This is a genomic window from Paenibacillus medicaginis (assembly GCF_042138635.1).
GTDB classification, from domain to species: domain Bacteria; phylum Bacillota; class Bacilli; order Paenibacillales; family Paenibacillaceae; genus Paenibacillus; species Paenibacillus medicaginis.
In genome coordinates this window covers 115,343-173,013 of record NZ_JBHIRY010000003.1, presented here as the reverse complement: position 1 = coordinate 173,013, position 57,671 = coordinate 115,343, and the positions used below count along the sequence as shown (strand labels likewise).

Below are 57,671 nucleotides of genomic sequence, written 5' to 3'. Positions count from 1 at the left end.
TGGAAGGTGTCAAAAGCGCTAAAGCCATTATCAATCTCCCGAAAGAGAATATATTTGCAGGACTGGAAGAGGAAGACAAAGCATCGGCCTCCATCGTCATGCAGTTTGAGCCAGGGTTCCGGCCATCACAAGGGGCCATAGACGGTTATTTTAATTTGGTGAAAACCGCAGTTCCGAAGCTGCCGGTTGAAAATATCACCATCACGAATAACGAGTATGAGCTGATACCGACTGTGAAGGGCGGTCAGGGCGGTCTTTCTAACGGTGTTCAGGAAAATATGGCACTACAGAAGAAATTTGAGAGTGATGTCAGGGCAAAAGTCGAACAATTTTTATCCCAATATGCAGGTGCTGACCGGATTCATGTGCTGGTAGCTTCCCAGTTGAATTTCGACAAGGTTACTTCCAAGGAGCAGCTGGTTACGCCGGTTGACCAGGAACGAGGGAAAGGCATCGAAATCAGTACACAGGAGACTTCGGAATCCTCATCAGGCTCCAGCGGTCAGACCGGGGGAGTTGCCGGTACGGGTGAGCAGGATGTTCCGGGATATCCTGGCGGGGCTTCATCAGGCACAAGCGAATCTGAAAAAACGTCCAGCACGATTAACTACGAAGTGAACAGAATCGCCAGGGATATTATCTCCAGCCCTTATACTGTTAAAGATTTAACCATTAATGTGGCTGTTGAAACAGGTGCAGGACAAACGCCTCTGTCTCAAACTCAAATTGCTGATATGGAAACGGTTCTTACGAATATCGTCGGCGCTTCATTGGCGAATTCCGGAACACAATTCACACAGCAACAGCTGGCGGCCAAGGTCAAGGTTATTAGTCAGGCAGCCGCACCTGAACAGCAGCAGGCGAAATGGCTGTCAGCCTCCAACCCGTGGGCATGGGCAATTGGAGCTGCTGTGCTCGCGCTGGTGGCCACAGCCATCATTCTGATTGTCCGGAACCGCCGCAAACAGGCAGCAGAGGAGTATGAAGATGACCTGATCCTGTCTCCACCGACGGAATTTCCTTCAATCAGTTTGGAAAGTGTGACAAGCGAAGATCAAGTACGCAAACAGCTTGAAAGTCTGGCCAAGAAGAAGCCCGATGAGTTCGTCAACCTGCTGCGTACATGGTTGGCTGACGAATAGAGGTGAATGCATTGGCAAAGGCAAGCGGACTTGGGTTATCCGGTAGACAGAAAGCGGCGATCCTGCTGATTACGCTTGGACCGGAGGTATCTGCACAAATATTCAAACATTTGAGAGATGATGAAATAGAACAGTTGACCCTGGAAATCGCTAATGTAAGATCGGTTGGGGCTCCTGAAAAGGATTCCATTTTGGCGGAGTTTCACCAGATTTGCTTGGCCCAGGAGTATATTTCACAAGGCGGTATCAACTATGCCCGCGACATTCTGGAAAAGGCGCTTGGTTCGCAAAAAGCGGTTGAGGTGATCAACAGGCTGACAGCGACGTTGCATGTCAGACCGTTCGACTTTGCCAGAAAGGCTGATCCAAATCAGATTCTGAACTTTATTCAGAATGAAAGCCCGCAGACCATTGCGCTGGTTCTTTCCTACCTGAAGTTTGAGCAGGCTGCTGCAATCCTGTCCTCTCTTCCTCAGGAGAAACAGGCGGATGTGGCAAGAAGAGTGGCGGTGATGGACAGCACGTCGCCGGAAGTTATTGCCCAGGTAGAGAGAGTGCTCGAACAGAAGCTTTCTTCTACAGTAACCCAGGATTACACGAATGCGGGCGGTATTGAGTCCATCGTGCAAATTCTGAACGGGGTGGACCGCGGTACCGAAAGAACTATTCTGGACTCCCTGGAAATACAAGATCCCGAGCTTGCCGAGGAGATCAAGAAGCGGATGTTTGTGTTCGAGGATATCGTCAATGTGGACAATCGTTCCATTCAGCGTATTGTGCGGGATGTGGAAAACGCCGATCTGCAGCTTGCGCTCAAAGTATCGAGCGAAGAAGTGCGTGACGCCATTTTCCGCAATATGTCGAAACGGATGGCGGAAACCTTCAAGGAAGAAATGGAATTTATGGGTCCTGTCCGGCTGCGTGACGTGGAAGAGGCCCAGACACGAATCGTTTCTATAATCCGTAGACTTGAAGAAGCCGGAGAAATTATAATCGCCCGCGGCGGAGGAGATGACATCATTGTCTAATGTGATCAAGTCATTTCAATATATCCCTGTCGAAACAATGAAGAAGCTTGAGCTTGCTCAGGCTTATCAGACAACGGAGGCTTCCGAGGAGGAAGAGGAAGCTTATGCGCAGCCCTTGGAGCCGCAAATCGTCCGGGAAGCCGAAAAGCTGAGGGACGAAATCCTTTCGGATGCCAAGGAATTTGCCGAAAGGCAGGTCAGAGATGCAGCGGACGAAGCGGAGCGCCTGCTTCAGGAGGCACAGGAACAAATCGCTGCCTGGTGGCAGGGAAAACGTGAGCAGGACGAGCAGCTGGTCGAAGCGGTTAAGGCCGAGGGCTTTCAGCAGGGATATGAGGAAGGGCAGCGGCTCGCCGCGGCGGAATGGCAGGCCAGATCGGATAAGATGATGGAGGAAGCACAGGAGGTGCTGCTGCATGCTTATGAGGTCAAAGAGCAGCTTATCCTGGAAGCCGAACCTTTTCTGGTGGAGCTTAGCTGCGGAATCTCGGAGAAGGTTATCGACAAACAGCTCAGCATTGAGCCTGAATACATGATCGAACTGATCCGCAAAAATCTGGCCCGCAAACGGGAGCAGGGGACAATCACCCTATGTGTGGCGCCTGCTCACTTTGCCTTTGTGAACGCTGCGCGTGAGGAGCTTTCCTTGGTGGTGGATTCCCAGGCAGAGCTGCAAATTATTCCCGATGGAACGGTCAAAGACAGGGGAGTGGTCATTCGTTCCGCATTCGGAAGCGTGGATGCCCGGATTGACACACAGCTCGCGGAAATCAAGAAGGAGCTGCTGCGGGTGGCATTAGATAACGAGGAGCAAAGGCATGAAGCAGTTTGATTCCGGTCGTTATCTGGACCATCTGAGAAATCTGGACCCTGTCAGAGTGAACGGAAAAGTGACACAGGTCATAGGACTCATGGTGGAGTCGGAAGGCCCTGACGCCAGCATCGGTGATGTCTGCTATATATACCCGGGGAAAAGCGCCCAGCCACTGCAGGCCGAGGTTGTCGGCTTCAGAGATAATAAAGTGCTGCTGATGCCGCTTGGCGAGCTGCATTCTATTGGCCCCGGCTGCGATGTGGTAGGCACAGGGAAACCATTGAACATTCAGGTTGGCTCTGAGCTGCTGGGCAAGGTTTTGGACGGTTTGGGCCAGCCCTTGGACGGGTCCCTGATTCCTTCACGGATGGCCAGATATTCGACATTCAACATACCGCCAAATCCGTTGAACCGACCGAGAGTTCAGGAGCCGATCAGTATCGGTGTAAGAGCCATTGATGGCCTGCTGACGGTCGGAAAAGGACAGCGCGTAGGTATTTTCGCAGGCTCCGGGGTTGGGAAGAGCACACTGATGGGCATGATTGCGCGCAATACGGCTGCTGATGTCAATGTCATTGCACTTGTCGGCGAACGGGGGCGTGAAGTGCTGGATTTCATTGAACGGGACCTCGGTCCTGAAGGACTGGAAAGGTCGGTCGTCATTGTAGCTACCTCCGACCAGCCTGCGCTTATTCGCATCAAGGCGGCGCTGATTGCCACTACGGTCGCAGAATATTTCAGGGACCGGGGGTTGAATGTGATGCTGATGATGGACTCGGTTACACGTTATGCCATGGCACAGCGTGAAGTCGGACTGGCTGTCGGGGAACCGCCTGCGATGCGGGGGTATACACCGTCGGTGTTTGCAAGCCTGCCCAAGCTTCTTGAAAGAGCGGGGACGGGACCTGCAGGCTCCATTACAGCCTTTTACACCGTACTGGTGGACGGGGACGACATGAATGAACCAATCGCGGACGCGGTGCGCGGGATTTTGGACGGCCATATTGTGCTGAATCGCACGATTGCCAACAAGGGCCATTTTCCCGCCATCGATGTGCTGGCCAGCATTAGCCGTGTTATGAAAGATATTGCGCCGCAAGATCAAATTGCAGCTGCTGAAAACGTAAAAAGACTGATGGCCGTGTACAGGGATTCGGAGGATTTGATCAACATCGGCGCCTACCAGCGTGGTACGAACGCCGAAATTGACGAATCGATTGAACGGATCAAGGATGTATGGGACTTTACGCGGCAAAGAACGGATGAAAAGGTTGAGCTGCAGGAAGTACGGGAGCGCTTGATTTCCGAGTTTACAAGGAGTTGACCTCAACAATGAAGTTCCAGTATTCATTTCAGAAAGTCGTTGATCTAAAGTCGAATGAAAAGTCGCAGGCCGAATGGGTGCTATCCAGCGCAGTAGGCCAGCTGCAAGCCGAAGAACAAACGCTTCAGCAGCTCATCTCTGAAAAGGAGCGGGCATCACACGCCATCCAAAGTGCGGCGGAAGCCTGTGTCTCGCTTGCCTCCATCCAGCAATTACAGGCATATATCAGACATCTGGAGCAATGCATTGAACGAAAAAATAAAGAAGTCCGGCAAGCCCAAATGAATGTGCAAAGCAAACAGAGCATTTTGACCGATAAAATGCTGGATGAACAAGTTTGGCTCAAGGCAAGGGAGAAGGCGAAGGCAAGATTTCAAAAAGAACTGCTGCTCCACGAACAGAACGAGCTGGATGAGATGGCTTCCGTACGCTATGCAATGAGAGCCCGCTAGGATGCTTTGGATGAAGGTTCTGCTTGAGGAGGAATAAAATGCCGCAAAATGAAATGGAGCTTGAAAAGGAATCGGCCAGCGGTGTGGAACGGTTGTTATTCTTTCTGATTCCGATCGTTTTCACCATTGTGCTTGTCGTCGTTCTGCTTACATTGTTTAACACAGACTTCAAGAATGGTCTGCTTAAGACAGCCGACAAAATTCCGGTAGTCAAGAATTGGGTTCCCGAACCCGATCTGACTCCTGAAGAGCAAAAGGCTGCGAACGAAAAAGCCCAGGATAAAAGCTCCGAGGCCACGATTGAAAAGCTGAAAAGCGAACTGTCCCAGCAGGAGGCGAAATTGAAGCAAACTGCCACGGCCAAAGCCGAACAGGACAAGAAGGTCCAGGATCTTGAGGCACAGCTCCAGAGTGCAAAAGCGGAGCAGGAATCGGCAGCCGCCGTCGCTGCCGCTGCAAATTCCGGAGCAGACAAGGATCCGTATTTGAAACAGATCAAAAACCTGTCCTCAATGTATGAGACCATGAGCCCGAGCAAGGCGGCTCCCATTTTGTCAAATCTGACCAATCCGGAGATTGTGCAGATGCTTACATACATGGCGCCGGAGAATCAGTCGAAAATCCTCGCCAAAATGGATCCGCAAAAAGCTGCTGAAATTACGATGGATCTGAAGAATACGGTAAATTCAAGCGATCTGGAGGTGGCTGCGCTTCAGGCCCGCCTGCAAAAGGATCAACAGCCTGGTCCGACGCCTGCAAAAACAATCGATGATCAGGCGCTGGGTGGCACATTTGCGTCCATGAAACCGGCAGAAGGCGCCAAGCTGATCCTTGAGACATATAAATTAAGTCCGGAAAAAGCGTTAAACATTTTGCGAACTGTAGACGATTCTACCCGGTCAGGCTTACTGGAGGAAATGTCAAAGAGCAATTCGGCACAAACAGCCAAAATTTTGAACAAGCTGCTTGCCAGTAAATGATTTCATGATCTGTTGCCGAGAGATTGGAAAGGGGGTGAACAATTTAATGTCTACGATACGCATTAGCCCGAGTGCTTCTCCTGCAGTTCAGGCCGGGGCAAAGGCAGGTTCATCATCAGCTTCTTCGGCTCAGGGAAACTCGGGATTTAACGAGGCGCTTGTTCAGGTCATGGGAGCAGAGCAAAATACTGCTGCAGCGGCAGGTCTCATGGCTTCTGCTGTTCAGTTGCTGGCCGGGAATGGTGAAGGGCTTGAAGAGAAGGGACAGGGAGACACACTGCTTGACATGCTGCCGGAGCTGCTTCAGGATCTTGATCAATTGGATGATCTGCTCGAAAGTAATCCGGAGTTGCTTGCCACCCTGCAGGCATGGGTGGCAGGAGTGCAGCAGTATCTAAACGGAAACATAAAAAGCACGGATGACGGCACCGCCACTGCGGCCGGTCTGGCCGAGCACCCTGCAACCATCCGTTTTGTCCTGCAGGATAACGTGGCACAGCTGCTGGATGCTGCGGATGGGGACCAAGCACAGGTTGCGAAGCTTCTGCAGTCATTGCAGAAGGTTATTGATCCTGCCCAAACGTCCAAGACTGATGCAGCGTTATCACTGGCTTCAGATCTATCCGATTCTACATCTTTGGTCCAGCAGAAGATCCAGTCAAGCGGGCAGCAGTCGGGAGCAAGCGGCGATGGAACCAGTCGTGACGGGCAGACGGATCATACAGCTGTTCTGGATTCGGCTGATACGTCTGCCGAGAAATTTCCGGTGAACAGCGTGACTACCGCCGGACAGTTGGCTATTCAAAATAACGGTACAGCGCCGGCAGTGCCGGAGAGACCCGTAGTGCATATGAGGCATTTTGCCAAGGAAATGACGGAGTTTGTCGTACAAAAGCTGGACATTGTCAAGCACAACGGTTTGTCTGAAGCGACAATTATGCTGCGCCCGGAGCATTTGGGCCACCTTGAAGTCAAGCTAAGCATGTCGAACGGCCAGCTTGTCGCCCAATTTATGACAGAACATGGCGGGGCAAAGGATCTGCTTGAACAGCAGATGTCCCATCTTCGCGCAAGCCTGCACAACCAGGGCATCCAGGTGAATAAGGTCGAAGTCACTCATAATGAATCCTTGTCCTCACATTTATACCAGCAGGACCAGGGATCCGGCGCGAACCAGCAGCAGCGGGAGCGGCGTCCCGGTACACGTGGTAAAGAAGAAAATGAGGATGCCTTGAACGCTGCGGAAATGGCGGAGGAGCTTCGTACCTGGACGAAGGAACAGCGTCTGAACAGTACTGGCCAAAGCTCGTTTACCGCAGAGGCTTAAAAATGGGGGTGAACAACGAATGGCTTCGGAAAGCATAGTATCAACTTCGAATATATGGCCGAATTATGCTGAACAAAACGTGAACAGGGCTGCAAACAGCCAAAAAAGCGATAGCACCGGCAGCGCAAGCTCACTCGGCAAGGATGAATTCCTGAAGCTGTTGATCACCCAACTGCAAAATCAGGATCCGATGCAGCCGATGGAGGATAAGGAATTTATCGCACAGATGGCACAGTTCACTTCCGTTGAGCAGCTGATGAACATTTCCACCCAGCTGACGGCGATGAGTGAGTCACTTAGTGTATCTTCTGCGATGATCGGTAAGGAAATCACCTGGATCAATGAAGGCAAGGCAGATCCCATCACCGGAGAAAAGCCGGAAGGCACTGTACAGAGCGGCATTGTGGATTCCATTGTAATAAGGGACGGAAAACAGTATGCGACTGTGGGGAAAGAGGAAATTGCCCTGACGGATATTACTTCTATTAAAAACCCTGCAGGAGAAAAACCGGAAGAATCAGCGCCAGAGGAGCCGACAGGTGAACCGGAAACAGGAAGCAGTGCTACATCATGAATGAATCCATGATCGTTGGACGTTTATTTCCTGTCAAAGTGCCGCCAGGGGCCGGCCCGAAGAACAACAGCACTCCGGTTGCGAATGATAACAAATCCTTCAAACAGATGCTGCAGGAGCAGGTCCTTACGTTAAGTAATCATGCAGCCAAGCGCCTCGAACAGCGCGGCATTGAACTGGGCGCCGAGCAAATGGCCAAGATTACTTCCGCGGTGGATAAAGCGGCCGCCAAAGGGGCCAAGGAATCGCTGATCCTGATGCAGGACATGGCTCTGATCGTGAATGTCACAAATCGTACAGTTGTCACTGCCATGGACAAGCAATCGATGAAGGATAATGTGTTTACCCAAATCGATAGCGCCGTCATTATTTAACCGGCTGGCCCGACAGGAAGCCGGAAGCTCAGCCGCTGATCGACAGAAGCGGTGGCAAATTAACCTCACCTACTCAGGAGGAATAATACACATGTTAAGATCCTTATACTCTGGTGTCTCTGGCATGAAAGGTTTTCAGACAAAATTGGACGTGATCGGCAATAACATCGCCAACGTAAATACAACAGGTTTTAAAACGAGTCGGGTTATGTTTAAGGATATGTTAAGTCAGACCACTGCAGGCGCAAGTGCACCTGGCGATGCTGGCGGTGGTGTCAATCCCAAGCAAATTGGTCTGGGTGTAACGGTTAGTTCTATCGATACGCTCCATTTGCCCGGCAGTGCGCAAACGACTAACAATCCTACAGACATGCGAATTAACGGTGACGGATTTTTCCTCATCAAAATGACAGGGGAACAGGAGGTGCCTTATTTGACCCGTGCAGGTGATTTCCATGTCGATGCTAACCGCAACCTCGTTACATCGGATGGCATGTATGTATGTGATATCGGTGGAGCGCCAATCCAAATTGGGGAGGAAACTACATCTTTCTCCATTCAGCAGGATGGATTTATCGCTGAGACGATGCCTGATGGAACGATTGAGTTGAATACTCAAATAGGCCTTGCGACCGTTCCCAACACCGAAGGTCTTGAGAAAATTGGCGGAAACTTATACAGGCTTACCAATAATGCAATTGAAGGTGGAGCGTTTGAGGATTTCGTTGGCGGCAATGACGCTGAAGCAGGAACCGGTGCGATTGTTTCCGGTCAGCTGGAAATGTCGAATGTCGAGCTTACCAATGAATTCACCGAGATGATTATAACCCAGCGCGGCTTCCAGGCGAACTCTCGTATCATTACCACAGGTGACAGCATCCTTGAAGAAGTCGTCAATCTGAAACGTTAATTTTTTGTGAAAAGCAGGGGGGCTTAGCTCCCCTGTCAATCAGGAGGTAGAAGCAGCGATGATTCCTGTAACGCGGCTCAACGGTTCACCGATGTGGCTGAATGCATTGTTGATTGAAACCGTGGAAGAAACGCCTGATACGTATGTCACCCTGGTGACGGGAAAAAGGCTGATCGTGCTCGAGAAAGCGGCTGATGTTGTGGCTTTGATCAAGGCATACAACCGTGACATCGGCATGCATGCAGCCACGATAAAAGTGCAACAAACGGAGGAAGAAATATGAAGAAGATGCTGCCATGGATGCTTACGTCATTGCTGGGGATTACATTAATCGCAATAGTCGTTGTTATATTCCTACAACCGCTGCTGACAGGACAGGGATCATCAAAAGTTGCTGCCGAAGAGCGTCCTGCTCCGAAGCTCTCTGCAGATGAAATTGTTGAAGTTACTTCTGAAATTACCGAGGTCCGCACTAATTTGGCGGATTCGGATTATGTCGTTGCTGTCAATTTTGCTTTCCAGTTGAACAACAGCAAGTCCAAGGAAGCATTTGAAAAAATTAAGGAAATCAGCATTAAACCGATTGTCATTCAAACACTTGCAGATACCAAACCGGAGCAGCTCAGAACGGCCAAAGGACGTGAGGAATTTACGGACAGGCTGACGGCTTTGATTAATAAGACACTTCCTGAAGGCCAACTGACCAGCACCAAATTTACGAATTTTATGCTGGCTCCACTTTAATATTGCGGCCGGTTCAGCATGCAAGGGGGTGAAAAACATTGGTGGATGTACTTTCGCAAGGTGAAATTGACGCCTTGTTAGCTGCTCTCTCTTCGGGTGAGATGGATGCGGAGGAACTGAAGAAAGAAGAAACGGTGAAAAGAATCCGTTCCTATGATTTCAAGCGGGCTGTCCGTTTTTCCAAAGATCATATCCGCAGCTTGACACGAATTCATGAAAATTTTGCACGTTTTCTAACAACCTACTTTTCTGCACAGCTTAGAACATTTGTTCAAATTAGTGTCGTTCAGGTTGAACAGCTGCCGTATGACGAATTTATTCGTTCGATTCCTAAAATGACGATACTGAACATCTTTGAAGCCGAGCCTCTCGAAGGCCGCATGGTCCTTGAGGTGCATCCGAATGTCGCATTTGCGATGCTGGATCGTCTGCTGGGTGGCGTCGGGTCTCCTCCTTCCAGAATCAGTACGCTGACCGAGATTGAAACGACGATCATGGAGCGGATTTTCAGCAGAGCATTTCAAAGCTTGCAGGAAGCGTGGAAAACGGTGCTTGATATAACGCCAAAGCTCGAAGCGATGGAGACCAATCCCCAATTCATGCAGATTGTGTCCCCTAACGAGACGATCGCTCTTATTTCGCTCAGCACCAAGATTGGCGATACCAGCGGCATGATCAATCTGTGTATTCCCCATGTCGTGCTGGAGCCCATCATGTCGAGGCTGTCCACACATCAGTGGTTTACCTCAGAGAAGAAGTCCAGAGCGCCGGAGGAAGTGGATGCGCTCAAGCAGCGAATGAGCAAAGCACAGCTGCCGATTGTAGTCGAATTGGGCCAGTCATCCATATCCGTCTCCGAATTTTTGGGTCTTTCTGTTGGGGATGTTATTTCCCTTGATACATCTGTGAAGGATGGTCTGTCCATTAAATTGGGGGATAGATTGAAATTTAAAGGAAGCCCCGGCGTGCTGAAGGAACGGGTTGCCGTCCAGATTGACGAAATCGTCAGTGAAGGAGTTGAAGAATTTGACGAGTAAGGATTATTTATCTCAGGAGGAAATAGATGCGCTCCTGAAACAGACCGAAATGGGCGGGGAGACTTCCCCGGCAACTGGTGAAACGATTGACGATCTTCTCACTCCTCTGGAGCAGGACGCTCTTGGGGAAATCGGCAATATCACGTTCGGCAATGCCGCTACGGCACTTTCAACATTACTCGGAATTAAAGTGGATATTACGACACCTAGAGTGTCCGTGATTACACGTTCTGAATTCGAATCGACATTCCCGAAACCGCATGTGGCTGTTCATGTCAATTATGTTGACGGATTCGAAGGCATTAACTCGCTGGTCATTAAAAAGCGGGATGCACAGGTGATTGCCGACCTGATGCTTGGAGGGGGAGGAAATCCCGCAGATGAAGAACTGAATGAAATTCATATCAGTGCGGTTCAGGAAGCCATGAATCAGATGATGGGTTCTTCGGCTACCTCCATGTCGACGATTTTCAACCGGTTTGTCAATATTTCACCCCCGGGCATCGATATCCTTGATCCGGCCCGCGGAGACGGGGTATCCAGTCTCCCGGCAGATGCGGTGCTTGTGACGGTATCCTTCCGTCTGCTGATTGGGGATCTGATTGACTCGACTATTATGCAGCTGCTTCCTGTATCTTTTGCGAAAGAGATGGTTCGCATTCTGATCAGCGGTGGCGACGAGCCTGCTCCTGAACCGGCACCTGCATCAGCACCGCAGCAGACTGCGCCGCCAGAGCCTCCGCAACCGCCAGTACAGCCGCAGCAGCCTCCACAAGCTGCTCCGCAGTATGCGCAGCCGCCGATGGCGCCGCAGGATATGGGTTATATGCAGCCTCCGATGCAAGGAGGAATGCCTCCACAGCAAATGCCGTATGGAGCGCCTCAGCATTACGGTTCTGCTCCGGGGCGGAATGTGAATGTGCAGCCCATTCAATTCGCAAATTTGCAGTCCGGCGGTTACGCTCAGGTAGATGAAACCAATCTGGGTCTGTTGATGGACATCCCTCTGAAGGTGACTGTAGAGCTGGGAAGAACCCAGAAGCAGATCAGGGATATTCTGGAGCTGTCGCAGGGCTCGATTATCGAGCTGGACAAGCTTGCCGGCGAGCCGGTAGATATACTGGTGAACAATAAGCTGATCGCAAAGGGCGAAGTTGTCGTTATCGATGAAAACTTCGGTGTGCGCGTTACGGATATTGTGAGCCAATGGGACCGGATTCAAAAAATACAATAAGCATAATTTAGGGAGGATTTATTTTACATGGCTAACCGAATTTTGATCGTTGACGACGCAGCATTTATGAGAATGATGATCCGTGACATCCTGACGAAAAATGGTTATGAGGTTGTAGGGGAAGCTCAGGATGGCGCTCATGCTATCGAGAAATTCAAGGAGCTTCGTCCGGACCTGATTACGATGGACATCACCATGCCAGAGATGGACGGCATTGCTGCTTTGAAGGAAATCAAGAAAATTGACGCCAACGCCAAGGTCATTATGTGCTCCGCGATGGGTCAGCAGGCTATGGTTATCGATGCTATTCAAGCAGGCGCCAAGGATTTCATCGTGAAGCCGTTCCAGTCTGACCGTGTCATTGAAGCGATCAGCAAAACTTTGGGCGCTTAAAAATACTGTGTTGGCTACAGGACAGGAGGGTACGGTAATGAATGGCAGCGAAGGGATTGAAGGTTTCAGTGCTTGGAACGCAGCTACGGTTTTTATTGCGCTTGCCTTCATTATTGTATTGATTCTCTACCTGATTCGCTTTCTGGGCAAAAAGAATCAGAGTTGGTTCGGCAGCAGGTCCATCCGGGTGCTGGGAGGCGTGGGCCTTGCTCCGAACAAATCTCTGCAGCTGGTTGAGATCGGAAGCAATATATATCTGGTTGGTGTAGGAGAAGAAATTCGCCTGATCGATAAAGTATCCGATCCTGAGGAAGTGGAGCGAATTGTGGCCGCTCTTGAGCAGGAATCGACTCTGCGGCAGGGTCCGCTTGCCCCGTTCATCGCCAAGCTGAGTGACAAGCTGCGCAGGAAAAGCCATGACCGGCCGGAGGAACTGGAGGACGACATCACATTTCATGAACTGTTTGAGTCCAAGCTTCGACAGATTCCGAGCCGTAAGGACAAGCTGGAAAAGCTGCGGAATGAGGACAATACTACAGATCGGTCGGGAGATGCATGAGAAAGAAGATTATACTAGCCAGCTTGCTGTTTGTCTTGTTCAGCTTTCTGTCCGTGACAGCGGCCTCCGCCGCTCAGCCGATTCCGGACATCAACATTGACATCGGCAGCCAAGACAGCGGACAGCCCGGTACAACGTCGCTGTCCATTATTTTGCTTATTACCGTGATCAGCGTTGCTCCTGCACTGCTCATGCTGATGACGAGCTTTACCCGCATCGTGATTGTACTCGGGTTTGTAAGAACTTCACTGGGCACGCAGCAGATGCCGCCCAATCAGGTACTGGTGGGACTTGCACTGTTCCTGACCTTGTTTATCATGGCTCCCACGTTTGCAGCCATGAACGAGACAGCACTCCAGCCTTATCTGAAGGGGGAACTCTCCCAGTCCGAGGCGCTGGAAAAGGCGCAGGAGCCGATTAAAACCTTTATGTTCAAACATACGCGAGAAAAAGATTTGCTTCTGTTTATGAAATACACAAAAATGGAAAAGCCCAGCAATTATCAGGAAATTCCTTTGACCGTTATGGTTCCGGCTTATGCGATCAGTGAATTGAAGACCGCTTTTCAAATGGGCTTTATGATATTTATTCCATTTCTCATTATTGACATCATCGTATCAAGCACCTTGATGGCTATGGGCATGATGATGCTGCCGCCGGTCATGATTTCGCTCCCCTTCAAAATACTGCTGTTTGTCCTTGTGGACGGCTGGTATCTGGTTGTGAAATCGCTGCTGCTCAGCTTCAATACATGACAGTTTATGGATTGTGATTTACTCCAAGGAGGACGGCCATGACATCAGAATTTATTATTTCTCTGGCGGGTCAAGCCGTTTATACGGTACTTGTCGTGAGCGCGCCCATGCTTGTTCTGGGACTGGTTGTGGGGCTGATCATCAGCATATTTCAGGCAACAACCCAGATACAGGAACAGACGTTGGCCTTCGTACCTAAAATCGTGGCGGTTTTGCTAGCTCTGCTGCTGTTTGGTCCTTGGATCCTGCAGACCATGGTCGATTTCACCTACAACATCCTCAATAATTTGTATAGATACATAGGATAGGTCGGACAGAATGGAGATGATACTGCAGAGTTTTCCTGTTTTTTTGCTGATATTTTGTCGAATCACCTCATTTTTTGTAGTTGTGCCGGTGTTTTCTACTCGCGGGGTTCCGATGCAGTTCAGAGTCGGTATAGCAGCGGTATTGTCCATATTGGTGTACTTGACCTTCGGAATCCAAGAGCAGGTGCCGGCTGATTTAAGCTACGCGCTGCTCGTGATCCGTGAAGTCATGATTGGCCTGCTGCTGGGTTTTATCGCTTATCTGATGTTTATGGCGATTCAGACGGCTGGTTCATTTATAGACATACAGATCGGACTCGGTATCGCCAGTGTCTTTGATCCGATGACAGGCGCTTCCGTGCCGATTACGGGCAATTTCAAATATACCATCGCACTCTTGTTCTTTCTCAGCATGAATGGTCACCATTACCTGCTGGATGCCATTATGTACAGCTATAATTGGGTCCCGCTGGATAATGATTTTTTTGTCAAATTATATGGCGGCAGCATTTCCGAATTTATAATCAGAACCTTCAGCCAATCCTTTTTGCTGGCGTTCCAAATGGCTGCTCCTATTGTGGTAGCTACCTTTCTGACTGACGTCGGACTTGGATTTCTGGCCAAAACGGCGCCGCAGTTCAACATTTTTGTGATCGGGGTACCGGTCAAACTGATCGTTGGCCTGATCATGTTGTTTTTGTTAATGCCGGCCCTCGCGGTTTCCTTTGAGCGGTTGTTTAATGTGATGTTTGAGGCGATGCGCACGCTGCTGGACGTTGTGGGCAGCCGCCCGAATGCCTGATTTGGAGGTGCCTGTTGCGTGCTGAAATACTCCCTTGATCTGCAGCTTTTCGCCGGGGAAAAGACAGAAAAAGCTACACCCAAGAAGAAACAGGAAGCCCGCCAAAAAGGTCAGGTGGCCAAGAGTCAGGATATATCGACATCAGCAGTGCTGCTGATCTCCGTGCTGAGCTTGATGATGTTCGGCACCTATTTTAAAGACGGTATGGTTCGGCTGTTTACAGATATTTTTACGAACAGGCTGACGATGGACGTCACTGCTGAAAATGTGATCACGATGTTTGGCCAGTATGGGACTCAGATTCTGCTGATATTGGCTCCCATTTTTGTGTCCGCTTTTTTGATTGCAATTGTTGCAAACTATTTGCAGGTCGGTTTTTTGTTGACAGGGGAAGGCTTGGCTCCCAAATTCAGCAAGCTTAACCCGATTAAAGGTTTGAAAAATATATTTTCATTGCGTTCGGCAGTAGAGTTTCTGAAATCCATTCTGAAAATGACCATCATCGGTTTTCTTGTATACAGTGTCATCTGGGATACGAGGGGCGATATGTCCAAAATGTCCGAGCTGACGGGCGACCAGATTCTGTCCTATGCCGCAGGCCTGACGATGGAGCTTGGCATTAAAATCGGTGTCTGTCTGTTTGTGCTGGCTGTCCTGGATTATCTGTACCAGAGATACGAGCATGAAAAAAGCTTGCGGATGTCCAAGCAGGATATCAAGGATGAGTACAAAAAAATGGAAGGCGATCCGCTGATTAAAGGGAAGATTCGCGAACGCCAGCGGCGTATGGCGATGCAGCGCATGATGCAGGAGATTCCCAAAGCAGACGTCATCGTCACCAACCCTACGCATTTTGCGGTAGCTCTCAAGTATGATGGCTCCGAGATGGAGGCCCCGCAGATCATTGCGAAAGGCCAGGATTATATGGCGCTGCGCATCAAGGAGATTGCCGGGGAGCATGGCGTAGTCATGATGGAAAATAAGCCGCTGGCACGGGCGCTCTATGCAAGGACGGAAATCGGGGACACGATCCCTGGCGACTTGTTCCAGGCGGTCGCTGAAGTGCTGGCGTATGTATATAAATTAAAAGGCAAGACGAAATAGCGGGATCGGAGGGCAAGAGACCATTGAAGACCAAAGATATAGCTGTCCTTGGAGGCGTTATCGGCATCGTGCTGATGATGATACTTCCGATTCCTGCATGGCTGCTCGACATACTGCTTGTTATTAATATTTCACTTGCGCTTATGATACTGCTGGTGGCCATGAATACGAAGGAAGCGCTGGAATTCTCCATTTTCCCGGCCCTGCTGCTGATTACGACGCTGTTCCGCCTGGCGCTGAACGTGTCCACGACCAAGCTTATTTTGGGGACAGGGCATGCAGGGGAAGTGGTCGCCACCTTCGGAAGCTGGATCGCGGGCGGTCAAATTGCCGTCGGATTCGTCGTGTTTCTGATCCTGGTCGTCGTGCAATTCATTGTTATTACCAAAGGCTCGGAACGCGTTGCCGAGGTAGGCGCACGCTTTACCCTCGACGCCATGCCCGGGAAGCAGATGAGCATTGACGCGGATTTGAATGCGGGTCTCATCAATGAGCAGCAGGCGCGTGAACGGCGCAGCAAAATAGAACGGGAAGCCGATTTTTATGGAGCGATGGACGGTGCCAGTAAATTTGTCAAAGGTGATGCCATTGCGAGCATCATCATTCTGATCATCAATCTGGTCGGCGGTTTTATTATCGGCATGGCTGTCATGGGGCTGGGCTTTCAGGAAGCTCTATCCACCTTCTCCGTGCTTACAATCGGCGACGGGCTGGTCAGCCAAATTCCAGCGCTGCTTATCTCGACGGCTGCGGGCCTGATCGTTACCCGCGCTTCGTCCGAAGGCAACCTGGCCCAGGATTTGTCCAGCCAGCTGTTTTTATTCCCCAAACTGATCTATATTGTGGCGGTTACCGTGGCGCTGCTCGGATTTTTCACTCCGATTCATGTGATGACGACACTGCCGCTTGCGCTCCTGCTGTTTTTTGTTGCACGTAGAATGCAGCAGAATATAACGCGTAAGTCGATTGAGGACGAACAAATGGAAGAGGAGCAGCAGATTGAAGAGGTTCGCAGTCCGGAGAGTGTTATTAACCTCCTGCAGGTGGACCCGATCGAATTCGAGTTTGGCTATGGGCTGATTCCGCTGGCCGATACCCAGCAGGGAGGAGACCTGCTCGACAGGATCATTATGATCCGCCGGCAGTGTGCCCTGGAACTGGGACTGGTAGTCCCTGTCATTCGGATTCGGGACAACATCCAGCTCAAGCCCAATGAGTATATCATCAAAATTAAAGGCAACAACGTGGGCAGCGGTGAGCTGCTGCTGAATCACTACCTGGCGATGAGCCCAGGTTATGATGATGATGCCGTATCGGGAATCGAAACGACAGAGCCTGCTTTCGGGCTGCCTGCTTTATGGATTGATGAGTCAACGAAGGATATTGCTGAGCTGTCGGGTTACACGGTGGTGGATCCTCCGTCCGTAGTGGCCACCCATTTGACGGAAACGATCAAGAAGCATGCCCATGAACTGTTGGGCAGACAGGAGACCAGGGCGCTGATCGACAACCTGAAGGAGCATTATCCGGCATTGGTGGACGAGCTGATTCCTTCCGTGCTTGGCGTGGGAGACGTACAAAAGGTGCTGGCCAAGCTGCTTCGTGAAAAAATATCGATCCGGGACATGGTTACGATCTTTGAAACACTGGCGGATTACGGTACCTATACGAAAGATCCGGATGTGCTCACTGAATATGTAAGACAGGCGCTTTCACGCCAGATTACACAGCAATACTCCCAGAAGGGGGATACGCTGAAGGTCATTACGGTCGGTCCGGCACTGGAAAAGAAAATTGCGGAAAGCGTGCAGCAGACCGAGCAGGGAAGCTACCTGGCACTGGATCCGGTTTCCACTCAGACCGTATATCAAAAGCTGACTGAACAGATTAACCGGCTGATTCAATCAGGCCAGCAGCCGATTGTTCTGACCTCGCCGACCATTCGCATGTACCTGCGCCAGGTGATCGAACGGACGATGCAGGATATTCCGGTTTTATCCTACAGTGAGCTTGAGCCGAACGTTGAAATTCAGAGTGTCGGGGTGGTGAACCTATGAGAGTGAAACGATACGTTGTTGAAACGATGCCCGAGGCGATGCAGCACATCAGGAGTGATCTCGGAAATGATGCTGTCATTCTCAGCACCAAAGAGCTGAAGGTTGGCGGCTTTCTGGGCTTGTTTTCCCAAAAGAGGATCGAGGTCATTGCTGCAGTGGAGAAGGAGACCGCCCCGTCCGGGCGGACGTCTTCTGCCGGCACAGCGCTCCAAACGGCGCCAAAGCTGTCCCCTGCCCCGCAGCTTGCCCGTGTGGCCGCTCCCGATGCGTATAAACGAACGGCCGAATTGTTGAACAAGGGCAATGAAGGGGCAGACAAGCAGGGGCAGGCAGTGGCGGAGCCGCCGCGTAAACCTGCTGAAGCGCCGGAGAGAAGCGCGGACAGGAGCGTCCAGCGGGACGCTGCACCTTCCGATGTGACGGCTGCAGGATTGGCTGACAGGCATGTCAGTGGAAGAGACAGCGGGACGCCAGCCCCTGTAGCGCAAGATGCGCTGCTTGAAGAACTCCGCGAGATGAAAGCAATGATGAGCCGGATTTCACGTTTTACGCAAGCCTCCCCTGCCTTGCCCGAGCGGGCTCTGGCTCTGCACGAGCGGCTGCTGGATCAGGAGGTGGAGCAGGAGCTGGCGAATGAATGGCTGGAGCGGGTGCTGCAGCATCAGGGAGAAAGCGGCGCTGCATTAGAGGAATTCTCTTTTAAGAGTGCTCTGGAGGAGGAAATACAGCAGTTCCTCAGCGCCCGGTTAGGCGGAGGGATTTCCGCAAGCACTAAAATCGTGTACATTGCAGGCCCGACTGGGGTCGGCAAAACGACAACGATCGCCAAGCTGGCTGCGGAGCAGCTTTTCAAATACCAGCGCAAGGTAGGCTTCATTACTTCTGATACGTACCGGATTTCGGCAGTGGATCAGTTGCGGACTTATGCCACGATTTTGAATGTTCCGCTGGAGGTGGTCCAATCTCCGGGTGATCTGCAGCGGGCGATGCAAAGGCTCGAGCAATGTGATCTCATCCTGATGGACACAGCCGGACGGAATTATAGAAACGAACTGCTCGTGTCCGAGCTCCAAAGCCTGCTGGCGCCGGTTGAGGAGAGCGAAACCTATCTGGTCTTGAGCCTGACCTCGAAATCCAGGGATATGCTCGAGATTACCGAACATTTCAACAAGTATGGACTGGACAAAGTGATATTTACCAAGATGGATGAAACAGGCAGCATAGGCGCCATATTCAATGTTCTGGGGCATTACCCGTTGTTGTCATTGTCCTATATGACCAACGGGCAGAACGTTCCCGACGATCTGCTGATACCCGGCACAAGCATGATTACAGGAATGCTGTTGGGGGACCGTGTATGAGCGACCAGGCCCAATCGCTGAGACAAATGGTTTCACAGCACGAAACAAGCCGTCTCCCCAAACGAAGCTCACAGGCCAGAATCGTTACGGTTTCCAGTGGCAAAGGCGGTGTGGGCAAGTCCAATTTTGCACTGAATTTTGCGCTCGCATTGCAAAGCCTGGGCAAACGGGTACTGGTGTTTGATGCGGATATCGGCATGGCGAATATTGATGTTCTCATGGGCTCCTCCTCCAAATACAATCTCGCTCATGTGCTGAGACGGGAGAAGACGATGGCGGAGATTGTACAGAACGGAGCCGGTTCACTCCCCTACATACCGGGGGGATCGGGGATAAGCGAGCTGTTTTCCCTGTCGGAGCAGGATCTGGAATACTTTGCGGAGCAGGTGGAAGAACTGGCGGCTGAGCTGGATTATGTTTTTTTTGATACAGGTGCCGGCCTGTCCAAAGAAAATCTGAAATTCATCACCTCGGCTGACGAATGTCTGGTCATTACTACACCGGAGCCTACCTCCATTACAGATGCCTATGCGCTGATTAAAGTCGTGAACGGGGTGCAAAAGGACACGGTATTTAAGATTATCGTCAACCGTGCCGATAACGATAATGAGGCCCTGCAGGTTGCCGATAAAATTTCGCTGGTGGCGCATCGCTTTCTCGGATTGAATATCCCGCTTCTGGGATATATCCATGATGACCAGCATGTAACGCAATCTGTCAAAAAGCAGGTTCCTTTTTCACTCGCATATCCGGGCTGCCCGGCCTCCAAGGATATTTTGCGTTTGGCGCACCGTTTTGCTCTAATGCCTGTTGCGGCGGAAACTGGAACCTTGGCCGGAATCAAGGGTTTTATGCGGAAATGGCTTCGGCGCTAGGGCAAAATGATTCTGAGATAAGGGAAACAGAGGTGTTGTAAATTGGCAATTTTTCGGGTACTGGTCGTGGATGATTCTGCCTTTATGCGGAAAATTATCTCCGACTTGATTGTAAAGGACTCTTCTTTTGAAATTGCCGGTACCGCAGCAAATGGAAAGGAAGCTTTGGACAAGATCCGGGAGCTTAAGCCCGATTTGGTGACAATGGATGTGGAAATGCCTGAAATGAACGGCCTTGAGGCGTTGAAAATCATTATGCAGGAGCATCCGTTGCCGGTGATCATGCTGTCAGGAATCAATGAAGAAGGAATGAAGGAGACGATTATGGCCCTGGAGGCCGGGGCGTTTGATTTTATTCGCAAGCCTTCCGTCTCCCATTCCCAGGATATTCAGCAGGTTGGGGCGTCCCTGCTTGAACAGATGAGAACCGCCATACAGGCGGTAAAACGGCGGGCTGACCGCGAGGAAGCGCTGAAAAAGGCTGTCCAGGAAAGAGCGGCCCTGGAGAAGGCAGCCAAGCAGGCCGTGAAAGCCCGCACGGAAGAGGCAAATAACCAGCCGGAGCAGCAGGCGGTTGAGCAGAGGCCGCTTGAAGTTCCGCCTGTTCCGCCAGCCACATCGCCAATTCTGCGGCGGACGAAGCCGGATTCGCAGCAAAAAAGGATGACAGAGCACCCTGGAACGGCGCCTTTCTCTTCAGGCAAGGGTATCCGGAAAGCTTCCATCCCTGACATGTCTGCCCGGCAAGCTGCCAAAGCGGCCGACGGCAAGAGACTCAAGCCTGAGGCTCAGATACAGGCGCCACAGAACATGCCGGAGCAGCCAAAGAAGCCTGCCGCCCCGCTTGCGGAGACGCGCCAGCCTGCTGCTGTGTCGGCTCAGACCAGAAGCTCCGGTGGCGCCGCCGATCTGCGCAAGCTGGTCGCAGTCGGTTGCTCAACCGGTGGACCAAGAGCGCTCAAGACGCTGCTGGAAAGTCTTCCGGCCAATTTTCCGGCGCCGATCGTGATTGTGCAGCATATGCCGCCGAACTTCACCCGCTCCCTGGCCCAGCGTCTGAACTCTCTCAGCAGGCTTAAGGTGGTGGAGGCGGAGCAGGGAATGCTGCTGGAGAATGGAACGGCCTACATCGCTCCAGGGGGATACCAGATGAAAGTTGCCGGAGGAAACGGCAGCAAGTATACCATCTCTCTTACGTCCGAGGAGCCGCGTAACGGTCACAGGCCTTCGGTAGACACCTTATTTGAATCCCTTGTTCCTTTCACTTCCCTTGAACGTCATCTCGTTCTGCTGACAGGGATGGGCAGCGATGGGGCCAAGATGATGAAACTGCTATATGACAAAGGAGTGCAATCCACCTTTGCGGAAAATGAAGAAACCTGCGTCGTATACGGTATGCCCCGCTCTGCGGTGGAATTAAAATGTGTAAAGCATCTCCTGCCTTTGCAGGAAATCGGCCCCAGGTTAATACAAGTTGTGAAATAATCGGAGTGTAACTCATTGAGGAGGTGTCTCACAATGGACATGAATCAGTATTTAACTATGTTTATTGATGAGTCGAATGATCATCTGCAATCTCTTAACGAAAATATGCTTCAGCTTGAAAGCAATCCGACCGATCTTGGCATCGTCCAGGTGATTTTCCGCTCGGCTCATACGCTGAAGGGGATGGCTGCAACGATGGGCTTTGAAGATCTGGCTTCGCTTACACATCAGATGGAGAATGTGCTCGATCTGGTGCGCAACGAAAAGCTGGCGATGCAGGAATTCATATTTGACACCTTGTTCAAAGGCCTGGATGCCCTGGAGTCGATGGTTCAGGATATCACGGCAGGCGGTGCAGGAAAAGCGGACGTCTCCTCTATTGTTGCTGCACTGCAATCCATTGTGAATGGTGATTTCCAGTCCTCATCAGCCGTGCAGGAAGCGGCTGTGACTTCCGACGTTGCCCTGGACAATGCGGGACTTGCACTGGACCAGTTCCAGTATTCCGTGCTGGAGCAGTCCATCAAGGAAGGTCATCGCGTGCTGTACGTTCAAGTCGCCATCAGTGAAGAGAGCCAGCTCAAAGCGGCGCGGGCGTTTATGGTATTCAACGCTCTGGAAAACGCCGGGGAAATCGTGAAAGCCAGTCCATCGGTTCAGGATATCGAACAGGAAAGATTCGACCGTAGCTTCTCGCTGTACTTCATCACACAGAAAGAAGCGGACGAACTGAAAAAAGAAATTCTCGGTATTTCCGAAGTCGAGCAAGCAGAGCTTACCGAACTGGATGAAGAGTCGCTGAAGCAGATGAGCAACGAGAGCATAGAAGCCGTCAAAGCCGCTTCTGCGGAAATGGCCGCAGCCGTTACGGAAGCAGTTCATACTCCAGAAGTGGATGCCGGCAAGAGCCCGTTTCCAGCCGTCAAAGCGGCGGCCAAACCCCCGGTGAAAAACGCTCCTCCTGCGCCCAACCGGACGATCCGTGTCGATATTGAACGTCTGGATGTGCTGATGAATCTGTTCAGCGAGCTGCTGATTGACCGGGTCCGGCTGGAGCAGCTGGCCAGTGAGGCGGGGAATCCGGCCCTGACGGAAACGGTTGAGCATATGAGCCGTGTCAGCGCAGATCTGCAAAATATCGTGCTGAAGCTGCGCATGGTTCCGGTGGATACCGTATTTAACCGTTTTCCGCGAATGGTGCGCGATTTGGCCAAATCGCTGGATAAAAAACTGGATCTGATCATCACGGGTGCCGAAACGGAGCTGGACCGTACGGTGATCGACGAGATCGGCGATCCGCTTGTTCACCTGCTTCGCAATTCGGTGGACCATGGGATCGAGTCGGTGGCGGACCGGATTGCCGCAGGCAAGCCGGAAACGGGCACCGTGAACCTGCGCGCCTTTCACAGCGGCAATAACGTGTTTATCGAGATCGAAGACGACGGAGCGGGCATCAACCGTGAGAAGGTGCTGAGGAACGCTATTAACAAAGGCATTCTGACTCAGGAGAAGGCGGCGGCCCTGACGGACGAGGAAGCCTACCAGATTCTGTTCGCACCCGGCTTCAGCACCGCCGAGGTCATTTCGGATATATCCGGCCGTGGTGTGGGGCTTGATGTGGTGAAATCGAAAATTACTTCCCTTGGCGGAAATGTAACGATTTTCTCTACTCCTGGCAAAGGAACCAACTTCTCTGTTCAGCTGCCGCTGACACTGTCGATTATCGCGGCGATGATGGTGCAGATCGGTTCGGAGAAATATGCGATTCCATTGTCCTCCATTGTCGAAACAGCTATTGTGAAGCGTGATAAAATTCGTACGGTGCACGGAAATAAATTGATTGCCTTCCGTGAAACCCACATCCCGCTGATTTCACTGAGTCAAATTTTTGAAGTTCCGGATTTCAACGAGAATGAGGAAGAGGAAACCGAAGTGGTGGTCATTCGCAAAGGGGAAAAGCTGGCTGCGGTTTCCGTGCAGGACTTTTTGGGACAAAGCGAAATTGTCATCAAAAATATGGGCAAATATCTTCCGGCCATTCCGGGCATTTCCGGTGCAACTATTCTCGGCGACGGGCAGGTTGCTTTGATTATCGATCCTAACGTCTTCATTAAATAAGGATGATTTCTGAATCGTGAATATCATTGGGGAGGGTTTATGAGCATGGGAGAAGAAATTAAAGTTATCGTCTTTAAATTGGGTGAGGAGGAGTACGGGGTTGAAGTGGACAAGGTCCAGTCCATCGAGCGTATGGTTCCGATAACCCGGGTACCGAATACATTCACGTTCGTTAAAGGCGTGTTCAACTTAAGAGGTGTGGTGATGCCTGTTATTGATCTGCGCGGACGTTTCGGCCTGGAGGAGACGGAATATACGGATCAAACCCGGATTATTATCGTTGCGGTCAATGATATGCAGGTTGGCTTTATTGTCGATTCTGCGAATGACGTCATTGATTTGAATTCCGATGCGATTGAAACGCCGCCCGAAGTTGTCGGAGGCATCAAAGCCAAGTACCTGCGCGGTGTGGCCAAAATCAGCGAAGAACGCCTGCTGATTATGCTGAACCTGTCAGAGGTGTTGAATAAAAGCGAGCTTGTTCAGCTGGAAAGCATAGAGGAATAGAGCCGTGTTCAACAACTTGGAAGATTTCAAAATGGACGTCCTGAAGGAGGTCGGGAACATCGGGGCAGGCAATGCCGCCACCGCGCTGTCCCGGCTTCTGAACAAGCCCATCGATATGGGGGTTCCGAAAGTCCAGCTGCTGCCGTTTGAGGCCATCGCCGACAAAGTGGGCGGGCCCGAGCAACTGGTTGTCACCATCTTCTTCCGGGTGGAGGGGGATGCTCCCGGCAATCTGTTCTTCATTCTTGCGCCGGAAGCAGCGAAGGGACTACTGCAGCGACTGGCGGGCATAGAGTCGGAGGATGCGGACAGCTTCACGGATATGGAACAATCCGCTCTCTCGGAAATCGGCAACATTTTGGCAGGCTCCTATCTCTCATCCCTGGCGGACTTCACAAAGCTGTCCATGTATCCTACCGTACCGGGGCTGGCGATGGACATGGCCGGGGCGATCCTGAGCTACGGACTGCTGCAGTTCGGTCAGATGGGAGACGACGCTCTTTTGATTGACACATCGTTTCTTGAAGGACAAAATCATATTGAAGGGCAATTTTTCCTCATCCCGGACCCGGAATCCTTCGAAAAAATTTTCGAGTCATTGGGAGTCCGTTAAGTTATGATAGAGGAGAAAAATATAATTAAAGTCGGCATGGCGGATTTGAACGTCGCCAGCTTCCCGGATGCGATCCGAACGACCGGTCTGGGGTCGTGTGTCGGATTGACGATGTATGATCCTCAGCTGAAGATTGCAGGTATGGCCCATGTCATGCTTCCTTTTTCTGATATCGCGCGGGAAGGGCAGATCAACATTGCCAAATACGCGGATACAGCCCTGCCTGAGCTGCTGGACAGAATGCTTCAGCTCGGAGCGGTGCGCAGCCGGATTGTGGCCAAAATGGCCGGCGGCGCACAGATGTTTGCTTTTGCAGGCGGGGGAGACACCATGAGAATCGGTCCCCGCAATGTGGAATCATGCCGCGCGATGCTAACGGAACTGCGGGTTCCCCTGATTGCTGAAGATACGGGCGGCAATGTGGGGCGAACCATTGAGCTCGATTGTCTTACCGGTGTTTTAAGTATTCGAAGCGTACAAAAAGGTGTAAAGGAACTGTAATCATGTTATTTGGAAGCTTGCGCATGAACTTGTGGTCCGGAGCCGTCGGTTTTGTGCTGACATTCCTGTTGTCCCTTAACAGCAATTTGCTTGTGACCAGCTTAATCCGCGGCTTAATCGCTTCTGCAGTCTGGTTTTTGCTCGCTTTTGCGGTCCGCTTTGCCCTGGGGATTCTTACCCGGCCTGAAAAACCGGCATCCGTTTATCCGCAATCGGACAGCAACGCGGGGCAGGGGAAAGGTCTGGGCTCGCATCTGGACCTTACTACTCCTGACGAAGGCAGGGATTTAAATGATCTGCTGAAACCGCAGCCGAATTCAGAGCCGTTGCAGCCAGCGGACTTTAAGCCGCTCAATCCGCCCAAACTCGTAACGAGCAAAGATCCTGAAGAATTGGCGAAGGCAGTTCGTCACCTGACAGACAAATAGAGGAGGGTGAAGCCGATGACCGAGCGAAAAGCCGCTCACTTGAATTACGCTGAACTGTGGGAGCGCTGGAAAGAGCATGGCGAACTGGAGGCCAAAAAGCAGCTGATTGAAAACTATCTCCCTATTGTCGAATATGTTTCCGGCCGTCTCGCAGTTGGCTTGCCCAAGAACGTATCCAAGGATGATTTGGCCAGCAATGGTGTCATGGGATTGATTGACGCTATCGAAAAATTTGATTATGAGCGCGGTCTGCAGTTTGAAACCTATGCTTCATGGCGAGTGCGCGGAGCCATACTCGACGGGTTGCGTCAAGGCGACTGGGTTCCCCGCTCCGTCAGAGAAAAGGCCAAAAAGATCGAGGATGCCTATCAAAAGCTTGAACAAAAATATTTGCGGACCGTCAGCGACGAGGAAATGAGCAGCTACCTTCAGGTATCGGAAAAAGAGTTTCAGAACATGCTGCAGGAGGTCGCCGTCATGTCTATCTATTCATTGGAAGATCCAATCCGGGAAGAAGAAGCGGAGACAAGGCTGTCTCTGCTGGTTGATGAAAAGGCCAAAAATCCTGACCAAAAAGTAAACGAATTCTATCTTCGGGAAGCGCTAGTACAGGGTATTGAGAAGCTTACCGAAAAGGAGCGGATAGTCGTTTCCTTACTGTATTATGAGGATTTGTCCCTTAGTGAAATTGCGGAGGTTATGTCATTATCCCCTTCCCGTATTTCCCAGCTGCACTCCAAAGCTATTCTTCGTCTCAGAGCTACATTGGACAAGCAGCGGGATTTGCTGATGCGGAAGGATTAAACCTCCACCACTATCATGTGAGAGGAGAATGGATAATGGAGCAGGCGTATGTACTGGATCAGTTTTTGAGCATAACGATTGCCCCGGATAAGAGTGCGGCTTACCTTGAATTTTCCAGGCATGAAGAGGGCTTTCATTGCTCGCTTCAGGATCTGGAGAGTTATTTGGAGAAACATAGCATACGTTATGGAATCAACCGTCAGGCGCTGCAGCAGCTGGCAGACAGTCCGGACAAGTTTTTTTTAGCCAAAACCTTGATTGCTGAAGGAGTGGCTCCAATCAGCGGGAAAGATGGCTACATACGCATGGCGGAAGATATGAGTCAGTCTGATGAACATAGGCCGCTGAAGACGCAGGACGGTAAAGTGGATTATAAGGAATTGATTCGTTTGAGCAACGTCCGCAAAGGCCAGCTTCTAGCCGAGCGCATCGATCCCGCGCCCGGGGTGCCGGGCACAGGAGTAACCGGGGAGGAAATCCCTTTCCCAGCAGGCAAAGTAGCCAGGTTTAAAGCAGGTAAAAATGTCGTTGTGCATCCTGAAGGCTCTGCTTTATATGCTGCCATTGACGGAATGGTGACGATGACGGATAAAGATAAAATCAACGTCTTTCCCGTCTACGAAGTTAACGGTGACGTAGACTACAGCATCGGCAACATCAATTTTGTCGGAACGGTCGTCATCCGCGGCAATGTTCTTACAGGGTTTCGCGTCAAGGCGGACGGCGATATCAGGGTCGTCGGCGGAGTTGAAGGCGCGGAACTGGAAGCTGCCGGTTCGATCGAGATCACAGGTGGTATTATCGGCTATCATAAAGGCTGGGTTAAAGCAGGCCACAATGTCAAATGTTCCTTTATCCAGGACGGCAACGTTACAGCAGCGGCGGATATTATTGTCTCGCAAAGCATTATGCATTCCAACCTGCGTGCAGGCAAACAGGTGCTATGCAACGGTGCCAAGGGACTCATCGTCGGCGGAAGCATCCAGGCCGGAGAAAAGGTGGCGGCCAGAACGATCGGCAATACGATGTCTACGGCTACCAGCATTGAGGTCGGCGTTTTGCCTGAGCTGCGCAACGAATTGACAGAGCTGCGCAATCTCCTTAAAGATCAGAAGGTCAGCCTGGACAAGACGTCCAAAGCGCTTAACTTTTTGGATCAGATTGCCGCAGCCGGTCAACTTACTCCTGACAAGACCGCCATGCGCATCAAGCTGAAGGCGACCAAGGTCTCCACGGAGCGGGAGCAGAATGAGAACCGGGCGAGAATTCTGGAAATCGAAAGAATGCTCGAAGACGCGGATACGGCCAGAGTTGAAGTCAGAAACATGATTTACAGCGGCTCTAAAATAGTTATCGGCAGATACACGAAATATATTAAAGATTCTGTACAGCGAATGGTGTTCTATCACCAGGATGGGGACATTGCGATGTCCACCTTGATCTAATCCCTCTTGGTGGTATGCGGTTATCTTGGGCTGGCAAGCGCAGCTGCTGCTAAGAAAGGTGTGATCCTGTGAGTTTGAAAGCCGTTGAATTGCAAATTGCCGTGCCGCGGACGAGCGAGGCGGGAAAGGTACTAAGCGAGAACCGGCACAGAATGGTCAATGACCAGGCTCTTCTCGGGGAACAGGCCGTGAAAGAGACCGAGGCGGTCAGGCAGCGCAGCGAAGCGGTCGAGCAGTCCGCCGACGCGGCTGTCCGCGACCGGGAAGGGCAATCAAACTACCGGGATCACCGAAACAACAAGCGGCGCGGTTCCGAGCCTACACAGGATAATCCGCCAGCCGTACACCAGGCAGAGCATCCATTTAAAGGACATCATATTGATTTGTCCCTTTGATTGGCGATGAACGGGACGTGAAGGAGACGATTTTTTTTGGATCCATGGTTATATATCATATTGCTGGGTCTTGCCGCTTTGATGTACGGCTGGATGCTGCCCAAGCGCGGAGGCGGCAAAAGCCCGGAAGAAGATTTGGCGAAAAACATGGAGGCTGCACTTGAGCAGTATATGGCTGATATCGGTCGGGAAAACGATGAGCTGATTGATCTGGTCACGCAGATGAAACAGGATCACGCTTCCCGGCTGGCTGCCATGCAGGAGCAAACCGCCGAACTCAGGCAGCGGGTGATGGAGCTGGAAAGGCAGGACCGCCATAGTGCGGACATTTCGCAGCTGGCTGTTGGCCTTGTCAGGGAGCAGACCTATTCCGGTGCCCCGGTTCAGGAGGCGGAGCAGGATACATCGGTCCCTCTTCTTGAGGAACATGTTGCTATCGAAGAAACGGTCGAGCCTCAGGAGACGATCCGGGACCGCTATGCTGAGCTGTTCTCCCTGCATGGCCAAGGGAAATCACTGGATTCTGTTGCCAGGCAGACAGGGATGCAGCGCGGTGAGGTGCAGCTGATCCTGCAGCTGGCCGAGAGGGAGGGCCAGCATGATTAAGAATCGGACGTTTATGCTCGGAATGGGAACAGGACTGATTCTGGGGGCGCTGCTGCTCCAGCTCGCGATGATCGGCCAGGGGAAGTCGATCGGCTCCGCCGCTCCACGGGAGCTTACACGCGAACAAGTAGAGGCTGAGGCGCAACGTCTTGGACTTCAGGTCAATGACAGCGACGAATCTTTAATGACCGAGGAAGAATGGCGTCAGAAAGTGATAGACGAGGGTAGCCAACCCCCCGAGGCGCCGACGGCACCGAAAAGCACGGCTTCCGCCTCCGAGCCGAAAGCCCCTCAGCGGCCTCAGACCGATAACCCGGAGAATGCTGCACCGCAAACAGGGAACGGCACGGCACAGGCTCCTGAGCAGCCTGCAGTGCCGGAGGCCCCGCCGATCCGGTACCGCATCACACCGGGAAGCAGCTTGCGCAACGTCGCCGAGGGCCTGCAGAAGGCAGGCGTAATAGGGGATGTGGCTGCTTTTCAGAAGGCGGCCAATGAGCAAAAAATCAATACGAAAATCCGCTCCGGAACCTACAGCTTCCGTGAAGGGGAAACCTTTAATTCCATCATTACAAAAATAACTACTCCTCCGAAATGATCCATGGGAAACAGGCTCTCCAAAATTAGGTTGCAACGGCCCATGTCTTATGGTATATTAATTCACGGTGTTAAAAACACACGTTGGTTAATTTCGTAAAGGGTGCTTCCAGACGGGAGTTTTTACGAAAGATGATGTCAGCGGAGGAACACACAAAAAAACCAAACTTAGGAGGTGCGTGAAGATGGCAGTAATCTCCATGAAACAGCTTCTGGAAGCTGGGGTACACTTTGGTCATCAGACTCGTCGTTGGAACCCGAAAATGGATCGTTATATCTTCACTGAAAGAAACGGTATTTACATCATTGACTTGCAAAAGACAGTGAAAAAGGTTGAGGAAGCTTACAACTTTGTGAAAAACGTGGCTGCCGAGAACGGAACGATTCTGTTCGTAGGCACCAAGAAGCAAGCGCAAGACTCTGTTAAAGAGGAAGCAACGCGCGCTGGACAATTCTACATCAACCAACGCTGGCTCGGCGGAACGCTGACGAACTTCCAAACGATTCAAAAGCGTATTGACCGTCTGAAGCAGCTGGAAGCTTGGGAAGAAGACGGTACATTTGAAGTTCTTCCTAAGAAAGAAGTTATCATTCTCCGCAAAGAGAAAGATCGTCTTGAAAAATTCCTGGGCGGAATCAAAAATATGAAGGGTCTGCCAAGCGCATTGTTCATTATCGATCCTCGCAAAGAGCGTATCGCGGTTGCTGAAGCTCGCAAGCTGGGTATTCCAATCGTAGGTATCGTAGATACAAACTGCGATCCTGATGAAATCGATTATGTTATCCCTGGTAACGACGACGCGATCCGTGCTGTTAAATTGCTGACTGGTAAAATGGCTGATGCTGTTATGGAAGCTAACCAAGGCGAAGAAACTACTGCTTAATACCGCTTTTGCGGCTCGTAATATATGAATTAAATGAAAAGGGTGGTTGGTAGGTGGATAACCTTTCACTGCCCTTTTTTTGGGGATAAAGCAAGTAGTGCAACTAATACTTAGAACAATCAATTTTTTTGGAGGGAAATTTAATATGGCAGTTAATGCGAGCGCAGTAAAAGAGCTTCGTGAAAAAACAGGCGCAGGTATGCTGGATTGCAAAAAAGCGCTGGAAGAAACGAACGGCAATATCGAGAAAGCGATCGAGTTCCTGCGTGAAAAAGGTTTGGCTGCTGCTGCTAACAAAGCGGGCCGTATCGCAACTGAAGGTGTCGTGGAATCCTACATTCATGCTGGCGGAAGAATTGGCGTAATCGTAGAAATCAACTGCGAAACCGACTTTGTTGCAAAAACAGATCAATTCAAGGAATTCGCTCGCGATATCGCGATGCACATCGCAGCTTCCAACCCGCGTTACGTTCGTCGTGAAGAGGTTGCGGCTGAAGAGATCGAAAAAGAAAAAGAAATTCTGAAAGCACAAGCGCTGAACGAAGGCAAGCCAGAGAAAATCGTTGAAAAAATGGTTGAAGGCCGCATCGGTAAATTCTACGAAGAATTCTGCCTGCTGGAGCAATCCTTCATCAAGGATCCGGACAAAACAATCGCAACGCTGGTGAACGAGAAAATCAGCACCATCGGCGAGAACATCTCCATCCGCCGCTTCGTACGTTACGAACTGGGTGAAGGTCTGGAGAAAAAAGAAGATAACTTCTATGAAGAAGTTATGTCCCAGGTGAAACAATAATACCGTTTACACGGGTTGTATAGGCGTCAGGAGGAAAATGGAACACGCCAGTGTTCCTTTTCTTTCAAGTAAGGACGGATTGTGCGCTCTTGTCCAGAAAAGCTACCTGCTTGAAGACAGGAGCTTTTCTTGCAAATGGGCATCAAAATAGATAGAAACTGAATAGTGGAGGGTGGGCATTTGAAACAGCCTGTTTTTAAACGTGTCGTCTTGAAGGTGAGCGGTGAGTCGCTCTCGGGCAATAACGGGTACGGGATTGACGCCGATACGATTGCATCCATTGCACAGCAGGTCAAGGACGTTGTGGATTTGGGTGTAGAGGTCGCTATCGTGTGTGGTGGGGGCAATATCTGGCGCGGAATCGCCGGAAGTGCTAACGGGATTGACCGTGCTACCGCAGATTATATGGGGATGCTTGCTACTGTCATGAATTCACTTGCACTGCAGGATTCGCTGGAGCAAATCGATGTGCCGACGCGTGTACAGACATCGATCGCCATGCAGCAGATTGCGGAACCGTACATCCGCCGCAAGGCCATCCGCCATCTGGAAAAGGGGCGTGTCGTGATCTTTGCGGCAGGCACCGGCAACCCGTTCTTCTCGACGGACACAACCGCAGCGCTGCGTGCGGCGGAAATTGAGGCTGAGGTCATCCTTATGGCTAAAAACAAAGTGGACGGCGTATATTCTGCCGATCCGTTTAAAGACAGCACCGCCGAGAAGTATGAGCAGCTTACCTATCTGGATGTGCTGAACAAAAATCTCGGGGTTATGGACTCGACAGCTTCGTCGTTGTGCATGGACAACAACATTCCGCTTATCGTATTTGCAATTACCGAGCAGGGCAATATCAAACGGGTTGTGCTTGGGGACAAAATCGGAACAATCGTTAAAGGGAGTGTAGATTAATGCCGCAATCCATTAAAAAAAGCGCGGAAGAACGTATGGAGAAAGCCATTCAGGCGTTGAAACGCGATCTTGCCACACTGCGCGCCGGCCGCGCTGCACCGAGCCTGCTGGACCGTGTTCAGGTCGAATATTACGGAGCCATGACTCCCCTGAATCAACTGGCCAACATTAACACCCCGGATTCCCGGACGCTGATGATCCAGCCTTGGGATAAATCCTCACTGGCAGACATTGAGCGTGCCATTCAGAAGTCGGATTTGGGATTGACACCATCCAATGACGGGATTTCGATCAGACTGGTCGTGCCAGCCCTGACGGAAGAACGCAGAACCGAGTTGGTGAAAATGACGAAGAAGTATGGTGAAGAGGCGAAGGTGGCCATCCGCAATATCCGCCGCGACGCCAACGATGATATTAAAAAACTTGAAAAAACCGATATTTCCGAGGATGAATCCCGCCGCCATCAGGACGATATCCAAAAAACGACGGACAAATTCATCGCGGAAGTAGATAAAGTACTTGCTGCGAAAGAAAAAGAGATCATGGAAGTGTAAGAGACTTGCGGCCCCTCCATTACGGTGGGGTTTGTCTCTTTTCACGCTTATGGCTAATTTCCAGAGAATGTTGGGGGAAATGGTATGATAAATCGGGTTCGGTCTTGGTGGGGTGCTGAGCAAAAGGATGAACAGCCGCCGGCCGTTTCAAAAGACAATATTCCGCAGCATGTAGCAGTCATTATGGACGGGAACGGCCGTTGGGCGAAGCGGCTTGGCATGCCAAGAGTGGTAGGTCATCAGAATGGAATGAAGGCAGTCAAAAGAACCGCCATTGCCGCTGATGAGCTGGGAATCAAGTACCTGACCATGTATGCATTTTCCACAGAAAACTGGACCCGTCCAAAAGAAGAAGTGGAGTTTCTGATGCGGCTGCCGGAAGAATTTTTGGCTATCGAATTGGATGAATTGATTGAGAAGAACGTACAGGTTCGCGTGATGGGGCATAAAGAGTATCTGCCTCCACACACGCAGGCAGCTTTCGAGGAAGCCATCCGACGCACGGAGCACAATACGGGGCTTATCCTGAATTTTGCGGTCAATTACGGGAGTCGGCTAGAAATTACCGAAGCCATGAAGAAGATTGGCCGTGAAATTGAGGGCGGTACGATCAAAGCGGAGGATATTACGTCTGAGCTCATCGGAAAGTCGTTGCTGTCGGATGGAATCCCTGACCCGGACCTGTTGATTCGTACAAGCGGCGAACTGAGATTGAGCAACTTTATGCTCTGGCAGTTGGCCTACAGCGAGCTATGGTTTACGGATATTTATTGGCCTGAATTCAACAAAGAGCACTTATACGAAGCAGTGGCCGAGTATCAACGCAGATCACGGAGATACGGCGGCCTGAAATAATGGAGGAGGAAGCCGTTGAAACAGCGATTGATAACCGGTATAGTGGCAGGCATCCTGTTTTTGGGAATGGTCCTGTGGGGCGGCTTGCCTTATCACCTGTTCATTCTTGCCATGGCATGGATCGGATTTTATGAATTTGTGCGTATGATCGGACTTTCTGCAGGCAGTGGAAGCGCATGGCTGGGCTATCTGGGAATCACGGTGCTGGTTTTTCCTTATCAACCGTTGAATATCCAGCCGCTATTGCCGCTTGCCAATATGTTGTGGCTGCTGCTTGTCTTATTCATGCTGATTACGGTATTTACCAAAAATCAGGTCACGATCCGGACGTCAGCCCTTTTGTTTCTGGGAATCGTCTATGTGGGCATCGGATTTTCTTATATTGCGGAGTCGCGCCATATGGACCACGGGGTATTCTGGACATTTTTACTGTTGGCCGGCATATGGACAAGCGATGCAGGGGCCTACTTTGTGGGCAAGGCTTTCGGTAAAACGAAGCTTTGGCCTGCCATCAGTCCGAATAAAACGGTCGAAGGCGCCCTCGGCGGGGTCGTTATGGCCGCAGCGGCGGCTGTCGTGTTTGCGGTGTTTTCAGGAGGGCTGCTGTCTGTCGGGAATGCGCTGATCATCGGCTTGTCCTGCGCGGTCGTCGGGCAACTGGGGGATTTGGTCCAGTCTGCTTATAAACGGGTTTACGGAATTAAGGACACGGGAAATCTTCTGCCTGGGCATGGCGGCATACTTGACCGGTGTGACAGCTGGATCGTTGTTTTTCCGTTTGTACATATGCTGATGCTGCTTCCTGCCTGATGAATGTAATAGATGCTGCAGAAGACCATGTGCTGATTTTCTAAAGGAAGGTGCGTCATGAAAAAGATTACTGTGCTTGGCTCAACAGGCTCAATCGGAACGCAGACACTGGACGTTGTCAGCATGCACCCCGGCCTGTATCAGGTGGAGGGACTGGCTGCTGGCACCAATACGTCGCTTTTGCTGGAACAGGCGCAACGTCATCGTCCCAAGAAGGTGTCTGTGGCTACCAAGGAACTGGCGGAGCAGATCTGTGAGCAGCTGCCGCCGGGAACAGAGCTGTATTGGGGCGATGAAGGTCTTATTGAAGTAGCCGCAGGAACTGAGGCGGATACGGTAGTGACGGCGGTCATGGGCAGCATGGGACTGCCTTCAACCCTGGCCGCGATCGAGGCCGGCAAGCAAATTGGCCTGGCCAATAAGGAGACGCTGGTAACTGCCGGGCATATCGTCACGGAAAAGGCGCGGAAGAAAGGGATAAAGCTGCTGCCGATCGACAGTGAGCATTCCGCCATCTTCCAGTGTCTGAACGGAGAACGGATGCAGGATATTGCGGGGATTACACTGACAGCCTCCGGCGGATCGTTCCGGGATTTGACCAGAGAGCAGCTCAAGGATGTTACTGTGGAGCAGGCCTTGCAGCATCCGAACTGGTCGATGGGTGCGAAAATTACAATCGACTCGGCGACGATGGTGAATAAAGGCCTTGAAGTGATCGAAGCCCACTGGCTGTTCGGATTGCCTTATGAGCAGATTCATGTGCTGCTGCATCCCGAAAGCATCATCCATTCCTTTGTAGAATTTAAGGATACGAGTATCATCGCCCAGTTGGGAAATCCGGATATGCGTGTTCCGATTCAGTATGCCCTGACCTATCCGGACCGCATGATTTCACCAGCCAAGCCCTTGTCATTGGCGGAGGCAGGAAGCCTGCATTTCCGGGAAATGGATTACGAGCGGTTCCCGTGTTTAAGACTTGCCTTTGAATGTGGTAAAATAGGGGGAACAGCGCCAACTGCGTTCAACGCGGCCAATGAAGTGGCGGTGGCCCGGTTTTTAAGAGGAGAAATTTCTTTTTTGGCGATTGAGGATATCATCGCGCGGGTGCTCGACCGACACCACAATACGGTGAATCCGGATCTGCCGGCCATAGAAGCCTGTGACCATGAGGTCCGGGCAACCGCCGCAGTGCTGTAAAACCTTCTTCTTTCCAATTAAGACCCACCTGTGTGATTCTCTTGTACGGGATCGGAGAATAATGATAAATTAGAAGGACATACTCGATCTCACGAAAGGGGAAAGGAAACGATTGGAAACGGTTCAAATGGTTTTACTGACGGTGCTCATGTTCTTCGTTCTTGTCACGGTGCATGAATGGGGGCATTACTATTTTGCCAAACGTGCCGGCATCCTGGTTAGAGAATTTGCGATCGGTTTCGGTCCGAAACTGTTCTCCTATAAAAGGAATGAAACCCAGTTCACGCTTCGTCTGCTGCCTTTCGGCGGCTTTGCGCGGATGGCTGGAGAAGATCCGGAATTGAATCAGATTGAGGCCGGGCAGACCATTGCTGTACGCGAATCGGACGGCCTGGTAAAGACCATTTATCTTGATCAGCTGGATAACCGCAAAAATGTAATCCGCGGTGAAGTGCAGTCCATTGATCTGGAGGACGCCCTGACCCTTATGCTTGATGTGGATGGAGATTCCCAGCAGTTCAAGGTTCATCCGCAGGCGTTGACGGTGAGCAAGGGGCAATCGGTTCAGATTGCTCCCCGGGACCGCCAGTATGGCAGCAAGACGGTAGGGCAAAGAGCGATGGCTATTTTTGCCGGCCCGTTAATGAACTTCGTGCTTGCCTTTGTGCTGTTTGCCATTCATGTACAGATGACCGGCATTCAGGTTGCAAATCCGACGAACGTAATCGTAGGAGAAGTTACGGAGGGCATGCCTGCCGATAAGGCGGGAATCCATGAGGGAGATAGGATCGAATCCATTAACGGAGAGCAGGTTGGCGCAGATCGGCAAAAGCTGATCGATCTGATCGCAGCGTCCAAGGACCGGCCCATGGACTGGGTGATCCGGCGCGGGGATGAATCACTGAACCTGACGATCACACCGGTGGCGATGGAAGGGCAGGAAGGCGGCAAGGTCGGAATTGCACCGGTGCTGCCAACAAGGCAGGCAGGATTTGCCGAAACATTCCAGGTTGCAGGCCAGTCGATGGTAGATACGACCGTAGCGATCTTTGACGGGTTCCGCCAGCTGATTCAGAATTTCTCTATCGATGATTTGGGAGGACCGGTACGGACGGCTGAGGTCACCGGGCAAATCGCCAAGCAGGGCATCGATCAGCTCACGTATTGGGCGGCTATTCTGAGCCTGTATCTTGGCATCTTCAACCTGCTGCCGATTCCGGCATTGGATGGCAGCCGCTTGATTTTCCTTGGTGTAGAAGCTGTGCGGGGCAAGCCGATTGATCCAGGCAGGGAAGGCATGGTGCATTTTGTTGGCTTTGCGATGCTGTTCCTGCTGATGATTGCGGTCACCTATAACGATATATTGCGTTTGATTAACGGTTAATTTATGCCAGGGTCCGGCTGTGGCCGGACCCTGATGGGAGGACGGCCTTTTTATGTCAAAAGATAAACAATTCGTGTCTGAAATTACACCGCAGGGGGAGGACTTCTCCCGTTGGTACATTGATGTCATCAAGAAAGCGGAATTGATGGACTACTCTCCTGTGCGGGGATGCATCGTTTTCCGACCGGACGGCTTCGAAATCTGGGAGCATATCAAGGATGCGATGGACGTTCGATTCAGAGAGACGGGACATCGCAACGCCTACTTCCCGATGTTTATTCCGGAGAGCTTTTTCCAGAAAGAAAAAGAGCATGTGGAAGGCTTTAATCCGGAGCTGCCGTGGGTGACGGAAGCCGGGGGAGAAAAGCTGGAGGAGCGTCTTGCGATCCGTCCTACCTCCGAGACGATGATCGGCCATATGTACTCCAAATGGATCCAATCCTACCGCGATCTGCCTGTGCTCATTAACCAATGGGCGAACGTGGTCAGATGGGAGAAGCGTACGCTTCCTTTCCTGCGCACAAGCGAGTTTTTGTGGCAGGAAGGTCATACCGCGCATGAGACGGAAGAAGAGGCTCGCGAGGAAACGATGAAAATGCTGGAGGTATATCGCGAGGTTATCGAAGATGTGCTCGCGATACCGGTCGTTGTCGGCGAGAAAACTCCATCCGAGCGCTTCGCCGGAGCTGTAAATACGTACTCGTTGGAAGCGATGATGCGCGACGGTCGTGCGGTGCAGGCGGGGACCTCCCATTATCTTGGCACGAAATTTGCGGTTGCGTTCGATATCAAGTATTTGAGCCGTGACAATACGCTTGAGTATGTGCACACCACCTCTTGGGGAACGAGCACACGCCTGATCGGTTCGCTGATCATGGTGCATGGGGATGACCGCGGACTGGCGCTGCCTCCCAAGGTTGCGCCTACCCAGGTCATCATGATTCCGATAGGCCCGCCGAAGACACGTGACGCGGTGCTGGCGCGGACGGATGAGCTTTATGCCGAATTGAAGAAGGCCGGTGTACGTGTGAAAATAGATGACCGTTCCGACGTCAGTCCGGGCTGGAAATTCAACGAATATGAAATGCGCGGAGTGCCTGTCCGCCTCGAACTTGGGCCTCGTGACATGGAGAACGGAGTTTGCGTGCTCGTCTCCCGCATCAGCGGCGAGAAGAAAGTGGTGCAGCAGTCCAATCTGATTGATGAAATCAACGCGATGCTTGCTCAGGTTCAGCAGGAAATGTACGACCGGGCCAAGTCCTTTATGCAGGAAAATTTTTATTCTGTGAACACACTCGATGAAATGAAAGCTCTGATGGAGGAGAAGCGCGGCTTTACGCTGGCCGGCTGGTGCGGCTCTGAGGCCTGCGAAGACAAGGTGAAAGAGGTAACTGGGGCAACAAGCCGCAACATTCCTTTCAAGCCGTCCGAAGAGAAGTCGGTCTGCCTGTGCTGCGGACAGCCTGCCAAGCATACCGTGGTATTCGCACGAGCTTATTAATCAAGTAAAATACAGCATGGTGTAACTAAATGAGCTTCTGATCGCAGAAATTGTCGGTGTGTCTGTTGCCATCGATGGCATTTGCGGACCAGGGGCTCTTCATGTTTTGGGGAAGGTGGGAGAACCATGAGTGGTGCTGACGACAAGAGAAAGAGACTTGAACTGCTGATGAAGCAGGCGAGCGTAGCCCCCGGTATAGTAGATCCTTACTTTCTGGATGGATGGATCGAAAGGGTGGAGATCAGCCGCAGCAACAAAGAGTGGAATATTATTCTGGCGAAAGAAACGCTGGTTCCCGCTCCGGTATACCGGACGTTTTGCTTGCAGGTACAGGAAAAGATGAGTCATATTGCCAAAATTACTTTTGGATTTCAATACAGTGAGGCTGTAAACAGAGCTGACATTATCGACGAGTATTGGAAAATGTTCCTGGAATGGGTCCAACGCGAAATTCCTTCGGTTAACGGCTGGATGATCAGGGCTGGCCATGACTGGGACAACGGTTTGCTGCTGCTGACGATGACGGATGCTATGTCGCTGGAACTGGCTCGTAAAAAACAGATCGACCAGGCGATTGTTCGTTTTTACGAGCGATATTTTCATCTCACGCTCCGGGTCAAGATGCAGGCTGGGGAAGGCAACCAGGAAGCACTTGAGCAATTCCAGCAGAAGAAGCTGGAAGAAGAGCGCGAGGTTATCCAGCGCATGATGGAAAGCATGGAGACCGAGATGCCGCTGGCGGATGAAGAGGAAGGGGAAGTGCGCCTCCAATTCGGCTATGAAATTAAAGAGCAGCCTGTTCCGATTCAGGAAATTCAGGATGAGGAAAAAAAGGTCACACTGCAGGGAACGATTTTTGGCCTGGACAGCAAGGAGCTGCGTAACGGAAGCACCTTGTTCACTTATTATCTGACAGATTTTACGGATTCACTGCAGATGAAAATGTTCGCGAAGACCAAGGAAGACTTGAAAATTCTGAGCCTGCTGGCCAACGGCAAATGGGTAAAGGTTCGGGGACGGGTGGAATACGATCGGTTCATGCAGGTACCGGAGCTGGCCATGATTCCTTCCGACCTGGTGGAGGTACAGGCCCCGCCGTCGCGCAAAGACAATGCGCCGGAGAAACGGGTGGAGTTTCACCTGCATTCGAAAATGAGCACCATGGATGCGGTAACCTCCATTGATACCTATATCAAAACAGCCGCCAAATGGGGGCATAAAGCGATCGCCGTAACGGATCATGGCGGTGTGCAGTGTTATCCCGAAGCGGCCAAAGCAGCGAAGAAGAACGGTATCAAAATGATATACGGAGTGGAAGCCAACGTAGTCAACGATGCCATTGAGGTTGTCATGCAGGCTCAGCCGATTGATCTTAAAACGACTACATATGTCGTATTCGATATTGAGACAACAGGTCTTTCGATTACACAGAACAAAATTATAGAAATAGCGGCTGTGAAAATGCAGGAAGGCCAGGAAATTGACCGTTATGCTACCTTCGTCAACCCGCATGAGCGGATTCCTTATAATATCCAGCAGCTCACCAATATCACGGATGAGATGGTCAAGGATGCGCCGGGCGTGGAACCGGTTATGGAGGAATTTGTGAAATTCGTTGGAGATGCGGTGCTGGTCGCTCACAATGCCCGCTTCGATATCGGCTTCATTCAGGCCACCCTGAAGAAAATGGGGCTGACTGAGCTGACGAATCCGGTGCTGGATACGCTGGAGCTGGCACGCCTGCTCTTCCCGACCATGAAAAATCACAGACTCAATACGCTGACGGACAAATACAAAGTCGCATTGGAAAGCCATCACCGTGCGATTGATGATACGATAGCGCTCGGAGGTGTGCTGAACGGCCTGCTCGCCGATGCCGCACAGATGAAAGGCATGACACGGCTGGATCGGCTTAATGATGATGTGGGCAAGAATTTATCCACAGCCCGGCCGTTCCACTGCTGCATTTATGCGCTAAACCCGGTCGGCAAGAAGAACCTGTATAAACTTGTTTCTCAGTCGCACACAGAATATTTTAAAAGAGTGCCCTGTATCCCAAAATCGAAATTGTCCGAGATGCGGGAAGGCCTGCTGATTATTTCCGGCTGCGAAAAAGGCGAATTTTTCGAAACCGTGTTGAACAAAACCGTCGAAGAGGCTGAGGAAGTGGCGCAGTTCTATGATGTGCTGGAAATCCAGCCGCTTACAATGTACATGCATCTTGTAGAAAAGCAGCTTGTCAGCGACCCGGAAGCGATTAAAACGGCGCTGCGCAAAATATACGATATCGGACAGCGGCTCGGCAAACCAGTCATCGCCACCGGAAATGTTCATTACCTGGAGACAAGGGACAAGCTTTACCGCGACATCACGATTCATGGTATTACCGGCTTCAGCCCGCTCAAAGGTATACGCAAGCCTGACGCCCATTTGCGCACGACGGAAGAGATGCTGGCTGAATTCGAATTCCTGGGTGAAGAGAAGGCTTATGAAGTGGTTGTTGCCAACACAAGCGAATTGGCCGACAGGTTCGAAGAGCTGGAGTTGTTCCCGGACAAGCTCTTTACTCCGATCCTGGAGGGAGCGGATGAAGAGATCCGCAACACCTGCTACGAGACAGCCAGATCCATCTACGGGGAGGACCTTCCTGAAGTCGTTGTCGCCCGTCTGGAGAAGGAACTTGAGCCGATCATTAAATACGGCTTTTCGGCCAACTATCTGATCTCCGAGCGGCTTGTCAAGAAGTCGAACCAGGACGGGTATCTGGTCGGCTCGCGTGGTTCCGTAGGATCATCGGTGGTGGCGACGTTCCTCGGCATTTCCGAGGTTAACCCGCTGCCTGCGCATTATATTTGTCTGAATCCGGAATGCAAGCACAGTGAATGGTTCCTGGACGGCAGCGTGCCGAGCGGATTCGACCTTCCCGACAAGGACTGCCCGAAATGCGGCGGCAAGCTTAAAGGGGAGGGGCAAGACATTCCGTTCGAGACGTTCCTTGGTTTTAAGGGGGACAAGGTTCCCGATATCGACTTGAACTTCTCGGGCGAATATCAGCCACATGCCCATAACTATACTAAGGTGCTGTTCGGGGAGAAAGCGGTATTCCGGGCAGGCACCATTGGCACGGTTGCGGAGAAGACTGCCTTCGGCTTTGCCAAGAAGTATGAAGAAGAGCATAACCAGAAATGGCGCGGCGCGGAGCTGAACCGACTGGCCGCCGGCTGTACCGGCGTCAAGCGCAGCACGGGTCAGCACCCCGGCGGGATTGTCGTTGTGCCAGATTATATCGAAGTGGAGGATATCACTCCGGTTCAATTTCCGGCGGATGATACCTCTGCGGAATGGAAGACCACCCATTTTGACTATCATGCCTTTGACGCGAACCTGCTCAAGCTTGATATTCTGGGACACGATGATCCGACAATGATGAGAATGCTGCAGGACCTGACGGGGGTTGATCCGACTACGATACCGATGAACGATCCCAAGGTCATGAGCATGTTCAACTCAACGGAAGCGCTTGGCGTTAGGCCGGAGCAGATCCGAACCCCGGTGGCCACCTATGGCATCCCCGAAATGGGAACCAAATTTGTGCGCCAGATGCTGATCGAATCACAGCCTTCCTCCTTTGCGGATTTGCTGCAGATTTCCGGTCTGTCACACGGTACGGGGGTATGGCTCGGCAACGCGCAGGATCTGATTAAAAACGGCACGTGCAACATCAAAACGGTTATCGGCTGTCGTGACGATATCATGCTGTTCCTTATTTACAAGGCGGGGATGGACGCCAGTCTTGCCTTTAAAATTACGGAAAGCGTGCGTAAAGGCAAAGGCTTGACGCCGGAATGGATTGAAGAGATGAAGAGATGCAAAGTGCCGCAATGGTACATTGACTCCTGTCTCAAAATCCAGTACATGTTCCCGAAGGCGCACGCGGCTGCCTACGTTATCTCCGCTGTCCGCACCGCCTACTTCAAGCTGTACCATCCGATTGCATTTTATGCGACCTACTTTTCGGTCCGCGCAGCCGACTTTGATATCGAATTATGCTGCCAGGGCTATGAAGCGATCGGCCGTAAAATTGTCGAAATCGAGCAGCTCGGGTTCCAGGCTCCGCCGAAGGAGAAAAACATGCTGCCGATTCTGGAGATGGCGCTGGAAATGACAGCCCGCGGTTTCACCTTTAAGCCGATTGACCTTTACCGTTCGGAAGCGACCCGCTTTAAGGTCGACGGCGATTCGCTGATTCCTCCGTTCGGGGCCTTGGCTGGAATCGGGGAAAACGCCGCCCGTAATATTGCCGCTGCCCGCGAGCAGGGTGAGTTTTTGTCGATCGAGGATTTTCAGCAAAAATCGAAGGCAAGTAAAACCATTGTGGAGATGCTGTCGCAAATGGGATGCTTCCGCGGACTTCCGGAAAGCAATCAGCTTTCCCTCTTCTAGGCTTGTCCTCTCTGTGAGGAAGTCAAGCTTCAACCCTTGTCACTTACATCTGGTTATGCTATAATTTTTTTGGTAATCATGGAGATAAAACCGTCGCTAAAGAGTGGGGAAACCCACTCTTTACTCTTTGCTATGGCGGTTTTGTGAATTATTGGCGCAGGCCCCGGGTGGCGCGGCAAAAACAGATATACAGGAAACGATACTCTTGGAGGTTATAATCTTTGAGCACACCAAAGATCAAATCCATCGTGGAAGAAATGGTTCAACCCTACTTGATTGAGCATGGCTTCGAGCTGGTCGACGTTGAATACGTCAAGGAAGGCAGTAACTGGTTTCTGCGCGTCTTTATTGACAAGGACGGTGGAATTGACCTGGACGACTGCAGTATGATCAGTGAATATCTCAGCCAGAAGCTGGATGAGAAGGACCCGGTCTCGGATGCTTATTTTTTGGAAGTATCATCTCCCGGTGCGGAACGTCCGCTGAGGAAAGCGGAGGATGTGGCCAGAGCGGTAGGCAAAGACGTATTCATTACTACATACGAGCCTGTTAACGGCCTCAAGGAATTTGAGGGCAGATTGCTTTCATTTGAAAATGATGAGCTTACGGTGCAAACCGGCAAAAAAGAGCATGTCATTCCGTACGCCAAAGTAGCGGGAGCGCGGCTGGCGATCATATTTTAAATGCTTGACTGCAACTAGTGACGATTGGTCTGGCGTGAAACGACCGGTCTCCTTGATTGCAACAAGGAACAAACCGTTTTGCGCAAGACGCCATGATTTGAAAGGGGGAGAAATGATCCATGAGTATGGATTTTATTGAAGCAATGAATGAGCTGGAAAGGGAAAAAGGCATCAGCAAGGATGTGCTGTTCGAAGCGATTGAAGCCGCCCTGATTTCCAGCTACAAACGCAACTTTAACACGGCCCAGAACGTTCGTGTCGATATGAATCGCAACACCGGGGTTATCAAAGTGTTTGCTCGCAAGCTGATCGTAGACGAGGTGCTGGATCCTCGTACCGAAATTTCCCTGCCGGCTGCGCGTGAAATCAATCCGCATTTCCAGCTTGACGACATTGCGGAGATTGAAGTAACGCCGCGTGATTTCGGGCGGATTGCTGCCCAGACAGCCAAACAGGTGGTTACCCAGCGCATTCGCGAGGCGGAGCGCGGACTGATTTACAATGCTTTTGTCGATAAAGAGGAAGATATCGTCACAGGCACCGTACAGCGGCAGGATCAGCGTAATATTTACGTGGATCTTGGCAAGATTGAAGCAGCGCTTCCGCTCAGCGAGCTGATGCCGAATGAGAGGTTCAACCATCTGGACCGCATCAAGGCATATATCACAAAAGTGGAGAATACAACGAAAGGGCCGCAAATTCTGCTGTCCCGCACTCATCCGGGCCTGCTCAAACGATTGTTCGAGCTTGAAGTTCCGGAAATTTTCGATGGGGTTGTGGAGATTCGTTCCGTGGCCCGTGAAGCCGGCTTTCGATCCAAAATCGCCGTATACTCGCGTAACGAAGAAGTCGATCCGGTCGGCTCCTGTGTTGGCCCGAGAGGCACGCGTGTGCAGACCATCGTCAATGAGCTGCGCGGTGAGAAAATCGACATCGTCCGCTACTCCGACAATGTCGATGAATATGTAGCCAATGCGCTTAGCCCTTCCAAGGTGCTGGAGGTGCAGGTGTTTGAAGCGGAAAAAATGGCGCGTGTCATCGTTCCTGATTACCAGCTGTCCCTCGCCATCGGCATCAAGGGACAGAATGCGCGGCTTGCCGCCAAGCTGACAGGCTGGAAGATCGATATCAAGAGCGAAACCCAGGCGGAAGAAGAGTACGGCAGACCTCGCAGCAATGACGAGGAGATGCATCAGGATTCCGTTTCTGTCGATTAAACGCAAGGTTAAGGGGGGAGTCGAATGAAACAGAGAAAGGTACCGCTGCGCAAATGCGTGGCTTGCCAGGAAATGATGCCGAAGAAGCAGCTTATCCGCATCGTCAAAACCCCTGAAGACGAAATATTGATTGATCTGACCGGTAAAAAATCTGGCCGGGGGGCTTATTTATGCGGCAAGGACGCATGCTTTAAGCTGGCCCGGAAGAACAAAGCGCTGGATCGTGCTTTAAAGCATCAGGTAGATCCGGAAATCCATGATCAATTGGCCCGGGATTTCGCTGCCGCCGAGGAAGAATTCCTGGCGGCACAAGGCAGTGCCGATGATGAATAAGGCGCTGTCCAATATAGGCCTGGCCATGCGGGCAGGCAAACTGGTAACCGGTGATGAAATCGTACTGAAGGCTGTGCGCGTTTCCGAAGCCAAGCTGGTCATCCTTGCGAAAGATGCTTCAGTTAATACTCAAAAGAAATTCCGCGATAAATGCGGATTCTACAACATTCCACTGCTGATAGGGTTTGACCGGGAAAGCTTGGGCAACAGTGTCGGCAAGGCCGAACGGGTCGTGCTGGCGGTAACGGATCAAGGGTTCGCGCAAATGATCTTGAAACATGCGGGGATTATGTCGGAGGTGGAGTATATTGAGTAAACAGGAAAGCAAAGACAAACTGCGGGTTTATGAGTACGCCAAGTCATTGAATATGAGCAGCAAGGAAATTATTACGATTCTTAAAAGGCTTGACATTCCCGTTAACAATCATATGAGCGTTATGGAGAACGATGCCGTAAGCAAGGTTGAAAACTTCTTCAAGGAAATCAAATCCAACGCCGCTAAGCAAAGCGGGGCAGGTACGGCCCAGATCCATGCGCAAAAGACAGAGCAACCCAAAATTCAACAGGAAAAGCAGGTAAGTATGAATAATAAAAAAACCAACCAAAACCAGAGCAGTACAAACTCAAGACCGCAAAGCGGTCAGGATAACCGGAGAAGCGGTTCCCCTTCCGGCCAGGGCGGTCAGAACCGGAGCGGTGGGCAACGACAAGGCAATGCGGGCAGCGGCAACCGTCCGCAGGGAGGTTCCGCACCGCGCCAGCAAAGCGGAGGAAGCGTAGGCTCCCGTCCACAAAACAGCGGACAGCGCGACGGCGGAGCAAGTGTAGGTTCCCGTCCGCAAAACAGCGGACAGCGTGACGGCGGAGCAACGGTCAAAACGGCCGAACGCAGCGGTGGAGGACAAAACCGCGGCGGGCAAGGCGGCGGCAATCGCAGCGGCGGCAATAACCGCAACAACGGTGGCGGCGGTGGCCGTCAGGGAGGAAACAACCGCTTTGAGGACCGTACAGGCGGCGGAGGTCAAAACCGTGGCAATGCTGGACGTGGCGGCAAAGGCGGGAAATTCAACAACAACCGTGGCCGCGGGGGACAGCAGGAACAGCGCCGCGAGAAAATTGACAACACTCCGAAGAAAATTATCGTGCGCGGTGAAATGACCGTTGGCGAAACAGCTAAGCTCCTGCACAAGGACGCTTCCGAGGTCATCAAAAAGCTCATTATGCTGGGCACGATGGCTACCATCAACCAGGAGCTGGACATGGATACGATTCTCCTGCTTGCAGGCGATTTCGGAGTGGAAGTCGAAGTGAAGATTCCGGTCGAAGAGGACCGTTTTGAAACGACCGAGGAAAATGACGAACCGGAGAGTCTGACCACGCGTCCACCAGTTGTAACGATCATGGGCCACGTTGACCACGGTAAAACCACCTTGCTTGATGCGATTCGCTCCACGAACGTTATTGGCGGCGAAGCCGGAGGCATTACGCAGCATATCGGCGCATACCAGGTGGAAATCAACAGCAAGAAGATTACGTTCCTGGATACGCCAGGCCACGAAGCGTTTACAGCCATGCGTGCACGCGGTGCCCAGGTAACGGATATGACCATCATCGTTGTTGCAGCCGATGACGGTGTGATGCCGCAAACGGTGGAAGCGATCAACCATGCCAAAGCGGCAGGTTTGCCGATCATCGTAGCGGTTAATAAAATTGATAAGCCGGATGCCAACCCGGATAAAGTGAAGCAAGAGCTGACGGAATATGAGCTTGTTCCGGAAGAGTGGGGCGGCGATACCATCTTCGTGAACGTGTCGGCCAAGCAAAAAATGGGTCTGGAAGACCTGCTGGAAATGATTCTGTTGGTCGCGGAAGTAAACGAGTACAAAGCGAATCCCGACAAGCGCGCACGCGGAACCATCATCGAGGCGGAACTGGACAAAGGCCGCGGTTCGGTGGCACGGATTCTCGTGCAGAACGGTACGCTGAAAGTCGGCGATGCGTTTGTGGCGGGCAACTGCTTCGGGCGGGTGCGGGCAATGGTCAACGACAAAGGCCGCCGTCTGAAAGAGGCAGGTCCTTCCACACCGGTAGAAATTACCGGTCTGACAGAAGTGCCTTTGGCCGGCGATCCGTTCATGGTGTTTGAAGATGAGCGCAAAGCACGTGCCATTGCTGAAAAACGTGCAACCACACAGCGTCAATCCGAGCTGGGCAGCAATACACGGGTAACCCTTGACGACCTGTTCCAGCATATTAAAGACGGCGAAATGAAAGATCTGAACGTCATTATTAAAGGTGACGTGCAAGGCTCCGTCGAAGCGCTGAAAGGCTCCCTGAACAAAATTGAAGTTGAGGGTGTGCGCGTCAAGATCATCCACAGCAGTGTAGGCGCGATCAATGAGTCCGACATCATTCTGGCTGCGGCCTCGAATGCGATTGTGATCGGCTTTAACGTTCGGCCTGACAATCAGGCCAAGGCGACGGCCGATTCCGAGAAAGTGGACATCCGCCTGCACCGCGTTATCTACAACGTAATCGAAGAAATCGAGCAGGCGATGAAAGGTATGCTTGATCCGATATACAAAGAAAATATTATCGGTCATGCCGAGGTGCGCAACGTATTTAAAGTCAGCAAGGTCGGAACCATTGCAGGCTGTATGATTACGTCCGGCAAAATTTCCCGTAACGCGGAAGCCCGCCTGATCCGTGACGGCATCGTAATTTTCGAAGGTAAAATCGATTCCTTGAAGCGGTTCAAGGACGATGCCAAGGAAGTGGCGCAAGGCTACGAATGCGGTATCACCCTTGATGGCTATAATGATGTTAAGGAAAACGACGTCATCGAAGCGTTCGTCATGGAGACGGTGGAACGCTGAGGGCAGAAAGGTGAGCTACAATGGCTAAAATACGAACAGGACGTGTCGGGGAACAGATCAAAAAGGAGCTGAGCCTGCTGATCCAGAGCGAGTTGAAGGATCCGCGCATCGGTTTTGTGACCGTGACGGGTGTTGACGTGACCAATGATCTGTCCCAGGCCAAAGTATATTTAAGCGTACTGGGAGACGAAGAACAGAAGCAGGCCTCACTCAAGGGGCTGGACAAAGCCAATGGCTTTCTTCGCTCGGAGCTGGGCAAAAGAATCCGGCTCCGCCATGTACCGGAACTGATTTTTAAAATTGACGAATCCATTGCCTATGGCAGTCGCATCGAAAAACTGCTTAATGACATCGGCAAGGAAGATCAATCATGAATTGAATGTAAAGGAGACGGCAATGCAGACTTATGAACGGGCGCTCCAGCAGGCAAAAAATTTCCTGCAGGAGCATGATGATTTCCTGATCGTGTCGCATGTACAGCCGGACGGAGATGCAGTCAGCTCGACCTTAACGGTGGGCTGGCTTCTCTCATGTCTGGGCAAAAAATTTACGATGCTGAACGAGGGGGCAATCCCGCAGCGGATGAAATTTTTGTGGCATGCTGATGATATCGTGAATATGAGCGTTCAGCCCTTGGACCGCAAGTACAGCCGGGTGATCTGTGTGGACTGTGCAGATTTCCGCCGCGTTGGGCTGACCGAGCAGTATTTTGCAGATGATGCGCTTATTCTGAATATAGATCACCATCCGACCAATGACGGCTATGGCAGTGTCAATGTGATCAAGGCGGATGCGGCAGCCACGGCCGAAATTTTATTTGATTTGCTGGAACTGTGGGGCGTAAACTGGGATGCAGAGATAGCAACCCTGGTCTATACCGGCCTGTTGACAGATACCGGCGGTTTCCGCTATTCAAATACATCTCCCCAGGTTATGTCTATCGCCTCTGCACTGCTGTCTCATGGTGTGAATGGTCCGGATTTGTCGGAACGGCTGCTCGAATGCCTGTCGCTGGCGCAGGTGCAAATTTTGACACAGGCTTTGTCGACGCTGGAAATGACCGCTGATGGCAAAATTGCCTGGGTGACTGTCCGGCCCGAAGATATGGCGGCTGCGGGAGCCGAAAACGAGGATCTGGAAGGGATCGTAAATTATCCGCGTAACATCCAGGGAGTGGAAGTGGGCATTTTATTTAAGATGATCGACGGACAAGCAGTCAAAGCCAGCCTGCGCTCCGCAGGCCGAGTTGATGTGGCGGCTTTGGCCCATTCCTTTGGAGGCGGAGGGCATGTGCGTGCCGCCGGCTGCCGCGTGGAGGGCTCGCTTGCGGAAGTTGTCGAACGGGTCGTCAACAGAGTTAAGGAGCAGCTATGAAGAAAAGTTGGGAAGGGATCTTGCCTGTCTACAAGCCCGCCGGTTTTACTTCCCATGATGTGGTGGCCAAGGCGCGCCGCCTGCTGGGAATGAAACGGATTGGCCACACCGGCACGCTTGATCCGCAGGTCACCGGCGTACTTCCGCTTTGTCTGGGACGAGCGACCCGGGTTGTCGAATACTTGCAGGAACAGCCGAAGGAGTACCAGGCTACACTGCGTCTTGGTATTGCAACCGATACGGAAGATATGACGGGTATGGTGGTGGAGGAAGCTGACGCACGGGCGGTGACGGAGGCGGCGGCAGCAGCGGTGCTGCGGCGTTTTACCGGCGTGATCAGCCAGGTGCCCCCTATGTATTCGGCGGTCAAGGTAGCAGGCAAACGGCTGTATGAGCTCGCCCGGGAAGGGAAAACGGTGGAGCGCAAAAGCCGGGAAGTCACCATCTATGGGCTGGGAATGAACGGCTTTGTCAACAGGGATACATATACCGATGTATCATTTCGGGTTCTGTGCTCCAAAGGCACCTACATCCGTACTCTTTGCGTGGATATCGGGCGCGAGCTTGGTTATCCGTCTACGATGGTCCGTCTTGAACGGACCATGTCCGCCGGCATCAAAGCAGATCGCTGCCTGACGTTCGAAGATATTGAGCGCTGTACCGCAGATGGCACACTGGGCGAGCGTCTGATACCGGTGGATGATGCGGTTGCTTTTATGCCCGCACATACGGTTGTCAATCAAAGGGCGGCAGCGGCCGTGCAGGGACAGCGACTGTCCCAGGGGGCTGTGCTTCCGCCGGTGGACCATGATCAGCCTGTCCGGCTTTATCGGGAGGACGGCCAGTTTCTCGGCATCTTTGGCCGTGATCCGGAGTCGCATGCCGTGACAGCCATCAAGGTGTTTCTTCCGGAGCAGCAGTAATCGTATTCAGAACTATATAAGGAATGGCAGGTGAAAAGCGAATGATTACTGTACCTCTGTCATACCCGCCGACAGGTGAAGTTTTACAGAAGCATGCCCGCTCTCAGGTTATGGCTATGGGGCAGTTTGACGGGCTTCATATGGGTCATCAAAGCGTAATCCGCACAGCAGTTTCATTGGCTGAGCGCCGACAGTGCCCGGTATCTGTTATGACCTTTCATCCTCATCCCAAAGAAGTTATGAAGAAGGGTGATTATGAAGGCTATCTTACCCCCATTGCCGAAAAAAAGGCACTGCTGAGATCGATGGGTGTTGACGTGCTGTATATTATGGAGTTTAATGAAGCTTTTTCGCTTGTAACTCCGCAGCAGTTCGTAGAAGATGTGCTTTTCCCACTGCAGGTGCAAACAGCGGTCGTCGGGTTTGATTTCCGCTTCGGCCACCGTGGTGAAGGGGATGAGAGCATGCTGAGGGAGCTGGGAGGTGACCGGATGACCGTGGAGACCGCGCAGCCCTTCGAATTGAACGGGGAGAAAGTCAGCAGCTCGGGCATCCGCAAAGCGCTGAGGGAAGGTGATCTTGCCCGTGCTTTGGACTGGCTCGGACGTTCATACCGGCTGCAGGGGATCGTAAGCGATGGTGAAAAAAGAGGACGGACGATCGGGTTTCCGACCGCCAACCTGCGGCTGGATGATAATTATGTCATCCCCATGAAAGGGGTATACGCAGTCCGTGCCACCGTAGACGGCGAGCAGTTGAAAGGGGTTATGAACGTTGGGGTGAAGCCGACCTTTCATGAAGGAGACCTGAAGCCTTCATTCGAGGTGCATCTGTTCGATTTCAACCGGCAAATCTATGGTGAAACGATGGCGGTGGAGATGTGCCACTTTATCCGGCCTGAGCGCAAGTTCAGCGGTGTTCAGGAGCTTGTGGCACAAATCCGGAATGATGCGGATACGGCAAGACAGCTGCTTTCATCTTCAAGATTTTAGCACGGCATTTACAATGGGTACTCTGCCGTGTTATACTAAATTATGTTGCTCATGCAACAGTGAACCTTAGCTTGGTTTCACGCTTTCACCGGCGGTTACTCGGCTGACGGCGATTATAATGAAGGAGGTGAACAGAATGGCATTGACTCAAGAGCGTAAACAACAGCTGATTGACGAATACAAAACTCACGAATCCGATACTGGATCCGCAGAGGTTCAAATCGCAATCCTGACAGAGAACATCGTTAACTTGCAAAGCCACTTTCGTTCGCATAAGAAAGACCATCACTCCCGCCGCGGGCTGTTGAAGATGGTTGGTCAGCGTCGTAAGCTTTTGGCTTACCTGAAGAAAACCGATGTAAAGCGTTACAGCGCACTGATCGAAAGACTCGGACTGCGCCGTTAATTTACGTGTAAGCCCAAAAAGAACCTGGTTGTTCACCGCATGTCCCTGCAAAGGCGACGGCGGACAACAGCCAGGTTTTATTAAATTTCTCGGGTTTCCGGATTTTCGGGAATCCCTCCAATCGTGCCTTTTCCTAAGCGGTGACTGTCTTCAATGAAAGAGAGTTATCTTATGAATCGGCTTGGAGCAGGAAATACTGTTTTTACGCAGAACAAGAACATACAGGTGTAAAGAATGGAGGGATACCATGGAACAACGTGTAGAAATGCAGCTTGGCGGCAGAAAGCTCGTTCTTGAAACGGGCAGACTGGCCAAGCAAGCCAATGCAGCAGTAATGGTACGCTACGGCGAGACCGCGGTGCTTTGTACCGTTACAGCATCAAGCGAACCGAAGGATTTGGATTTTTTTCCGTTAACCGTCAATTATGAGGAAAGATTATATGCTGTCGGTAAAATTCCAGGAGGTTTCATCAAGCGTGAGGGAAGACCAAGCGAGAAGGCGATTCTTGCCAGCCGTCTGACGGACCGTCCGATACGGCCGCTGTTCCCGGAAGGTTTCCGCAATGATGTTCAGGTCCTGGACCTTGTGATGAGTGTCGATCAGGACTGTGAGCCGCAGATCGCGGCCATGATTGGCACGTCGGCAGCGCTGAGTATTTCGGATGTGCCGTTTAACGGTCCGATCGGCGGTGTTGCAGTCGGCCGGGTGAACGGTCAATTTATCATCAACCCAACCATTGAGCAGCAGGAGATAAGCGATTTGTATCTGGTTGTGGCGGGTACAAAAGATGCGATCATGATGGTGGAAGCCGAGGCGAATGAGGTTCCTGAAGAGACGATGCTGGAAGCGATCATGTTCGGACATGATGAAATCAAGAACATTGTCGCGACGATTGAAGAGCTGGTGAAGATTGCCGGCAAGGAAAAAATGCAGGTCAAGCTGCATGCCGTGGACGAAACGGTCAACAAGGAAGTGCGTGAGTATGCCGCAGCCCGTTTGCTGGAAGCGGTAAAAATCGAAGAAAAGCATGCACGCCAGAACGCGATTGATGCCATCAACGAAGAGACAGTTGCTCATTTTGAAGAGAAGTACATGGATACGCCGGAGCTTCTGAAGGATGTCAACGAAGTTCTCTATGATATCGTTAAGGAAGAAGTACGCCGTTTAATTACCCATGACAAGATTCGTCCGGACGGCCGCAAGCTGGATGAAATCCGTCCGATTGAGAGTGATACCGGCCTCCTGCCACGGACGCACGGCTCCGGTTTGTTTACACGTGGACAGACACAGGCGTTGAGCGTTTGTACGCTGGGAGCCCTTGGTGATGTGCAAATTCTGGACGGCATTTCATTGGAAGAGTCGAAACGCTTTATGCACCATTATAATTTCCCGCCTTTCAGCGTGGGCGAGGCGCGTCCTTTGCGTGCTCCAGGCAGACGTGAAATCGGGCATGGTGCGCTTGGCGAGCGTGCATTGGCCAAAGTCATCCCGTCGGAATCCGAATTCCCTTATACGATCCGTCTCGTATCCGAGGTGCTTGAATCGAACGGGTCTACATCGCAGGCGAGCATTTGCGCAAGTACGCTGGCCATGATGGATGCGGGTGTTCCGATCAAGGCACCGGTGGCGGGTGTGGCGATGGGATTGATCAAGGATAAAGATCATGTATCCATTCTGACAGATATCCAGGGCATGGAGGATCATCTGGGAGATATGGACTTTAAAGTGGCCGGTACTGCTGAAGGAGTAACCGCTATTCAAATGGACATCAAGATCGACGGCATTGACCGCAACATTCTGCATGACGCTCTGACCCAGGCCAGAGAAGGGCGGATGTTCATTCTGAATAAAATGATGGAAGCGATCAAAGAGCCAAGAAAGCAGCTTTCACCATATGCACCGAAAATCATTACAATGTATATCAACCCGGATAAAATCCGTGATGTCATCGGTGCAGGCGGCAAGATCATCAACAAGATCATCGAAGAAACCGGCGTGAAAATTGATATCGAGCAGGATGGCCGTGTATTTATCGCTTCGTCCAATCCGGAAATGAACGAGAAAGCACGCTCCATTATTGAAGGAATCGTAAGAGAGGTTGTTATCGGCGAAATCTATGTCGGAACCGTTAAACGTATCGAAAAATTCGGCGCATTCGTAGAAATTTTGCCAGGCAAAGACGGACTGGTTCATATTTCACAGCTGTCCGCCGAACGGGTTGGCAAAGTGGAAGACGTGGTGGCGATCGGCGATACGATCACGGTTAAAGTTACCGAAATCGATCAGCAGGGCCGGGTTAACCTGTCCCGCAAAGCCGTATTGACCGCAGAGCAGCCGGCCAAGTAGCAACAACGCTTCATACTCATCAAAGAATCTGTAAAAGAGACAGAGCAATTTTCTGGCTCTTTTTTAATACATATGCAAGCAGGAAACCATAGAGGTATAAAACCTGTCCGGCGCTCATAGGATGTGGACAAACGCGCTGGAAGGATGAATGGGATGAAAAAGGCGAAAATAGCCGCCGCTGCCTTGGTGAGCGCCGCTCTGGTTCTGTGGATTGGTCAAATCGGCGGTATCCGTGAATATGTGCAGGAGGTCCGCAACCAGTGGGAAGAAGAGATTGCAGTAGAAGTGTGGGGACCTGCGACAGCAGGCGAGCAGCTTATGGAGATCATAAAGCTTGAGGCCGAGCGACGTAAACAGGCCCCGATTGATGCGAAGGTTGACCATGTCTGGAAGGCGGTTCCCGGGTACAACGGGGTAGAAGTAGACATAGAAGCCACCTACCGGAGGGCCGCTGCCACTCCGGGTATGCCTGTAAAATACATATATAAGCAAATTCCACCGCAGGTATCGCTTGATGATCTGGGTCATCACCCGATTTACCGCGGCAACCCGTCCAAACCGATGGCTGCCTTCATGATCAACGTTGCCTGGGGCAATGAATACATCGGTCCTATGCTCGAAACTTTGGATCGGGAGCATGTCAAGGCCACTTTTTTCCTGGACGGAAGCTGGTTGAAGAAAAATCCGGATATCGCCAAGGAAATTCAGAAGAGAGGGCACGAAATTTCGAATCATGCCTATTCCCACCCGAACATGAGCCGGCTCAGCCGGGAACGAGCACAACAGGAGATTTCGAAAACGGAGGCTTTGCTCAAGGAAACACTTGGCGTTCAGAATAAGTGGTTTGCTCCTCCTTCCGGGGATTATGATCAACAGACCGTTGAAATCGCCGCAAGCCTGGGATTGAAGACTGTTTTATGGACACTGGACACAGTGGATTGGAAAAAACCGGACCCTGCTTCCATCGTGCGCAAAATTGAAGCCGGTGTTGGACCTGGCTCACTCATCCTGATGCATCCAACCCAATCTTCGGCTGAGGCATTGGCCGATATGATCAAGGCTGTACGCAGCAAAGGACTGACACCCGGCACGGTCAGCCAGACACTTTCGTCGGAGCGGATCCTTGACGAAGCGGTTGAGTAGTCTTCCTTTTTCTGTTACGATGAACATTATGGCGTTAGATGCATCATGGCACAGGCAAGTTTAAGTTTAAGGGGGCCAACTTAGTGAAATTGATACAGCTGAACAACGGCCTTAGAGTGGTCATGGAAAAAATCCCGAACGTACGCTCTGTTTCCTTCGGAATCTGGGTCAAGACCGGATCGCGGCATGAGGACGAAACCAGCAGCGGCATATCCCATTTTATCGAGCACATGCTTTTTAAAGGCACGGACCGCTTCAGCGCAAAGGATATTGCGGAGGAGTTTGATGCCATCGGCGGAAACGTCAATGCATTTACTTCCAGGGAATACACATGTTATTATGCCAAGGTGCTTGACGAACATTTGCCGATCGCGGTAGATGTGCTGTCAGATATGTTTTTTAATTCAAAGCTGGACCCGGAGGAGCTCGCAAGAGAGAAAAACGTCATCCTTGAGGAAATATCCATGTACGAGGATACCCCTGATGACATGGTGCATGATCTGGTTTCCAGAGCGGCGTACGGGAGCCATCCCTTGGCCTATCCGATTCTCGGCTCGGAGGAGCGCCTGCAGGCCATGGACAGTGACCAACTCCGCGGTTATATGAAACAGCATTATACCGTTGAAAATACAGTAATCAGCCTGGCCGGAAATATCGGTGATGATGTGGTCGAGTTGCTGGAGAAGCACTTTGGCCACTTTGACAATCATGGTCAGCCTTCGAAGCTGGAAGTTCCTGCTTTTGCAGGACAGTTCCTGTTTCACGAAAAAAGCACGGAGCAAAACCATATCTGCCTGTCATTCCCGGGATGTGCCACGGGCGAGCCGCTGCAATATGCCATGATTTTGCTGAATAATACACTTGGCGGAGGCATGAGCTCCAGACTGTTCCAGGAAATCCGTGAAAAACGCGGGCTTGCATACTCCGTGTATTCCTATCATAGCTCCCATGCAGACAGCGGTATGCTCACCATCTACGCGGGGACGGCGCCAAAGCAGACGAAGGATGTACTTGAGCTGACCCAGGAGCTGCTGCATGACGCCGCAGTGAAAGGGCTGACATCCACAGAGCTCAGCAAGGGCAAGGAGCAGCTTAAAGGAAGTCTGATTTTGAGCCTGGAGAGTACGGGCAGCCGGATGAACAGAAACGGGAAGAATGAACTGATGCTGGGCCGCCATTATACGCTGGATGAAATGATCCGGAATATTGAGCAGGTCACGATGGATGATGTCCAGGCCGTGCTGGACCGTATGTTCGCCCAACCTTTCGCCGTCGCCATGGTCGGGTCTTCGGACGCGGCAGTTACAGGATTGAGGAGGGACCAGTTTGTCTTATTACGTGGAAATTAACAAGCTTGCGGGCAATGAAGATATTGAATTGCCCTGCAGAATGTCGGAGCTTGCTTCCGGATTCGATTTATATGCTGCAGTAACAGAGGATGTCGTACTGGAGCCCGGTAAGCGTGGCCTGATTCCGACCGGATTTGCGCTTGCCATGCCTGCCGGACTGGAGGCGCAAATTCGCCCCCGCAGCGGTTTGGCCTACAAGCACGGGATTACGTGTCTGAACACGCCCGGCACGATTGACGCTGATTACCGCGGCGAAGTCAAGGTACTCCTAATTAATTTAGGGGAGGAGCCATTTACCATCGTGCGGAACGAACGGATCGCCCAAATGGTGTTCCAGGAGGTGCCCCGGGTCGAACTGAAGCAGGTCGAAGAATTATCTGAAACGGTTCGTGGATCGGGAGGTTTTGGACATACAGGCCGACAATAGGCCTGAAAGCAATAATTCTGGAATCTTAAAGTGCGAGTTCAAAAAGTCAGGTTTTCAGCACCGAGAAGGTTGAATGAAGCCAGGGACTGAGGAGCGGAGCGTACGTTTTGGTACGTGAGCACCTGAAATGTTTCCGTAGGAAACATGCTTCGGAAGCATTTGCTTAGGCCCGGCTGAATTCAAGATTCGATGTCGAGTCCGCTTCCTGATTGACTTCGTGATCAAAAGATGACTTTTTGAACTACCTCTTAAGAGAACCGCCCGTTATGGGCGGTTTTTTGCGCTCTCTATCACCCTTTCCGGGTAAACGCATAATATGAACCATACCGTGTCTGGAAAAGGAGTGAACACCAGATGCTCACAGGAATTCGGGTTTTGGTTATTGGTGGAGATGCCCGACAGCTGCAGGTACTGAGAAAATGTGCCGATTTGGGCGCTTCTGTGCATGCAGTGGGATTTGAACGCATTCCGGAGAAGATTCCCGGCGTGTCTTTTGTGCCGCTGGGAGAAGAAGTTCTGGAATCAGCGGATGCTCTCATATTGCCGGTTGTAGGCTGTGATGATGAAGGAAAGGTAAACGCGTTATTTGCAGAGGAACCGCTGCAATTGCTGGAT

Annotated in this window: 59 protein-coding genes (2 of these 59 running past the window's edge); all 59 read left to right on the top strand. The window is 51.5% G+C overall.

All coding sequences use genetic code 11. The annotated features are described in order from the left end of the window. A protein-coding gene (fliF, locus tag ACE5LO_RS04925; RefSeq protein WP_375518925.1) for a flagellar basal-body MS-ring/collar protein FliF crosses the window boundary here: on the top strand, positions 1-1,142 show its 3' portion. Its footprint begins 442 nt before the window's first position; only the last 1,142 of its 1,584 coding nucleotides appear in the window; the start codon falls outside the window, past its left edge; it ends in the stop codon at positions 1,140-1,142. A 2-nt stretch (positions 1,143-1,144) separates the two neighbouring features. Then, positions 1,145-2,170 (top strand): flagellar motor switch protein FliG, encoded by a 1,026-nt coding sequence (fliG, locus tag ACE5LO_RS04920; protein ID WP_375354349.1) that lies wholly within the window; start codon positions 1,145-1,147, stop codon positions 2,168-2,170. After that, positions 2,163-3,002, top strand: a complete 840-nt coding sequence (locus ACE5LO_RS04915) for a FliH/SctL family protein (RefSeq protein WP_375518924.1) — start codon at positions 2,163-2,165, stop codon at positions 3,000-3,002. The genes fliG and ACE5LO_RS04915 overlap by 8 nt, the downstream gene beginning before the upstream one ends. Next, entirely contained in the window at positions 2,989-4,308 is a 1,320-nt protein-coding gene (gene fliI / locus ACE5LO_RS04910) for a flagellar protein export ATPase FliI (protein ID WP_375518923.1), read from the top strand. The genes ACE5LO_RS04915 and fliI overlap by 14 nt, the downstream gene beginning before the upstream one ends. 8 nt (positions 4,309-4,316) lie before the next feature. Then, entirely contained in the window at positions 4,317-4,760 is a 444-nt protein-coding gene (fliJ, locus tag ACE5LO_RS04905; RefSeq protein ID WP_375518922.1) for a flagellar export protein FliJ, read from the top strand. 38 nt (positions 4,761-4,798) lie between these two features. Continuing rightward, complete coding sequence (locus ACE5LO_RS04900) at positions 4,799-5,740, top strand: MotE family protein (protein ID WP_375518921.1); 942 nt, start codon at positions 4,799-4,801, stop codon at positions 5,738-5,740. Between the two features lie 46 nt (positions 5,741-5,786). After that, positions 5,787-7,067: a flagellar hook-length control protein FliK gene (locus tag ACE5LO_RS04895; RefSeq protein WP_375518920.1), complete on the top strand. Its 1,281-nt coding sequence runs from the start codon at positions 5,787-5,789 to the stop codon at positions 7,065-7,067. 19 nt (positions 7,068-7,086) lie between these two features. Then, on the top strand, positions 7,087-7,641 hold the full coding sequence (locus ACE5LO_RS04890; RefSeq protein WP_375518919.1) for a flagellar hook capping FlgD N-terminal domain-containing protein: 555 nt from the start codon (positions 7,087-7,089) through the stop codon (positions 7,639-7,641). Further along, complete coding sequence (locus ACE5LO_RS04885) at positions 7,638-8,015, top strand: TIGR02530 family flagellar biosynthesis protein (RefSeq protein ID WP_375518918.1); 378 nt, start codon at positions 7,638-7,640, stop codon at positions 8,013-8,015. The genes ACE5LO_RS04890 and ACE5LO_RS04885 overlap by 4 nt, the downstream gene beginning before the upstream one ends. A gap of 91 nt (positions 8,016-8,106) precedes the next feature. After that, positions 8,107-8,925 carry a flagellar basal body rod protein FlgG gene (gene flgG / locus ACE5LO_RS04880; RefSeq protein WP_375518917.1) on the top strand — a complete coding sequence of 273 codons (819 nt, stop codon included), beginning with the start codon at positions 8,107-8,109 and terminating at the stop codon, positions 8,923-8,925. Between the two features lie 58 nt (positions 8,926-8,983). Then, the gene (locus ACE5LO_RS04875) at positions 8,984-9,208 is read left to right on the top strand and encodes a flagellar FlbD family protein (RefSeq protein ID WP_375354362.1); all 225 of its coding nucleotides are present in this window, start codon (positions 8,984-8,986) and stop codon (positions 9,206-9,208) included. Next, positions 9,205-9,669: a flagellar basal body-associated FliL family protein gene (locus ACE5LO_RS04870; protein WP_375518916.1), complete on the top strand. Its 465-nt coding sequence runs from the start codon at positions 9,205-9,207 to the stop codon at positions 9,667-9,669. The genes ACE5LO_RS04875 and ACE5LO_RS04870 overlap by 4 nt, the downstream gene beginning before the upstream one ends. 38 nt (positions 9,670-9,707) lie before the next feature. Further along, positions 9,708-10,706, top strand: a complete 999-nt coding sequence (gene fliM / locus ACE5LO_RS04865) for a flagellar motor switch protein FliM (RefSeq protein ID WP_375518915.1) — start codon at positions 9,708-9,710, stop codon at positions 10,704-10,706. Then, positions 10,696-11,940 carry a flagellar motor switch phosphatase FliY gene (gene fliY / locus ACE5LO_RS04860; RefSeq protein WP_375518914.1) on the top strand — a complete coding sequence of 415 codons (1,245 nt, stop codon included), beginning with the start codon at positions 10,696-10,698 and terminating at the stop codon, positions 11,938-11,940. The genes fliM and fliY overlap by 11 nt, the downstream gene beginning before the upstream one ends. 27 nt (positions 11,941-11,967) lie before the next feature. Further along, positions 11,968-12,333 (top strand): response regulator, encoded by a 366-nt coding sequence (locus ACE5LO_RS04855; protein WP_375354369.1) that lies wholly within the window; start codon positions 11,968-11,970, stop codon positions 12,331-12,333. A 37-nt stretch (positions 12,334-12,370) separates the two neighbouring features. Beyond that, positions 12,371-12,892, top strand: coding sequence for a flagellar biosynthetic protein FliO (locus tag ACE5LO_RS04850; RefSeq protein ID WP_375518913.1), 522 nt, complete (start codon positions 12,371-12,373; stop codon positions 12,890-12,892). After that, entirely contained in the window at positions 12,889-13,647 is a 759-nt protein-coding gene (gene fliP / locus ACE5LO_RS04845; protein ID WP_375518912.1) for a flagellar type III secretion system pore protein FliP, read from the top strand. Before ACE5LO_RS04850 ends, fliP begins: the two co-directional genes overlap by 4 nt. A gap of 38 nt (positions 13,648-13,685) precedes the next feature. Next, the gene (fliQ, locus tag ACE5LO_RS04840) at positions 13,686-13,955 is read left to right on the top strand and encodes a flagellar biosynthesis protein FliQ (RefSeq protein ID WP_375354373.1); all 270 of its coding nucleotides are present in this window, start codon (positions 13,686-13,688) and stop codon (positions 13,953-13,955) included. A gap of 10 nt (positions 13,956-13,965) precedes the next feature. Then, positions 13,966-14,757, top strand: coding sequence for a flagellar biosynthetic protein FliR (gene fliR, locus ACE5LO_RS04835; protein ID WP_375518911.1), 792 nt, complete (start codon positions 13,966-13,968; stop codon positions 14,755-14,757). 21 nt (positions 14,758-14,778) lie between these two features. Beyond that, a complete protein-coding gene (gene flhB / locus ACE5LO_RS04830; RefSeq protein ID WP_375519035.1) occupies positions 14,779-15,861 on the top strand; it encodes a flagellar biosynthesis protein FlhB in 1,083 nt (360 codons plus the stop codon). Positions 15,862-15,884: 23 nt separating this feature from the next. Next, positions 15,885-17,918 (top strand): flagellar biosynthesis protein FlhA, encoded by a 2,034-nt coding sequence (gene flhA / locus ACE5LO_RS04825; protein ID WP_375518910.1) that lies wholly within the window; start codon positions 15,885-15,887, stop codon positions 17,916-17,918. Then, a complete protein-coding gene (gene flhF, locus ACE5LO_RS04820; protein ID WP_375518909.1) occupies positions 17,915-19,279 on the top strand; it encodes a flagellar biosynthesis GTPase FlhF in 1,365 nt (454 codons plus the stop codon). Before flhA ends, flhF begins: the two co-directional genes overlap by 4 nt. Then, positions 19,276-20,154 (top strand): MinD/ParA family protein, encoded by an 879-nt coding sequence (locus ACE5LO_RS04815; RefSeq protein WP_375518908.1) that lies wholly within the window; start codon positions 19,276-19,278, stop codon positions 20,152-20,154. Before flhF ends, ACE5LO_RS04815 begins: the two co-directional genes overlap by 4 nt. A 42-nt stretch (positions 20,155-20,196) precedes the next feature. After that, on the top strand, positions 20,197-21,639 hold the full coding sequence (locus tag ACE5LO_RS04810; protein WP_375518907.1) for a protein-glutamate methylesterase/protein-glutamine glutaminase: 1,443 nt from the start codon (positions 20,197-20,199) through the stop codon (positions 21,637-21,639). 33 nt (positions 21,640-21,672) lie between these two features. Next, complete coding sequence (locus ACE5LO_RS04805; protein ID WP_375518906.1) at positions 21,673-23,757, top strand: chemotaxis protein CheA; 2,085 nt, start codon at positions 21,673-21,675, stop codon at positions 23,755-23,757. 45 nt (positions 23,758-23,802) lie between these two features. Beyond that, the gene (locus ACE5LO_RS04800) at positions 23,803-24,264 is read left to right on the top strand and encodes a chemotaxis protein CheW (RefSeq protein WP_375518905.1); all 462 of its coding nucleotides are present in this window, start codon (positions 23,803-23,805) and stop codon (positions 24,262-24,264) included. 31 nt (positions 24,265-24,295) lie between these two features. Then, complete coding sequence (locus tag ACE5LO_RS04795; RefSeq protein WP_375519034.1) at positions 24,296-24,877, top strand: chemotaxis protein CheC; 582 nt, start codon at positions 24,296-24,298, stop codon at positions 24,875-24,877. A gap of 3 nt (positions 24,878-24,880) precedes the next feature. Next, positions 24,881-25,378 carry a chemotaxis protein CheD gene (locus ACE5LO_RS04790; protein WP_375518904.1) on the top strand — a complete coding sequence of 166 codons (498 nt, stop codon included), beginning with the start codon at positions 24,881-24,883 and terminating at the stop codon, positions 25,376-25,378. A 2-nt stretch (positions 25,379-25,380) separates the two neighbouring features. Then, positions 25,381-25,806, top strand: a complete 426-nt coding sequence (locus ACE5LO_RS04785; RefSeq protein ID WP_375518903.1) for a hypothetical protein — start codon at positions 25,381-25,383, stop codon at positions 25,804-25,806. Positions 25,807-25,821: 15 nt separating this feature from the next. Then, positions 25,822-26,610 (top strand): FliA/WhiG family RNA polymerase sigma factor, encoded by a 789-nt coding sequence (locus ACE5LO_RS04780; protein ID WP_375354392.1) that lies wholly within the window; start codon positions 25,822-25,824, stop codon positions 26,608-26,610. Positions 26,611-26,645: 35 nt separating this feature from the next. After that, positions 26,646-28,055 carry a flagellar assembly protein A gene (locus tag ACE5LO_RS04775; protein ID WP_375518902.1) on the top strand — a complete coding sequence of 470 codons (1,410 nt, stop codon included), beginning with the start codon at positions 26,646-26,648 and terminating at the stop codon, positions 28,053-28,055. Between the two features lie 68 nt (positions 28,056-28,123). Continuing rightward, a complete protein-coding gene (locus ACE5LO_RS04770) occupies positions 28,124-28,450 on the top strand; it encodes a hypothetical protein (protein ID WP_375518901.1) in 327 nt (108 codons plus the stop codon). Between the two features lie 36 nt (positions 28,451-28,486). Then, positions 28,487-29,056 (top strand): hypothetical protein, encoded by a 570-nt coding sequence (locus tag ACE5LO_RS04765; RefSeq protein ID WP_375518900.1) that lies wholly within the window; start codon positions 28,487-28,489, stop codon positions 29,054-29,056. Further along, positions 29,049-29,654, top strand: coding sequence for a peptidase (locus tag ACE5LO_RS04760; protein WP_375518899.1), 606 nt, complete (start codon positions 29,049-29,051; stop codon positions 29,652-29,654). Before ACE5LO_RS04765 ends, ACE5LO_RS04760 begins: the two co-directional genes overlap by 8 nt. A 184-nt stretch (positions 29,655-29,838) precedes the next feature. Then, positions 29,839-30,537 (top strand): 30S ribosomal protein S2, encoded by a 699-nt coding sequence (gene rpsB, locus ACE5LO_RS04755; protein ID WP_375354402.1) that lies wholly within the window; start codon positions 29,839-29,841, stop codon positions 30,535-30,537. A gap of 145 nt (positions 30,538-30,682) precedes the next feature. Continuing rightward, on the top strand, positions 30,683-31,333 hold the full coding sequence (gene tsf / locus ACE5LO_RS04750) for a translation elongation factor Ts (protein ID WP_375518898.1): 651 nt from the start codon (positions 30,683-30,685) through the stop codon (positions 31,331-31,333). A gap of 180 nt (positions 31,334-31,513) precedes the next feature. Further along, the gene (pyrH, locus tag ACE5LO_RS04745; protein WP_375518897.1) at positions 31,514-32,242 is read left to right on the top strand and encodes a UMP kinase; all 729 of its coding nucleotides are present in this window, start codon (positions 31,514-31,516) and stop codon (positions 32,240-32,242) included. After that, entirely contained in the window at positions 32,242-32,796 is a 555-nt protein-coding gene (gene frr, locus ACE5LO_RS04740) for a ribosome recycling factor (RefSeq protein ID WP_375354404.1), read from the top strand. Before pyrH ends, frr begins: the two co-directional genes overlap by 1 nt. 84 nt (positions 32,797-32,880) lie before the next feature. Next, complete coding sequence (gene uppS / locus ACE5LO_RS04735; protein WP_375518896.1) at positions 32,881-33,651, top strand: undecaprenyl pyrophosphate synthase; 771 nt, start codon at positions 32,881-32,883, stop codon at positions 33,649-33,651. Between the two features lie 15 nt (positions 33,652-33,666). Then, positions 33,667-34,461: a phosphatidate cytidylyltransferase gene (locus ACE5LO_RS04730; RefSeq protein WP_375518895.1), complete on the top strand. Its 795-nt coding sequence runs from the start codon at positions 33,667-33,669 to the stop codon at positions 34,459-34,461. Between the two features lie 57 nt (positions 34,462-34,518). Then, positions 34,519-35,658, top strand: a complete 1,140-nt coding sequence (locus ACE5LO_RS04725) for a 1-deoxy-D-xylulose-5-phosphate reductoisomerase (RefSeq protein WP_375518894.1) — start codon at positions 34,519-34,521, stop codon at positions 35,656-35,658. A 112-nt stretch (positions 35,659-35,770) separates the two neighbouring features. Further along, positions 35,771-37,042 carry an RIP metalloprotease RseP gene (rseP, locus tag ACE5LO_RS04720; RefSeq protein WP_375518893.1) on the top strand — a complete coding sequence of 424 codons (1,272 nt, stop codon included), beginning with the start codon at positions 35,771-35,773 and terminating at the stop codon, positions 37,040-37,042. 52 nt (positions 37,043-37,094) lie between these two features. Further along, positions 37,095-38,543 (top strand): proline--tRNA ligase, encoded by a 1,449-nt coding sequence (gene proS, locus ACE5LO_RS04715; protein ID WP_375518892.1) that lies wholly within the window; start codon positions 37,095-37,097, stop codon positions 38,541-38,543. Between the two features lie 126 nt (positions 38,544-38,669). Further along, complete coding sequence (locus tag ACE5LO_RS04710; RefSeq protein ID WP_375518891.1) at positions 38,670-42,986, top strand: PolC-type DNA polymerase III; 4,317 nt, start codon at positions 38,670-38,672, stop codon at positions 42,984-42,986. Between the two features lie 221 nt (positions 42,987-43,207). Beyond that, the gene (rimP, locus tag ACE5LO_RS04705) at positions 43,208-43,669 is read left to right on the top strand and encodes a ribosome maturation factor RimP (RefSeq protein WP_375518890.1); all 462 of its coding nucleotides are present in this window, start codon (positions 43,208-43,210) and stop codon (positions 43,667-43,669) included. Between the two features lie 119 nt (positions 43,670-43,788). Continuing rightward, positions 43,789-44,886: a transcription termination factor NusA gene (gene nusA / locus ACE5LO_RS04700; RefSeq protein ID WP_375354419.1), complete on the top strand. Its 1,098-nt coding sequence runs from the start codon at positions 43,789-43,791 to the stop codon at positions 44,884-44,886. Positions 44,887-44,910: 24 nt separating this feature from the next. Next, complete coding sequence (gene rnpM, locus ACE5LO_RS04695) at positions 44,911-45,219, top strand: RNase P modulator RnpM (RefSeq protein ID WP_375354421.1); 309 nt, start codon at positions 44,911-44,913, stop codon at positions 45,217-45,219. Next, positions 45,212-45,535 carry a YlxQ family RNA-binding protein gene (locus ACE5LO_RS04690; protein WP_375354519.1) on the top strand — a complete coding sequence of 108 codons (324 nt, stop codon included), beginning with the start codon at positions 45,212-45,214 and terminating at the stop codon, positions 45,533-45,535. The genes rnpM and ACE5LO_RS04690 overlap by 8 nt, the downstream gene beginning before the upstream one ends. Further along, positions 45,528-48,095 carry a translation initiation factor IF-2 gene (gene infB, locus ACE5LO_RS04685; protein WP_375518889.1) on the top strand — a complete coding sequence of 856 codons (2,568 nt, stop codon included), beginning with the start codon at positions 45,528-45,530 and terminating at the stop codon, positions 48,093-48,095. The genes ACE5LO_RS04690 and infB overlap by 8 nt, the downstream gene beginning before the upstream one ends. A gap of 20 nt (positions 48,096-48,115) precedes the next feature. After that, complete coding sequence (rbfA, locus tag ACE5LO_RS04680; protein WP_375518888.1) at positions 48,116-48,469, top strand: 30S ribosome-binding factor RbfA; 354 nt, start codon at positions 48,116-48,118, stop codon at positions 48,467-48,469. Positions 48,470-48,491: 22 nt separating this feature from the next. After that, the gene (locus ACE5LO_RS04675) at positions 48,492-49,469 is read left to right on the top strand and encodes a DHH family phosphoesterase (RefSeq protein WP_375518887.1); all 978 of its coding nucleotides are present in this window, start codon (positions 48,492-48,494) and stop codon (positions 49,467-49,469) included. Continuing rightward, complete coding sequence (gene truB / locus ACE5LO_RS04670) at positions 49,466-50,392, top strand: tRNA pseudouridine(55) synthase TruB (protein ID WP_375518886.1); 927 nt, start codon at positions 49,466-49,468, stop codon at positions 50,390-50,392. Before ACE5LO_RS04675 ends, truB begins: the two co-directional genes overlap by 4 nt. A gap of 41 nt (positions 50,393-50,433) precedes the next feature. After that, a complete protein-coding gene (locus ACE5LO_RS04665) occupies positions 50,434-51,384 on the top strand; it encodes a bifunctional riboflavin kinase/FAD synthetase (RefSeq protein WP_375518885.1) in 951 nt (316 codons plus the stop codon). A gap of 136 nt (positions 51,385-51,520) precedes the next feature. Then, positions 51,521-51,790, top strand: coding sequence for a 30S ribosomal protein S15 (rpsO, locus tag ACE5LO_RS04660; protein ID WP_305755093.1), 270 nt, complete (start codon positions 51,521-51,523; stop codon positions 51,788-51,790). A 247-nt stretch (positions 51,791-52,037) separates the two neighbouring features. Then, on the top strand, positions 52,038-54,137 hold the full coding sequence (gene pnp / locus ACE5LO_RS04655; protein ID WP_375518884.1) for a polyribonucleotide nucleotidyltransferase: 2,100 nt from the start codon (positions 52,038-52,040) through the stop codon (positions 54,135-54,137). 153 nt (positions 54,138-54,290) lie between these two features. Beyond that, on the top strand, positions 54,291-55,280 hold the full coding sequence (locus ACE5LO_RS04650) for a polysaccharide deacetylase family protein (RefSeq protein WP_375518883.1): 990 nt from the start codon (positions 54,291-54,293) through the stop codon (positions 55,278-55,280). 83 nt (positions 55,281-55,363) lie between these two features. Further along, positions 55,364-56,629, top strand: a complete 1,266-nt coding sequence (locus ACE5LO_RS04645) for a M16 family metallopeptidase (protein WP_375354437.1) — start codon at positions 55,364-55,366, stop codon at positions 56,627-56,629. Next, the gene (gene dut, locus ACE5LO_RS04640; protein WP_375518882.1) at positions 56,607-57,056 is read left to right on the top strand and encodes a dUTP diphosphatase; all 450 of its coding nucleotides are present in this window, start codon (positions 56,607-56,609) and stop codon (positions 57,054-57,056) included. Before ACE5LO_RS04645 ends, dut begins: the two co-directional genes overlap by 23 nt. Positions 57,057-57,410: 354 nt before the next feature. Next, on the top strand, positions 57,411-57,671 hold the start of the coding sequence (gene dpsA / locus ACE5LO_RS04635; protein WP_375518881.1) for a dipicolinate synthase subunit DpsA. 639 nt of this gene lie beyond the right edge of the window; only the first 261 of its 900 coding nucleotides appear in the window; it begins with the start codon at positions 57,411-57,413; the stop codon falls past the right edge of the window.

Bases quoted from the DNA above. Each gene is read 5' to 3' on its own strand.
- fliI (WP_375518923.1), top strand. From the start codon at position 2,989: ATGAAGCAGTTTGATTCCGGTCGTTATCTGGACCATCTGAGAAATCTG.
- fliJ (WP_375518922.1), top strand. From the start codon at position 4,317: ATGAAGTTCCAGTATTCATTTCAGAAAGTCGTTGATCTAAAGTCGAAT.
- ACE5LO_RS04900 (WP_375518921.1), top strand. From the start codon at position 4,799: ATGCCGCAAAATGAAATGGAGCTTGAAAAGGAATCGGCCAGCGGTGTG.
- ACE5LO_RS04895 (WP_375518920.1), top strand. From the start codon at position 5,787: ATGTCTACGATACGCATTAGCCCGAGTGCTTCTCCTGCAGTTCAGGCC.
- ACE5LO_RS04890 (WP_375518919.1), top strand. From the start codon at position 7,087: ATGGCTTCGGAAAGCATAGTATCAACTTCGAATATATGGCCGAATTAT.
- ACE5LO_RS04885 (WP_375518918.1), top strand. From the start codon at position 7,638: ATGAATGAATCCATGATCGTTGGACGTTTATTTCCTGTCAAAGTGCCG.
- flgG (WP_375518917.1), top strand. From the start codon at position 8,107: ATGTTAAGATCCTTATACTCTGGTGTCTCTGGCATGAAAGGTTTTCAG.
- ACE5LO_RS04875 (WP_375354362.1), top strand. From the start codon at position 8,984: ATGATTCCTGTAACGCGGCTCAACGGTTCACCGATGTGGCTGAATGCA.
- ACE5LO_RS04870 (WP_375518916.1), top strand. From the start codon at position 9,205: ATGAAGAAGATGCTGCCATGGATGCTTACGTCATTGCTGGGGATTACA.
- ACE5LO_RS04855 (WP_375354369.1), top strand. From the start codon at position 11,968: ATGGCTAACCGAATTTTGATCGTTGACGACGCAGCATTTATGAGAATG.
- ACE5LO_RS04850 (WP_375518913.1), top strand. From the start codon at position 12,371: ATGAATGGCAGCGAAGGGATTGAAGGTTTCAGTGCTTGGAACGCAGCT.
- fliP (WP_375518912.1), top strand. From the start codon at position 12,889: ATGAGAAAGAAGATTATACTAGCCAGCTTGCTGTTTGTCTTGTTCAGC.
- fliQ (WP_375354373.1), top strand. From the start codon at position 13,686: ATGACATCAGAATTTATTATTTCTCTGGCGGGTCAAGCCGTTTATACG.
- fliR (WP_375518911.1), top strand. From the start codon at position 13,966: ATGGAGATGATACTGCAGAGTTTTCCTGTTTTTTTGCTGATATTTTGT.
- flhF (WP_375518909.1), top strand. From the start codon at position 17,915: ATGAGAGTGAAACGATACGTTGTTGAAACGATGCCCGAGGCGATGCAG.
- ACE5LO_RS04815 (WP_375518908.1), top strand. From the start codon at position 19,276: ATGAGCGACCAGGCCCAATCGCTGAGACAAATGGTTTCACAGCACGAA.
- ACE5LO_RS04805 (WP_375518906.1), top strand. From the start codon at position 21,673: ATGGACATGAATCAGTATTTAACTATGTTTATTGATGAGTCGAATGAT.
- ACE5LO_RS04800 (WP_375518905.1), top strand. From the start codon at position 23,803: ATGGGAGAAGAAATTAAAGTTATCGTCTTTAAATTGGGTGAGGAGGAG.
- ACE5LO_RS04795 (WP_375519034.1), top strand. From the start codon at position 24,296: ATGGACGTCCTGAAGGAGGTCGGGAACATCGGGGCAGGCAATGCCGCC.
- ACE5LO_RS04790 (WP_375518904.1), top strand. From the start codon at position 24,881: ATGATAGAGGAGAAAAATATAATTAAAGTCGGCATGGCGGATTTGAAC.
- ACE5LO_RS04785 (WP_375518903.1), top strand. From the start codon at position 25,381: ATGTTATTTGGAAGCTTGCGCATGAACTTGTGGTCCGGAGCCGTCGGT.
- ACE5LO_RS04780 (WP_375354392.1), top strand. From the start codon at position 25,822: ATGACCGAGCGAAAAGCCGCTCACTTGAATTACGCTGAACTGTGGGAG.
- ACE5LO_RS04775 (WP_375518902.1), top strand. From the start codon at position 26,646: ATGGAGCAGGCGTATGTACTGGATCAGTTTTTGAGCATAACGATTGCC.
- ACE5LO_RS04760 (WP_375518899.1), top strand. From the start codon at position 29,049: ATGATTAAGAATCGGACGTTTATGCTCGGAATGGGAACAGGACTGATT.
- rpsB (WP_375354402.1), top strand. From the start codon at position 29,839: ATGGCAGTAATCTCCATGAAACAGCTTCTGGAAGCTGGGGTACACTTT.
- tsf (WP_375518898.1), top strand. From the start codon at position 30,683: ATGGCAGTTAATGCGAGCGCAGTAAAAGAGCTTCGTGAAAAAACAGGC.
- frr (WP_375354404.1), top strand. From the start codon at position 32,242: ATGCCGCAATCCATTAAAAAAAGCGCGGAAGAACGTATGGAGAAAGCC.
- uppS (WP_375518896.1), top strand. From the start codon at position 32,881: ATGATAAATCGGGTTCGGTCTTGGTGGGGTGCTGAGCAAAAGGATGAA.
- ACE5LO_RS04725 (WP_375518894.1), top strand. From the start codon at position 34,519: ATGAAAAAGATTACTGTGCTTGGCTCAACAGGCTCAATCGGAACGCAG.
- proS (WP_375518892.1), top strand. From the start codon at position 37,095: ATGTCAAAAGATAAACAATTCGTGTCTGAAATTACACCGCAGGGGGAG.
- ACE5LO_RS04710 (WP_375518891.1), top strand. From the start codon at position 38,670: ATGAGTGGTGCTGACGACAAGAGAAAGAGACTTGAACTGCTGATGAAG.
- nusA (WP_375354419.1), top strand. From the start codon at position 43,789: ATGAGTATGGATTTTATTGAAGCAATGAATGAGCTGGAAAGGGAAAAA.
- rnpM (WP_375354421.1), top strand. From the start codon at position 44,911: ATGAAACAGAGAAAGGTACCGCTGCGCAAATGCGTGGCTTGCCAGGAA.
- ACE5LO_RS04690 (WP_375354519.1), top strand. From the start codon at position 45,212: ATGAATAAGGCGCTGTCCAATATAGGCCTGGCCATGCGGGCAGGCAAA.
- rbfA (WP_375518888.1), top strand. From the start codon at position 48,116: ATGGCTAAAATACGAACAGGACGTGTCGGGGAACAGATCAAAAAGGAG.
- ACE5LO_RS04675 (WP_375518887.1), top strand. From the start codon at position 48,492: ATGCAGACTTATGAACGGGCGCTCCAGCAGGCAAAAAATTTCCTGCAG.
- truB (WP_375518886.1), top strand. From the start codon at position 49,466: ATGAAGAAAAGTTGGGAAGGGATCTTGCCTGTCTACAAGCCCGCCGGT.
- ACE5LO_RS04665 (WP_375518885.1), top strand. From the start codon at position 50,434: ATGATTACTGTACCTCTGTCATACCCGCCGACAGGTGAAGTTTTACAG.
- rpsO (WP_305755093.1), top strand. From the start codon at position 51,521: ATGGCATTGACTCAAGAGCGTAAACAACAGCTGATTGACGAATACAAA.
- pnp (WP_375518884.1), top strand. From the start codon at position 52,038: ATGGAACAACGTGTAGAAATGCAGCTTGGCGGCAGAAAGCTCGTTCTT.
- ACE5LO_RS04650 (WP_375518883.1), top strand. From the start codon at position 54,291: ATGAAAAAGGCGAAAATAGCCGCCGCTGCCTTGGTGAGCGCCGCTCTG.